Origin of the sequence: Rhizobium sp. P44RR-XXIV (assembly GCF_001999485.2) — a bacterium.
In the GTDB taxonomy this organism is placed as follows: domain Bacteria; phylum Pseudomonadota; class Alphaproteobacteria; order Rhizobiales; family Rhizobiaceae; genus Rhizobium.
Genome location: NZ_MPVZ02000019.1, coordinates 1 through 44,909, shown reverse-complemented (window position 1 = coordinate 44,909; position 44,909 = coordinate 1). Strand labels below are relative to the sequence as shown.

At 57.1% G+C, this 44,909-nt stretch carries 38 protein-coding genes and 1 pseudogene; 24 read left to right on the top strand and 15 right to left on the bottom strand.

The genetic code is table 11. From position 1 onward, the window contains the following. Positions 1–202: 202 nt before the first annotated feature. Together cueR and BSK43_RS00570 are read right to left on the bottom strand one after the other, a co-directional pair. Positions 203–607: a Cu(I)-responsive transcriptional regulator gene (cueR, locus tag BSK43_RS00575; protein WP_077472824.1), complete on the bottom strand. Its 405-nt coding sequence runs from the start codon at positions 605–607 to the stop codon at positions 203–205. 17 nt (positions 608–624) lie between these two features. Then, complete coding sequence (locus BSK43_RS00570) at positions 625–3,123, bottom strand: heavy metal translocating P-type ATPase (RefSeq protein WP_077472823.1); 2,499 nt, start codon at positions 3,121–3,123, stop codon at positions 625–627. A gap of 205 nt (positions 3,124–3,328) precedes the next feature. On the opposite strand from BSK43_RS00570, the gene BSK43_RS00565 reads away from it, so the two are divergent. The 3 genes from BSK43_RS00565 to BSK43_RS00555 all read left to right on the top strand — a co-directional run bounded on the left by BSK43_RS00565 (position 3,329) and on the right by BSK43_RS00555 (position 5,712). Next, on the top strand, positions 3,329–3,739 hold the full coding sequence (locus tag BSK43_RS00565; protein ID WP_077472822.1) for a DUF305 domain-containing protein: 411 nt from the start codon (positions 3,329–3,331) through the stop codon (positions 3,737–3,739). A 79-nt stretch (positions 3,740–3,818) separates the two neighbouring features. Next, a complete protein-coding gene (locus BSK43_RS00560; protein ID WP_077472821.1) occupies positions 3,819–5,102 on the top strand; it encodes a hypothetical protein in 1,284 nt (427 codons plus the stop codon). 115 nt (positions 5,103–5,217) lie between these two features. Further along, positions 5,218–5,712, top strand: coding sequence for a DUF305 domain-containing protein (locus BSK43_RS00555; protein ID WP_077472820.1), 495 nt, complete (start codon positions 5,218–5,220; stop codon positions 5,710–5,712). A 117-nt stretch (positions 5,713–5,829) separates the two neighbouring features. Here BSK43_RS00555 and BSK43_RS00550 read toward each other — a convergent pair whose 3' ends face one another. Together BSK43_RS00550 and traA are read right to left on the bottom strand one after the other, a co-directional pair. After that, entirely contained in the window at positions 5,830–6,582 is a 753-nt protein-coding gene (locus tag BSK43_RS00550) for a DUF6118 family protein (RefSeq protein ID WP_077472819.1), read from the bottom strand. Between the two features lie 8 nt (positions 6,583–6,590). Beyond that, positions 6,591–10,358, bottom strand: coding sequence for a Ti-type conjugative transfer relaxase TraA (gene traA, locus BSK43_RS00545; RefSeq protein ID WP_077472818.1), 3,768 nt, complete (start codon positions 10,356–10,358; stop codon positions 6,591–6,593). Positions 10,359–10,616: 258 nt separating this feature from the next. Between traA and BSK43_RS00540 the strand changes: the two genes are divergently transcribed. From BSK43_RS00540 to BSK43_RS00525, 4 genes are read left to right on the top strand one after another with little or no spacing between them, the layout of a single operon-like run. After that, positions 10,617–11,402, top strand: coding sequence for an NYN domain-containing protein (locus tag BSK43_RS00540; RefSeq protein ID WP_246662460.1), 786 nt, complete (start codon positions 10,617–10,619; stop codon positions 11,400–11,402). Between the two features lie 13 nt (positions 11,403–11,415). Continuing rightward, positions 11,416–11,721, top strand: a complete 306-nt coding sequence (locus BSK43_RS00535) for a mobilization protein (protein ID WP_077472816.1) — start codon at positions 11,416–11,418, stop codon at positions 11,719–11,721. Further along, positions 11,718–13,391: a type IV secretory system conjugative DNA transfer family protein gene (locus BSK43_RS00530; protein WP_077472814.1), complete on the top strand. Its 1,674-nt coding sequence runs from the start codon at positions 11,718–11,720 to the stop codon at positions 13,389–13,391. The genes BSK43_RS00535 and BSK43_RS00530 overlap by 4 nt, the downstream gene beginning before the upstream one ends. Next, entirely contained in the window at positions 13,388–13,747 is a 360-nt protein-coding gene (locus BSK43_RS00525) for a hypothetical protein (RefSeq protein WP_246662459.1), read from the top strand. Before BSK43_RS00530 ends, BSK43_RS00525 begins: the two co-directional genes overlap by 4 nt. A 135-nt stretch (positions 13,748–13,882) precedes the next feature. On the opposite strand, the gene BSK43_RS00520 is transcribed toward BSK43_RS00525, so the two are convergent. After that, a complete protein-coding gene (locus BSK43_RS00520) occupies positions 13,883–14,122 on the bottom strand; it encodes a helix-turn-helix transcriptional regulator (protein WP_077472812.1) in 240 nt (79 codons plus the stop codon). A gap of 150 nt (positions 14,123–14,272) precedes the next feature. Here BSK43_RS00520 and BSK43_RS00515 point away from each other — a divergent pair, with 150 nt between their 5' ends. The 4 genes from BSK43_RS00515 to BSK43_RS00500 all read left to right on the top strand — a co-directional run bounded on the left by BSK43_RS00515 (position 14,273) and on the right by BSK43_RS00500 (position 16,850). Then, entirely contained in the window at positions 14,273–14,950 is a 678-nt protein-coding gene (locus BSK43_RS00515) for a hypothetical protein (protein ID WP_077472811.1), read from the top strand. Then, entirely contained in the window at positions 14,943–15,593 is a 651-nt protein-coding gene (locus BSK43_RS00510; RefSeq protein ID WP_136686624.1) for a hypothetical protein, read from the top strand. Before BSK43_RS00515 ends, BSK43_RS00510 begins: the two co-directional genes overlap by 8 nt. 265 nt (positions 15,594–15,858) lie before the next feature. After that, positions 15,859–16,542, top strand: a complete 684-nt coding sequence (locus tag BSK43_RS00505; protein ID WP_077472809.1) for a ParA family protein — start codon at positions 15,859–15,861, stop codon at positions 16,540–16,542. Further along, positions 16,542–16,850, top strand: a complete 309-nt coding sequence (locus BSK43_RS00500; protein ID WP_077472808.1) for a hypothetical protein — start codon at positions 16,542–16,544, stop codon at positions 16,848–16,850. Before BSK43_RS00505 ends, BSK43_RS00500 begins: the two co-directional genes overlap by 1 nt. On the opposite strand, the gene BSK43_RS00495 is transcribed toward BSK43_RS00500, so the two are convergent. The 7 genes from BSK43_RS00495 to BSK43_RS00465 form a co-directional block, all read right to left on the bottom strand. Beyond that, positions 16,847–17,128 carry a type II toxin-antitoxin system RelE/ParE family toxin gene (locus BSK43_RS00495; protein WP_077472807.1) on the bottom strand — a complete coding sequence of 94 codons (282 nt, stop codon included), beginning with the start codon at positions 17,126–17,128 and terminating at the stop codon, positions 16,847–16,849. The genes BSK43_RS00500 and BSK43_RS00495 overlap by 4 nt on opposite strands. Positions 17,129–17,132: 4 nt before the next feature. Continuing rightward, positions 17,133–17,600, bottom strand: coding sequence for a hypothetical protein (locus tag BSK43_RS00490; protein ID WP_077472806.1), 468 nt, complete (start codon positions 17,598–17,600; stop codon positions 17,133–17,135). Positions 17,601–17,822: 222 nt separating this feature from the next. Then, positions 17,823–18,533, bottom strand: a complete 711-nt coding sequence (locus tag BSK43_RS00485) for a replication protein A (protein ID WP_077472805.1) — start codon at positions 18,531–18,533, stop codon at positions 17,823–17,825. Positions 18,534–18,727: 194 nt separating this feature from the next. Continuing rightward, positions 18,728–18,937 (bottom strand): ribbon-helix-helix protein, CopG family, encoded by a 210-nt coding sequence (locus BSK43_RS00480; RefSeq protein ID WP_136686622.1) that lies wholly within the window; start codon positions 18,935–18,937, stop codon positions 18,728–18,730. A 498-nt stretch (positions 18,938–19,435) separates the two neighbouring features. Then, positions 19,436–21,430, bottom strand: a complete 1,995-nt coding sequence (locus tag BSK43_RS00475; RefSeq protein WP_077472804.1) for a ParB/RepB/Spo0J family partition protein — start codon at positions 21,428–21,430, stop codon at positions 19,436–19,438. 56 nt (positions 21,431–21,486) lie between these two features. Beyond that, the gene (locus tag BSK43_RS00470) at positions 21,487–22,065 is read right to left on the bottom strand and encodes a hypothetical protein (RefSeq protein ID WP_077472803.1); all 579 of its coding nucleotides are present in this window, start codon (positions 22,063–22,065) and stop codon (positions 21,487–21,489) included. Then, on the bottom strand, positions 22,062–22,259 hold the full coding sequence (locus BSK43_RS00465) for a hypothetical protein (protein ID WP_077472802.1): 198 nt from the start codon (positions 22,257–22,259) through the stop codon (positions 22,062–22,064). The genes BSK43_RS00470 and BSK43_RS00465 overlap by 4 nt, the downstream gene beginning before the upstream one ends. A gap of 524 nt (positions 22,260–22,783) precedes the next feature. Here BSK43_RS00465 and BSK43_RS00460 point away from each other — a divergent pair. From BSK43_RS00460 to BSK43_RS00425, 8 genes are all read left to right on the top strand, one after another. Continuing rightward, positions 22,784–23,005 (top strand): hypothetical protein, encoded by a 222-nt coding sequence (locus tag BSK43_RS00460; RefSeq protein ID WP_136686620.1) that lies wholly within the window; start codon positions 22,784–22,786, stop codon positions 23,003–23,005. A 191-nt stretch (positions 23,006–23,196) separates the two neighbouring features. Further along, positions 23,197–25,557: an AAA family ATPase gene (locus BSK43_RS00455; RefSeq protein ID WP_246662458.1), complete on the top strand. Its 2,361-nt coding sequence runs from the start codon at positions 23,197–23,199 to the stop codon at positions 25,555–25,557. Continuing rightward, positions 25,554–26,867, top strand: a complete 1,314-nt coding sequence (locus BSK43_RS00450; RefSeq protein ID WP_077472801.1) for a calmodulin-binding protein — start codon at positions 25,554–25,556, stop codon at positions 26,865–26,867. The genes BSK43_RS00455 and BSK43_RS00450 overlap by 4 nt, the downstream gene beginning before the upstream one ends. A gap of 376 nt (positions 26,868–27,243) precedes the next feature. Further along, positions 27,244–28,110, top strand: coding sequence for a WYL domain-containing protein (locus tag BSK43_RS00445; protein WP_077472800.1), 867 nt, complete (start codon positions 27,244–27,246; stop codon positions 28,108–28,110). Between the two features lie 24 nt (positions 28,111–28,134). Then, the gene (locus BSK43_RS00440; RefSeq protein WP_077472799.1) at positions 28,135–31,659 is read left to right on the top strand and encodes a DUF3883 domain-containing protein; all 3,525 of its coding nucleotides are present in this window, start codon (positions 28,135–28,137) and stop codon (positions 31,657–31,659) included. After that, positions 31,656–32,102, top strand: coding sequence for a hypothetical protein (locus BSK43_RS00435; RefSeq protein ID WP_077472798.1), 447 nt, complete (start codon positions 31,656–31,658; stop codon positions 32,100–32,102). The genes BSK43_RS00440 and BSK43_RS00435 overlap by 4 nt, the downstream gene beginning before the upstream one ends. After that, positions 32,102–34,888: a DUF1156 domain-containing protein gene (locus BSK43_RS00430; protein WP_077472797.1), complete on the top strand. Its 2,787-nt coding sequence runs from the start codon at positions 32,102–32,104 to the stop codon at positions 34,886–34,888. The genes BSK43_RS00435 and BSK43_RS00430 overlap by 1 nt, the downstream gene beginning before the upstream one ends. 13 nt (positions 34,889–34,901) lie before the next feature. Beyond that, complete coding sequence (locus BSK43_RS00425; protein ID WP_077472796.1) at positions 34,902–38,189, top strand: DUF499 domain-containing protein; 3,288 nt, start codon at positions 34,902–34,904, stop codon at positions 38,187–38,189. A 116-nt stretch (positions 38,190–38,305) separates the two neighbouring features. On the opposite strand, the pseudogene BSK43_RS00420 reads toward BSK43_RS00425, so the two are convergent. Further along, positions 38,306–38,522, bottom strand: a pseudogene (locus tag BSK43_RS00420) (Tn3 family transposase); the annotation flags it as partial. Positions 38,523–38,790: 268 nt separating this feature from the next. On the opposite strand from BSK43_RS00420, the gene BSK43_RS00415 reads away from it, so the two are divergent. The 5 genes from BSK43_RS00415 to BSK43_RS00395 all read left to right on the top strand — a co-directional run bounded on the left by BSK43_RS00415 (position 38,791) and on the right by BSK43_RS00395 (position 42,920). Beyond that, positions 38,791–39,375: a recombinase family protein gene (locus BSK43_RS00415; protein ID WP_077472825.1), complete on the top strand. Its 585-nt coding sequence runs from the start codon at positions 38,791–38,793 to the stop codon at positions 39,373–39,375. 48 nt (positions 39,376–39,423) lie between these two features. After that, positions 39,424–39,729, top strand: coding sequence for a hypothetical protein (locus BSK43_RS00410; protein WP_077472795.1), 306 nt, complete (start codon positions 39,424–39,426; stop codon positions 39,727–39,729). A 19-nt stretch (positions 39,730–39,748) separates the two neighbouring features. Then, positions 39,749–41,227, top strand: coding sequence for a Fic family protein (locus BSK43_RS00405; RefSeq protein ID WP_077472794.1), 1,479 nt, complete (start codon positions 39,749–39,751; stop codon positions 41,225–41,227). A gap of 205 nt (positions 41,228–41,432) precedes the next feature. Beyond that, on the top strand, positions 41,433–42,485 hold the full coding sequence (locus BSK43_RS00400; protein ID WP_077472793.1) for a PAS domain-containing sensor histidine kinase: 1,053 nt from the start codon (positions 41,433–41,435) through the stop codon (positions 42,483–42,485). A gap of 69 nt (positions 42,486–42,554) precedes the next feature. Next, complete coding sequence (locus BSK43_RS00395; RefSeq protein ID WP_077472792.1) at positions 42,555–42,920, top strand: response regulator; 366 nt, start codon at positions 42,555–42,557, stop codon at positions 42,918–42,920. A gap of 254 nt (positions 42,921–43,174) precedes the next feature. On the opposite strand, the gene chrA is transcribed toward BSK43_RS00395, so the two are convergent. Then, the gene (gene chrA, locus BSK43_RS00390) at positions 43,175–44,401 is read right to left on the bottom strand and encodes a chromate efflux transporter (RefSeq protein ID WP_077472791.1); all 1,227 of its coding nucleotides are present in this window, start codon (positions 44,399–44,401) and stop codon (positions 43,175–43,177) included. Between the two features lie 27 nt (positions 44,402–44,428). Then, a complete protein-coding gene (locus BSK43_RS00385) occupies positions 44,429–44,734 on the bottom strand; it encodes a PadR family transcriptional regulator (RefSeq protein ID WP_077472790.1) in 306 nt (101 codons plus the stop codon). Positions 44,735–44,909 lie beyond the last annotated feature (175 nt).

The following is a 44,909-nucleotide window of genomic DNA, read 5'->3' as shown; positions in this document are numbered from 1 at the left end:
CCTCCGCTTGGAAGGGAATCATGAAATTCACCAAAATCAAACACCCAACGATTCACGTTTTGTGAACGATGCTCTAGAATGGTGCATGCGCTTAGCGTAGGATTTCGCCCCCTCCCGCAAACCCGCATAGACGTGATACAAGCATCTCACAGACGAGAGCCGGCGGTACCGATTGTTCATGCCGGGAGCCGAGGATGCCGTTTCAGCTCGATTGATAGCTTGGATTTCCTGCAAGTTTATCGATGATCGGGCAATCCGGCCGCTCGTCGCCATGGCAGTTCGCGACAAGGTGTTGCAAGGCGCCGCGCAGTCCAACCAGCTCGGCAATCTTCCTGTCGATCTCCACCAATTTGGCCTGTGCAATCGCCTTGACTTCCGCACTTTCACGGGACTTGTCATTGTAGAGTGACAACAGTTGGCGGCACTCGTCTACCGAAAACCCAAGACTGCGGCCACGCTGCAAAAATCGCAGCCCGTGGAGGTCCTTGACGGAGTAGTCACGGTAGCCGTTTTCCGCCCGTCCTGGCTTCAACAATCCGATATCCTCGTAGTAGCGAATGGTCTTGGCCGGCAGGCCGGACCGTAACGACGCATCACCAATATTCATTGAAAACCTCCTTGAGCTTACAGTTTCAGACTGCGCAGCCGGAGCGCATTTCCTATGACGGACACCGAGGAAAGGCTCATGGCGGCAGCCGCGATCATGGGCGACAGCAGTGTTCCGAAAATCGGGTAAAGGACCCCGGCAGCAATCGGCACGCCCAGCACGTTGTAGATGAACGCAAAGAACAGGTTCTGCTTGATGTTGCGAATGGTCGCCTGGGCGAGGGTCCTTGCCCTGACGATGCCATTCAGATCGCCTTTCACCAGCGTGATACCGGCACTTTCCACCGCGACGTCTGCCCCTGTGCCCATGGCGATACCGACCTCGGCCGCCGCAAGTGCAGGGGCGTCGTTCACACCGTCGCCCGCCATGGCGACCTTGGCGCCGCCTGCGTGCAACTGGTCGATGAGGGCTTTCTTGTCTTCCGGCAGAACGCCAGCGCGGACTTCATTGATGCCGAGCCTGGAGGCAACCGCCTTTGCGGTCAGTTCGTTGTCGCCGGTCGCCATGATGATCCGCAAGCCGCTTTCGCGCAGCGCGAGAATAGCCTCCTTGGTGGTGGCTTTGATCGGATCGGCCACAGCGACGATCCCACCGAGCTTGCCGTCGATTGCGACGTACATGGCGGTCTTGCCTTCGTTACGCAGAGCGTCCGCCTGCTTGGCAAGTATTCCCACGTCGACCTCCAGGTCGACCATCATTGCCTGATTACCCAGCGCGATGCGCCTGCCATCGACCAATCCGCTCACGCCCTTTCCGGTGATTGCCTGAAAGTCAGTGGTCGCAAGAAGGGTTGCGCCGCGCTCCTTTGCTCCTTCAACGATGGCTTCGGCGAGCGGATGCTCAGATCCCTGTTCCAAACTCGCGGCAAGCACGAGCAGGTCTGCCTCGGTTGTGCCTTCAGCGGTCAGGATATCAGTGAGCTTGGGCCGCCCTTCCGTAAGGGTCCCGGTCTTGTCGACGATGAGGGTATCGACTTTGGCGAAACGCTCCAGCGCCTGGGCATCTTTGATCAACACGCCGGCCTGGGCGCCACGCCCGGTCGCCGTCATGATCGACATGGGTGTGGCAAGCCCAAGGGCACAGGGACAAGCGATGATCAGCACAGAGACCGCCGAAACGATTGCATAGATCATGCTGGGTTCAGGGCCTACGATCGCCCACGTGGCAAACGCTGCACCTGCGACCAGGACCACGGCTGGCACAAAATAGAATGACACTCGATCGGCAAGGCCTTGGATCGGCGCACGAGAGCGTTGGGCCTTGGCGACCATCTCGACGATCTTCGAGAGCATGGTGTCGGCGCCAATCCGCTCGGCACGCATGATGAAGGTTCCATTCCTATTGATGGTTCCGCCAGTGACCTGGGCACTCTCAGTGACCTCAACCGGCAGGGGTTCGCCGGTGATCATGGATTCGTCGACGGAGGAGCGGCCCTCGGTGACGATCCCATCGACCGGGATGCTGTTGCCCGGGCGGACCCTCAGCAGGTCTCCGGCCAGCACCTGGTCGAGAGTGATGTCTTGCTCGGACCCGTCCTTTCCGATGCGCCTCGCTGTTTTGGGAGCAAGGTCGAGTAAGGCGCGTATTGCCGACCCGGTGCGCTCGCGTGCCCGAAGCTCAAGCACCTGTCCAAGGAAAATCAAGGCAACGATGACGGCAGCAGCCTCGAAATACACCGGGACACTGCCGCCGTGGTCACGGAACGTATGGGGAAAAATACTAGGGAATAGGGTCGCGACGAGGCTGTAACCATAGGCGGCGCCGACGCCGAGCGAGACCAGCGTCCACATGTTCGGCGAGCGGTTGATGACCGACTCGTAGCCGCGATGGAAGAACGGCGTTGCGGCCCAAAGCACCACTGGGGTGGCCAGAGCCAGTTCGAGCCAGGTGGCCAGCGGCTCGCCAATCCATTCCCGGAAAGGCAGCCCAATCATCGGCCCCATGGTGATAAAGAGCAAGGGTACGGACAGTATGGCGCTGATCCACAACCGCCGCGTAAAATCCACCAACTCGGGGCTTGGGCCCTCATCTCCGGTCGGCACACCCATGGGCTCAAGGGCCATGCCACAGATCGGGCATGAACCCGGCTTGTCGCGAATGATCTGCGGGTGCATCGGGCAGGTAAACTGGGTTCCCGGTTTCATCGGCTCGGCAACGGACTTATCGCCGAGATACTTGGCCGGTTCTGCCGCGAATTTGGCCTTGCAGCCATCTGAACAGAAGTAAAAGCCCTTGCTCTCGTGACGAGTGAAGTGGGTGGAGGTAGCGCGGTCAACGCTCATTCCACAGACGGGATCGATCGCTGTCAGGTAGTCCTGCGGTGCCTTGACAAACTTGTCATGGCAGGATGCGCTGCAAAAATGATACGTTTGGCCACCGTGCTCGACAACTGGCCCGGCTGCTTTGGGATCCACGGTCATGCCGCATACGGGGTCGCGAACCACCGCGCCTGCGGCTTGAGGATTGGCAGCACAACAGGAGCCGGCTGTGCCGTGTTTGTGATCGTGGGTCGCCATTGGCAATACCTTTCATGTCAATCCAAAAGAGTACCGGTTCCCGTGACTGGAAGGTCAAGCGATTTCTTCAAAATAGACATGCTGTGGCGATGGACGAAAATCGTAGCAATGAGTACCGATTTTCCTTGACCTTCCCCTCGCTGGAAGGAGCACGCTGTCGTAACCCCTCCTTGAAGAGGTTTGTTCCAGCTTGAAAGGTAAACCCATGAAACAGTCCCTCCTGCTCGCAAGCGCCATCCTGCTATTTGCCGCCCCGATCGCTAACGCCGAGGAAGGCAGTTTTCCGGAGGTTTGCAAAAGCGACATGGCGATGGATATGAGCGACGAACATTCCAAGATGATGACCGGTATGATGACCGAGGAGCATCAGAAGGCTGGAATGATGGGCATGATGCAGATGGATAAGGACATGATGCAGGGGATGATGCACAAGGATCCCGATGTGGCCTTCGTCTGCGGAATGATCGCTCACCACATGGGCGCCATCGACATGAGTAAAGTAGAGCTAAAATACGGTAAGAATGCCTGGGCCAAGGAAATGGCGCAGAAGGTTATCGACGCGCAGACCAGGGAAATCGCGGATATGACCGAATGGCTTAAAACCAACGCTAAGTGAAACGGTTCACATCAACCGTCTTATCGCCGATAGCCGGGTCTGTTGGCCCGGGCCTCTCGCCCCAAGCGAAAGACTTAACATGCCCAGAGTTCCCACTGCGTCGGAAGCCAATTCGTCGCTTGCGGCACGACTGAACCGCAAATGCTTCTGCGTTACCCTCGACCGGACATCACTTTCGGGAGCGCTGTCCCTGGAGGCCGGCGCGCCTGGGTTCTCCGAGACTTTCATGGCGTCTCGGCCGCATCTGTTTTCGAATGTTCCGGTCTTCCTCGCTGCATCGGCGCTTGACGAGATGCAGGCTATTGTCATGGCCGTCGAGGCGACAGCCAAGCTGCCGGGTTACCGCGAAACCGTTCTCTGCTGGGCTCCCGAAATCGCTCGGCGGGATTTTGGTCCCATTGGCGCGATGATGGGCTATGATTTTCATCTGGACGATCACGGTCCGAAGCTCATCGAGGTCAACACCAACGCCGGTGGTGCCTTTCTCAATGCCGTTCTCGCCAAGGCCCAGAAAGCGTGCTGCACCGAAGTCGATCGAACGGCAGTCGGTGCCAGATTCGATGATTTCGAAACCAGCGTCGTTGCGATGTTGGAAAATGAATGGCGCCTCCAGCGGGAAGCCGGTTCGCCACGACGGATCGCAATCATCGATGATAGGCCGGAGGAGCAGTATCTCTATCCCGAATTTGTTCTTGCTCGGAATGTTTTGCTAAAACATGGGTTTGAAGCGATTGTCGGGGATGCCAGCGCGCTGGCATATAAGGACGGCAGGCTTCGGCTCGACGGACAGGAGATTGACCTCGTCTACAACCGACTAGTCGATTTCGCACTCGAACGCCCGGAACATGCTGCGTTGAGGGCGGCCTATCAGGATGGCGCCGTGGTGGTCACGCCCAATCCGCACAATCACGCTCTTCTATCCAACAAGCGCAATATGACGCTGCTGTCCGATCCGGTGAGGCTAGAATCATTTGGCCTTTCTCCGGAGATGCGCTCGCGGCTGGCCAGCGTGCCGCTGACCACGCTGGTTACGCGCGATAATTCGGAAGCCCTTTGGCAGTCCCGAAAAGACAGGTTCTTCAAGCCGCTCTCAGGCCACGGCAGCAAAGCAGTTTATCGTGGGGACAAAGTGACAAAGGGAGTGTGGGCCGAGATCGCCCGTGGCGGCTATGTCGCCCAGGCCTTTGCCTCACCTGGACAGCGCATGATCGAGATCGACGGTACACCCACGCCGCGCAAGATGGACGTGCGGCTTTATACCTACGACGGCCAAGTGTTGCTCGCGGCCGCCCGTCTTTATCAAGGCCAGACTACAAATTTCCGGACACCCGGCGGCGGTTTTTCCCCGATACTGGCCGTCTAGAAACGTGGTTCGGTACTGCGTCGTGGCAGCCTGGATCGATCAAGCGTGAGAATGGCCAGGAACTTTATGAACCTGACATCACTTTCGCACCATAGGTCTAAATTAGGAGGTCCCCATGAGCTACCTGCGCTTCACTGCGATGGTGATTGTCTCAACCGTCATCATGTTTGGGCTGATGTACCTGAACACATTCGCGTCGGATCATGTCTTCTTTAGCCAGACTCGCGCCTGGATGGCATTGCTCATGGGCGCAGTCATGGCGGCGATCATGCTTATGTTTATGTGGAACATGTACGCGAACAGGAACATCAATTTTGCCATCCTGGCCATGAGTGCCGGGGTTTTTGCGATTTCACTCTGGCTGGTTCGCAGCCAGGCAACGGTAGACGACCTCTCGTATATGAAAGCTATGATCCCCCACCATTCGATTGCGATTATGACCAGTGATCGAGCCCACATCCGCGATCCACGTGTCCGTAAACTTGCGGACGGCATCATCGCGGCCCAGGTCAAGGAAATCGGCGAAATGGAAGCACTAATCAAGGATCTGGAAGAACATCCCGTATCTTCGAATGTGCCGGAAATGGCTCCTACGGTCTCTCCCGAGTGATTCTCTGCAACCTGCCTGCAGGGCAGCTCACAATGGCCTCAGTGACGAAATGAGAGGCGAAAAGCTGGAAGATTCATTCGTGGACACCTTCTGCCGGATTCTCCGACATTTGATTTCCTATTTTTCAGGAACTCCCACGGTGATCGTGCATCTCTGATCCTTACCAACCTTGGCTGCGGCCTCCCTGCATGCCGCCACCTCGGCCTTGTTCGCTTCGACGAGCTGATCGGCCGACAATACCCGGTACCAGCTCTCCGGACTGTCGAACGCCATCAGGTCCATGCCAGCGCGCCAGGGCGACTTCGCCATGACAAAGCTGGCAACGCGCGGCGCGGTGGAGAACGGCAACAGGCTCGGCAGAAAGAGGGTCGCGAGTATGCCGACAACGCCACCGGTCAACCCGAAAACCCAAAGCCACTGGTTTTGCCTTCGCCGCCCGCGGGCGCTTGCCATCTGCCCTGCCAGCTCGCGCACTACCCGCTGCAAATCCCGGCTCTCGTTCTGAAACTGCTGCGCGGCCGTCCTCACCAGGCTCTCACCGCTGCGCTCGATCGCGCGGGCATGATGCTCCGGACTGTTTTTCAGGAGAGGGGATTTTTCGACAGCGTGTAAACGCTCCGCGACTTGGGCAAGACTTTGGACGAGCTGTGCGAGATCGGCACTGTAGTCGATCGGCTGCTGAAGTTTCTCCTGGCCGTCCAGCGCCGCTTCGACACCCTTACGGATCGTCGTCATTTCGCGAACGAGATCGCCGGCAAGATCATCGACCGTCTGGCGCAGCGCCTCGAACGCCTGCGCCGGATCGTTACCCTCGTCATCCTGGTTGTCGATAATACCCCGCTCGAATAGCTCTCTATCATCATCCGTCATGCCTGCTCCTATCGTTCAAGCCCTTGGCTGCGCCCGCGGGAAAGCTGCTGTTCCATTGCGCGAGCGACGTTCTGCTCCTGTCTGACATGGCTGATGCCGATTTCCTTGGACCGGCTGCGGACGATGGATTCCACCTGTGGATCCCGCTCGATCACATCGGCGATCTTGCGCATTTGTCCCTCGACCTTGCCGCGCGCTTCGTCATGTTGCCAGCCGTGAAGGTTCTGGCGCTCGGCCTGCAGCTTCTGCCATGTGTTGATGAGCCGATCGGCCCTGACGTTCGGATCAGCCTGCAAAGCCCGCTCCCGATCCATGCCTGCCACAAGCTGGCCGACGCGCTCCCGGCCGGAAAGCTGGTGCATGGCCTGTTCGGTCTGTGGGTCGTTCCGCATGGCAGACACCATCAGATTAGGCGATCCTGGCCGCTGCTGATCGAGCTGTTGACCGGCCTTCTGCAATTCCGATTTCTGACCCTCCAGCACCGGCAAGCCTTCGCGGTCCATTTTTGCAGCCGCACTCCATGCACGAGCGAAACGATCAACCAACTGCTCGAATCCGGACATTGGCCGCAAGCGGTCCGATTGGCGCTCCTGATCCTGTTTTTCTGGTGCGGGCGATATCCGCAGGCTTCCGCCCTTCGACCGCTGTTGCGAAGGCGACAGAGAACTGCGCTCTCCCATGCCGAACTTCAGTCCGTCGAACATGCCGGGCCGCCGCGTCTCGGATTTCTGCTGTGGTTTTTGGCTTTTCTCGACCCGGCCCTGCGTTTCGGATTTTTCACCATTCGCGCTGCGCCCGAGTTTCAGGCCATTGAAGGCGCTACGGCGCTGTCGCTGCGGCCTGTCGTCACCACGATCGGAGCCATTATCCTCGCGTCCGCGAACAGGCCCGGCCTGCAATCGAAGTCGCTCATCATGAACGCCTGTCTCGACAGCATCCCGGTCCTGTTGCTCCCGTGCGGGATGGGCCGCAGGGAAGCGTTGATCCTGCCGCTGCATTGCAGCACGATCAACCTCGATCTCGCTGCGGATGCCGATTTTCTCTGCGATGCCCCGCCGCCCGGCGAAGTCCCTGGTGTAGTCGAGTGTGGTTTCCTTGACGCCGGAACGGCTAAGCCTGTCTTCCAGCGCCTTGAAGGCCAGTTCGTCGGCGCCATGCACTTTCCAGGAATTGCGCTCGGCCGTTTTACCGTCCGGAAGCTGCACGGTCTCCGATCCGGCATGCTCAAGCCCAATCGTTGCGCCTATTTTGGGTGCTGCGTCCTTCATCGCCCGTTCGAGATCTACGCCCCAGGTTGTGTGCTTCTGGCCATTGTCGTTTTCCAGCGTCACAAAATAGCTGTCACGGTTTTTCGGATCGTTCTCATAGGGCGCCTTGCCGTGCTCGACCAAGCGGCCTGCCTTGCGATCGGTAAACTCCTCCTGGCTCGCATAGAGCTGCACGCCGTCGCGGTGACGCGTCATGGCGACATAGGTCAGATGCCGGTCCATGGTCTGCGACACCATCACGTAAGCACGATCGACGGTGGCCCCTTGGGTCTTGTGAATGGTCGTCGCATAGCCATGGTCAAAGGACTGGTAACTTTTGGTGGGTATGGTGACGATGCGGTCATTGTTCTGACCGCGACCAGCACCACCGTCGAGCTGAACTTGTATTGCGCCCAGTTCGACGGTCTGCACTGTTCCCAGCATGCCGTTCTTGACGCCAAGATCCCGGTCGTTTTCCAGAAACACCAGGCGGTCGCCGGGCGCAAAGTCGCGACTGCCATCATTGGTCTGGAACGTCAGCTCGCGTCCAAGGGAAGACTGTTCACGATCGGACACGTTGTCCTCGCCGGGTCCGTGACCCCGTGCCAACTGACCGCTGTCCTGCAGGGCCGATCGGATATCGGCATTGATGGCGCGAACGTCAGCGCGGCGATGCGCCATGGCGACACGGGTGCCGTCCGGACGCTGCTCGCGATCGGCAAGATAATCCCGAACTATCTCGCCGCGCGACGCCTCGCCGGTCTCGCTGAACCGAATATCGCCATTCTGTCGATAAGCGGCCAAGCCCTCGGCGGTTTTATGGGTAGCAAACGACACCGACGCCTCGCGCTGCCAGTCCACCCGCTGGCGGCGGATTTCGGAAAGCTCGGCATGGCCGATCTGCTCGGCGATGGCGCGAAACGGTGCCCCTGCCCCGATCGCCTGCAACTGCTCGTGATCGCCAACGAGAACAATTTTCGCGCCGGACTTTTCGGCTTCCCCGACGAACCGGGCAAGCTGACGGCTTCCGACCATGCCCGCCTCGTCGATGACGAAGACATCACCGCGGCCGAGCGCACCACGATCATTCTGCCAACCCATTTCCCACGACGCCAATGTGCGAGACGCGATACCGGAAGACTCCTCCAAACCTTCTGCTGCTTTCCCTGATAAAGCGGCCCCATGAACGCGATAACCCTGCGCCTCCCAAGCCTCGCGCGCCGCAGCCAGCATTGTGGATTTACCGGCGCCGGCATAACCCACGACAGCGGCAATCCGCTCCGGCCCGGTGATATGTTCGATCGCCGCCCGCTGCTCATCGGACAGACGCGCCGCGTTAATGCGCCGATCGCGCTCACCGCCATCCAGCTCGCCCCGCTCCACCTTGCTCGCCGTGTCGCTGGAAACGCCCGAACGTATCGCAGCATCCTGACGCCCGATCGCTCGTTCGACATGCCGGCGATCGACACCATGACTTTGCGCCTGATGCAGCCGCTCGGCGGAATTTGCCATGCCGGATTCGAGATCGACCATCTCGCGCGTCGAATAGCGCGCAAGCTCGATCTCGCCTGTCGTCGCATCCGAGCGTTCTGCCTGAAGCTCGACCATCGCCGGCGAAGACATGACGGTGGCGAACGCATTCTGGAATGCCTGCGCATCGTCGTTGATGTAGCGATGCAAGGTGCGCGCAACATCGTGCCGATCGAACACGCTCTTTTCGCCGGTGATGATTGTCAAAACCTGTTCCGGCTTTTCCCGGATCAGATCGGCGTTTCGTTTGGCCGCATCCTCATCCAGCCGTGCCCGCGAGACGTCGAGCCCTCGCCGCTCCATCTGTGTCGCGTGAACGCCGGCATGTTCCGTCGGCTCAATCTCAAGTCCGCGCTCGGCGTGGCTGCGATGATCGACGCGAATATCCAGACCTGCACGGGCCAGATGCGCATTGGTCATCTGCTCGAACGATTGACGGATATCGCGAAGCTGCATTTGTGATGTCGGAAGATCGTTCGACAAAAGCCATTTGTTCTCGCGCTCGATGTAGGTCTTGTCGGCAAGCCCCTCACCCGTCACCTGCCGCGTCGTCATCATGATATGCGCATGGTGATTGCGAACGTCGCTGGCCGAATGCGGCTGATGCACCGCGAAATCCACTGCGGCCCCGTGCCGGTTTGCCAGTTCCTGGGCGAACTCTCGTGTTAGCGAAATTCTCTGATCGGCTGTCAGCTCATGGGGAAGCGCCACCTCGAATTCGCGGGCGACGCGAGCGTCCTTGCGGTTCTCGGCTTTCTCCGCCGCATTCCACAATGCCGATCGATCCCGCGCCCATTCGGCATCCACGCCCATGGTGCCGGCACCCGGCTCGGGAAGCACGATCTCCGCATGCTCCACGCCCTGCTTGGCGCGAAAATCGTGCGTCAGGCCATCGCGCTCATTGGTCAGCTTTTCCGCAGCACGATAGGCAGCGGAAGCAACCGCGCTGCGGCCGCCGCTCCTTGCAATCGGCTTCATGCTGCAATGGTAAATCGCCAAATGCGGTTTGCCTTCCCCGATATGCAGATCGGCGACTTGAGTTGCGCAGCAACTCGTAAGTGCGCCCTTGTAACCTCAATCGCTCCGCTCCTTCGGCCACGGTATGGCGCTCGCGGCCAGCCAAAACGAAGCAATCTCCTCTGTGGATTTTGCCAATGTGAAGCGGATATTTCAAGTCAAGATAACTCTCGATTGCACATTTTCTCTTGAGGCACTCGCGCAATCGGATATTCTAGAGGGCAAATCGGGGGATGATCGATGCGGAAAATGGTTCATGACGAGGCTGGAGATCGGGCCGGAACGCTGGCGCTGATCATCGACGGCGACAACGCAACGCCGAAGATCGTCACGGGATTGCTTGCCGAAATCGCCAACTACGGCACGGCCAGTGTGAAGCGTGTCTATGGAGACTGGACCAAGCCGAACCTCAACGGCTGGAAGGAATGCCTGCTCGAACATTCCATCCAGCCGGTGCAACAGTTCGCCTACACGACGGGCAAGAATGCCACCGATGGCGCGATGATCATCGACGCCATGGACCTGCTTTACACCGGCCGCTTCGACGGCTTCTGCATCGTCTCCAGCGACAGTGATTTCGCGCGCCTCGCTGCCCGCATCCGCGAACAGGGAGTAACGGTCTACGGGTTCGGGGAGCGCAAGACCCCTCGCCCATTCATCACGGCCTGCGACAAGTTCGTCTATTTCGACGTCCTGAATGCACCGGGTGAGGAAGCGGCGGCAACGCCGGCAGCACAGGAAGCGGCAAAAGCCACCGCGAAGAAAAACGCCACCGACAAGGTGCTGCTAGCGCTTCTACGCACGGCGGTCGCCGCCGTCTCCGATGAAACCGGCTGGGCCAATCTCGGTGCGGTCGGCAGTCACGTTGCAAAGCAATCGCCCGAATTCGATTCCAGAAATTACGGCTTTGCACGTCTCAGCGAACTCGTCGAGGCGACGGGGAAATTTGAAATCGATCGCTCGGGCAAGGCGCAGAAAGGCGTCCTCATTCATATGAAATCGGTCCCCGCCGCGATCAAAAAATGAAAGGGAATGCAGGATGGCACGAAAGAGCATCGAGGAACGGTTGGCGCAGATCGAAGCGCAGCGGAAAACCCTGAAAGCCCGATTGGGAAAACAGGAGCGTTCGGAAGACACCAGGCGCAAGGTTCTGCTCGGGGCACTCGTCCTGCGTCGTCTTGAGACCAGTGGCGATGGCGAGTTTTCCAAACGTCTCGGTGAATGGCTGAAGCGTGAACTGCCGGGCTTCCTGACGCGGGATGCCGACAAGGAATTGTTTGCCGATATCCTGAAACCCGAACCCGTGAGCACGAATGGAGGAAGCACCGGGGAGTCTACCTCATGAACCGGGCGACACTGGCATGGGCGGCGTTCAAGAACATGATGCGGGCAGCTGCCCGCGATCCATTCTGGGCGCTCGTAGCATTGATCTCCGCCCCGTTCCGTTTCGCAAAAGCCTTCGCGATGGCGGCCGTCTTCTTCATGGTCGTCCTGCTGATCGTGGTCGTCGCACGGGAATATCTTCTCAGCCTTGTTGGCAGCGTCAAAGGCGATGCGCTCTGGTATCTTACAGACGCCATCGTCACACTCTTCATTTTATATTTTGTCTTCCGCGCCATCACCGAACCGCTGATCGTCCATTTTGGTGACATGAGCGACGATACACATGGCTCGGCTCGCTTCGCAACGAACAAGGAAGTGGCTCCCCTCATCAAGGCGCAATCCGGACTGCTGATCGGTCGCGATGGGAAGACCGGAAAGCTACTGCGGTATGACGGTCCCGCCCATCTGCTTACCATGGCGCCGACCAGAACCGGCAAGGGTGTCGGCACCATCATCCCCAATCTGCTGACCGCAGATCGCTCGGTGATCTGCATCGATCCCAAGGGCGAGAATGCGACGATCGCCGGCCGCGCCCGCGAACGCTTCGGCCGGGTCCATGTCCTCGATCCCTTCGGCGTCACCGGCAAGCCCTCGGCCGCATTCAATCCGCTCGACCAGATCGACCCCGAAGGCATCGATGTCGCGGAAGACGCAAGCACGCTTGCGGATGCGCTCGTGTTCGATGAACCCGGCATGGCGGGTGAGGCCCACTGGAACGAGGAAGCCAAGGCGCTGATATCCGGGATCATCCTTCATATCGTCATCAGCGAGACCAGGGACCGCAGAAACCTTGCCACGCTGCGCGACAATCTCACCTTGGCTCCCGATGCCTTTGCAGCTCTCCTGAAGGATATGCAGGCATCAGCCGGGACAGCCGGCGCCGGTGGACTGGTGGCCCGCGCCGCAAACCGCCATCTCGGTAAATCCGACCGGGAAGCTGCCGGCGTTCTGTCCGCTGCACAGCGCCACACCCACTTCCTCGACAGCCCGCGTATGACCGCGGTTCTTGCACGATCGGATTTGCGGTTTGCCGATCTCAAGCATCGCAACGAAACTGTGTTCCTCGTTCTGCCGCCGGATCGGCTGTCGGCCTATTCGCGATGGCTGCGCCTGCTCGTCGCCCAAAGCCTCACCGACATGGCCCGCGACCCCAGGAAGCCAGCCGTACCGATCCTCTATCTGCTCGATGAGTTTGCAAGCCTCGGCCACCTCGCCCCTGTCGAACGCGCCATGGGCCTGATGGCCGGCTATGGCGTCCAGCTCTGGCCGATCCTGCAGGATATCCACCAGCTGCGCGCCACATACGAGAAACGGGCCGGAACCTTCCTCTCCAATGCCGGCGTCCTCCAGGTCTTCGGCGTCAACGATCATGAAAGCGCCCGCCTGATCTCCGATCTTCTGGGCCAAGAAACCGTCGTCTTCCAGACGATGGGACGCAATCTCGATTCCGAGGATCTGGGGATTTCGCTCAGCCAGCAGCATACGGCGCGCGCCCTCATGACGCCGGACGAGGTGCGCAATCTGCCGAAGGAGGTGGAATTGTTGTTCTTGGCCGGGCAACGGCCGATCGTCGCCGCCAAGCTCGCATATTATGCGGACCCCGAGTTCAAGGGAGCGTTCGATCCTGCATGAGTAAAGATGATTTGAAAGAAGCCGAGGCCTTGGGAAGAGATTTAATGTGGATCCTTGGCCTGATCATGCATAGCGGGCCGGAAGATCGCCAGCGGATTGCTCTTGCCTACAACCAAGCCCAGGAACTGGTCGCAAGCATCCCAAAGGACAATGGCGATGCCCGGCCTCGCATTGTCGCCTGCTTCGAACGTTCCGATACCTATAAAGCTGAAGACGACGTCGCCTGTGCCGGCTGGCTGCTGACGGGTATGCAGGAGCGGGTCAACGAACGTGACCTTCCCGATTGGCGAAAACTGCGCAAGATCATAAACAATACCGTGAAAATGCTGACCCCGCCAAAGCCCACAGTTCACTGAGACAAAGTAAAAAGCGGTCCCGGCGCATATCGCCGGGGCAATATCACTGGCGGCCCTCCGGCTCTCTACAGCGCGACGTGGGAGCGCGTTCGCCTCCGGGCCGGAGCGACTGCGTCGCCTAACGCCCGCCAGTCGTCATTCATTTCGCAATGCAGGTTTTTTCAAGCGGATACCAGGACCATCGCCATTTTCGGGAATGAATATTATTCCGGCATCCTCCAATACGACGCGGAGTTCATCGATTGTTGACTGCTTGAGGTCTTTGCCCGTTTCAAAACGGACAATCGTGTTGGTAGACATTTTTGCCAGTTCAGCGAGTTCGGCGATCTTTAAGCCAAGAGCGGCACGCGCCATTCGACATTGAACTGGTAACATTTAAAATCGCCTACCGTAGGCGAATTTTATTGATCCGCCGTGTTTTCCTATTAGAATATACACGTCTTGCATCATTGCAGACGGCCGAGCAAGGCGTTGCAACCGCCCTGCTCGGCCTAACCACAACCCTAGCTATCAGGAGCTTGGATCATGGCTGATTCTGAGAATAGCAGAACTTTGCCCTCAATTACGCGTCGCGGTTTCCTGTCAGGTGCGGTGACAGCCCTGCCAGCCATAGCTGCGTTTCCTGCTCTCGGCGCGCCTTTCAGCGATATGGCTGGCGATCGTACCAACGACCCGACGTTGTTACTCTGGCGCAAATGGGTGACGGCCCATGAAAGCTATGTGAAGACCCACCACCTGCAGTGGGACCTTGGAACAAAAATATGCGGCATGACCCAAGAAATAGAAATCCATCTTCCGTCTCAAGACGCGCCGCTCTATGCCTCTACTGCCGAGGAAATTGACGACTATCTCGGAAGGCCGGAGATGGGAGAAGCCTGCGCGGCGGCCCAGGCCCGGTTGGCAGCCCTGCATACCGAATGGTACAGAGCAGCCGAACGCATAGGCTATACCTCCGCCGTTGAAGCGGAAAAGCAGTCGTGCGCTCTCCGCACGAAACTGTCCGAAGCGCTCTGGAACACGCCCGCGCAGTCGGTCACCGGTGCTGCCGCAAAACTGCATTCCTTCATCGAAATGAAAACTCCTGTGGCCGCCTGGCGAAAGGGCCTGCATCCAGCGCTGCGCCGCTTTGAAGAACCCTCCTGGCCAGAACTCCGTTCGATCCTTTCCGATCTCACGCAAATTGCGGGGCAGGATCATGGTTGAGTCCAGGAGTATTGGAATTTCTTCATCAATCACACGCCGAAACCTGTTGTCAGTCGCTGTAACGTCTCTGACGGTACCGCCCCCCCACTCCTCTGACATAGCTGTCTCTGGCTTCGATGGAGCCAATGATGACCCGGCAGTATTGCTTTGGCGAGAATGGGATGCAGCCCACAAACGCCGGTATGAACTTTGCGTTCGCCAGCAGAAGCTCGAAACCAAGCTGCTGGCAATGGTTGGCAGCTTCCCGCAGGTGGAAATTCGAATTCCCGGAAAAGATGAAACTATCTCCGTGACTACAGTTGCGGAGATAAATCACATGATGTCTGGATCCGAAATGAGCGGGTCCAGGAAGCAGGCCAAAGCCAATTTGTTGGCCCGACGTAGAGCATGGAAGACTGCCGATGCGCAGATTGGATATACGCTTGCCTACAAGGCCGAAACGGAAATGGTGAACACGGAATCGAAATTGGCGAAGGCTTTATGGTGCACACCCGCTCAATCGATTGCCGGCGTCATCGCCAAATTGCACTCCGTTATCGAGATGCAGGATCCAGGCGGTAGTCTGAAGGAGCCACCATGGCCGGAACTACGCTCGGTTCTGGCCGATCTTCTCACGATGAAAGCCAACGCTTCTTCGATTTGAACCGGCCCCGGCGCTAAAGCGTCGGGGCTTTTCACTAGCGACTCTCTATCAACTTGGCAGCGCGTTCCCTCCGGACCATGACGCGACCGGGTCGCTCCTATCATTAAAATTGATCGCCATTAGGATTCCGAGCTTCGATAGCTAAAATGATATCATTATTGATAGCTAGCAGATAGCAATCATGAATGATATCAATCACGATTGCATTCAGAAAGCGTTCATGATTGCATGCTAGCATTCTCCGACGTTACCGAGGAGTATTTCGATGCCCGTGATATGCGCAGCCAACCCAAAAGGCGGAGCTGGAAAATCGACAACCATTCTTTCGATTGCCTCCACCCTTGCCCAGCAAGGGGGCTCTGTGGTGATCATCGACGCAGACCCAAATAAGCCGATCACGGACTGGCGATCCGGAGAAAGCAAGCTTCCGATCAAGGTTGTCAGTGATGCTACGGAAGCGAACATTCGAGACTTGATCAACACTGCGGCTGCCGAAGCACAGTTTGTATTTGTTGATCTTGAGGGGACTGCTAGCCGCCTTGCATCACGGGCAATCATTCGGGCAGACCTTACGCTTATCCCACTCGGAGGAAGCGCACTGGATGCGAAGCAAGCTGCCCGAGCCGTCGGACTAGTTCGGGAGAGTGAGGAGGACATCGGGCGCCGGTTGAATTTCACGCTGGCGTTCAACAGAACCAGCCCTCCGCCGTTTACCCGGCGTATTGAGCGAGAAATATCGGATCAGATGCGATCGAATGATCTTCCCGTGCTGAATACTCATCTCTACAGGCGCGAGGCCTACAACGCGATGTTTATGGAGCGCTTGAGTCTATTCGAATTGGACCCGCAGAAGGTGAATGGCCTTGATGCAGCCGTTGAGAATGCGATCCAGCTCACGGCAGAAATCCTAGAACTGTTGCGATCGAGTTCGACGGAGAGGGCGGCCTGATGACAAACGATCTCGGATTCGGGAAAACCAACAAGTTGGATTTATCGGGCTTTTCCCCTCGGCAGGAGGAGAAGTCTAATACAATGAAAGAACAGGAAGCAGCCGATCGTGCAGCTGACCGGGCGGGCTTCCAAAGCAGAGAACCGGTCCAACGCATAAAGCGCGTGCGGAAAGCGAGCGAGCCACTGGATCAAGCCTTTGTTCGTGCGCCGATCGACGTCATCAACCGTTTTAAGCAGTATTGCAATGAAACGGGCTTCTCCTACGGCGAGGCACTAGACGAGCTGATGCGGAAATCCGGAGTTTAATTCTCGGGCGGCCATTTCTGGGCGCCATGCAGGACGCGGATCAGCTCGACATCGTCGGAAACCAGATAGACGACAATATAAGGCGTTCCCGACACGACCAGTTCCCTCGTTTCCGGCATTCGACCGATGCGGCCGGAGCGCGGGAAATCACGCAACCGCTCGATCTGCCTCTCGATGTCATCCCATATATCGAGGGCTGCCGATGGGTTTTCCAGAGCTATATGGTCAACAATCCTGTCGAGATCGGCAGCATAGGAATCACGTCTAACGATCCGCATATACTCAGTGACCTTGCGCGCCGATACGACGCTGTAAGTCAGCCCGCTTCAATTTCGCCTTTTCCGCCCACTCATCCTCGGAAATTGCACGATTCGAGCCATCCTCAATCCCTTCCATAGCCTTTTGCACCTGCCCCCGGAACCAGGCATCATGTTCGCCGGCCTCATGCAGTTGGCGCTGACGGTCCGCAGTATCAGGTCGTTTTCGCTCGATTGCTGCCGGGTCATGTTCGGTCATGTCAATTTCGAACCTTGCAAGTCCAAGCTCGTCGCGAACATAGGCAGCGGCCGTGTTCAGATTCCGCCAGATGCGCATCCTGCGGGACCTTTGAGCGGCCACGGCTCTCTCATTCATCCCATACTTTACAAGGACAGCGAAACCGCCGGGCTGCCCCAGAACGACGGCCCCATTCAGGGCGTGCGCTATCGCGAGGTTTTTGACGGCTTTGCCGTCAAGAGTTTCCAGCTGCATCGCAAATCCTTCAGATAATCCTACTGCATTTATCAGATATTTGCACAGTGCCACTGTTCTGGCAACGCCGTTGCCGCCCCTCTTTATTCAAAAGCCATACAACACTAACCGCAAAAGTAGTTTTTTGCGGATTTTGGTTCTGTTGGTGCCGCACCGGCCCGCAATTTTCGCGGGCCGGAACCGTCGCAGGGCTGCGTGAGCAGCCCGGATAGCGACGTCCGCTTATCTTTCCCTATCTTTAATAGAACTAGATGGGGATTCAGTCTGTCTGGCGGACTCACGTAAACTGATTGATCGACCAAGTCGTGCGAGCGCCTGTCCCAAAGGATTATCGCCAACGTCGAACAACGCCAATTCGTTCATGGGAAGGGTCTTGCGGTGTGCGTCGATTTCGGCAGCCCGCAATTCAATGGCGTGGGTATGATCATCTGGTGGGGGAGGGGCCATGCCCATTCGGCCGAGAAGTCGCAAGGCTCGCGCTGGCAGTGACAGGCGATAGGCATTGCTGGTCTGCTGGACCTGCGGACCACGTCCCTGGTTGCCGGTCGGGATATAACGGCGGAGCCAGTCGAGGAACCCGTGCTGGCGCAATGCCTTCAGCGCCCGCACGATCGCATCCCGCGATCGTCTGAGATAGCGCATCAGGGTCTCGATCGACGGATCGAGCCGTCCCGTGCGAAAGTTCACGAGATTGGCAAACAGTTCCAGCAATTCGATCGCCACGCTGCCCAGGGGACCGTTGCGAGATCCCGGCTGTCGCCCGGCCAGTTCATACCGCCGTGCCGCCAGCACGATCTTGCGAACGTCCTGGCTATTGGTGCGCCGCCAGAATACCGCTTCGCATTTTCCGGCCGCACGGGATTGTTTGCGAACGGGCGTACGTTCGCGCTCGACCGGTGCTCCTACGAGCACGGTCCCAAATTGTTCAAACATAAGTCTTCAGCCTCCGTTTCACGGGAGGGCATGCCCTGTGGACAGCAGACAAAGATTCATCGTTCCGACAAGACCTAGGTCTTGCAGGTTCTCACGCTCTCGACTATGTTGGGATTTGAAAATATGTGGCCCAACAAGCCGACGTCTTAACTGACCAAAACCCCTAGCCGTTACCAGCGGCGAGGGGTTTTTCGTTATGCCCTCATTTCTTTTTCAACAAACAACCTCAAAACTTCTTCGAACAGCTGCGCACGGGATGCCATCCCGCGCTCTGTCTTGATTTTATCAAGACAGTCCACCAGATCGACGGGCAGATCGGTGCTCACATAAATACGCCCAGCGGCCTTCAACCGTTCTCGGTGTGCGGCGACCTTTTCTCTGACTGGCGTAATCGTGCGACTCATGTGTTACATGAAACCTGAAAGCGACCGATTCTGCAACCTGACAAATTTCATCAGTTTTTAACGGAAAATTAACCAAATCTTCCCCGGTCACCGACCGTGGGGTGGATGGGGAGCCCGAGGGGCGGGGCCAGGGCGCCCCTCGTCTGGTTTCGGGCGGGTCGATCCCGGCCGGAAGCAGCCCGCGGCCATAACGGTGTTCCGTGGACATTTCTGCAATAATACCCGCTAGGCCCAATCGGCCCGAAGCTGCGACTTCGGCCAATGCGATACGGGAACAGGAACTGCTCCAAATCGTACGCTTAGCCCCATGAACATTAATGGGGCACGGATATACGGTAGCCCTGCGGAAAAGGGCGAAATGACACGCTAACGCCGTCACGACAAACCCGGCACCTTTCCGCGCCGGGTGCAGAACCTCCAAACAGAAACCGGGCCTCACGGCCCGACCTCAAATCCTGCCGACGGAACAAGACCTGTTCCCGATGACACGTTAAGCCCTCATTCGGCGGCAATCGCCATCGGTGCGGTGTCGTTCTCGCCATCCTCAACGGATGCGCGCAGCGGAATGGGAAGCCATGTCTTCCCCTGCAATGCCGTCTCGGCCAATGCCACGGCCTCGGCCTTTCGCGCCTTGCCAATAGACTTGATCGCATCAGCGGAGCAACCGGCCTCCGTCATCACCTCGGTAAGCTGCGCCTTCGATAGCCGAGACAGGAACGCCGCTTCCGGCGTCCAGTGCTGGGCCATGTCGAGCTTGAGGGCTGCTGCTACATCATCGGCGTGGTTCAGCCGGTCGCGGCTGTGATCGTGCTTGGCGTTGACAGCATTGAGGTTCGCCGCCGTGACCACGGCCAACAGATCGGTGAGCCGGTCCATCGGCTGTTCCAAAAGCCATTCCCAGAGATCGCCCGGATTGCCGGGGATATGATCGGCCCATCGCTCCTTGATGTCAGTCCATTCGACAAGGGTGCGGCATGCTTCCGGCTCCTTGATCGACGGGGCGAGGTCTCTGGCTTGCCCGCTGATCTCGACAGCCGACTGAACGCGCCAGAAGCTCGGCCCATCGTAAAACACCTTGGCGACCAACGGGTGAAGGATAGCGGCAAGGGCGATCTCCGGGCGGTTGACCAGTTCGATGCGCAGCGCGGCGGTGCGGATCGCCGTCAGTTCCTCGATCAGGACTGCGGAATATCCGGTTTCCGGTTCCACCTGCGCCGCTGCGGGCAGGGCGGTGGTGTCGCCGGTTCCTTGCCCGCACTCGCCATCCTGCTGGCTGGCGAGTGCGGCCCGGTCCTCGGCCTTCACAAAACCCTCGGCGATCTGCAGGGTGCCATTATGCGCTACGGTGACGATGCACCCGGCCCGCGCCAGTTCTGCGGGATCGTAGGATTTGGCGGCGTCCCTGATGGCGTCAATCTTCTGCTCGATCTCGTAAAGCCGTGCCTCGTCGGCGTCGATTTGCGGATCACCCTCGGCATAGGCTTCTATCTTGGCGGAAAGCTCATCGAAGGTTTCACCGAGGCTGGCAAGCTCGGCCTGTTCATCCGGGGTCAGTTCCCGTGCTTGCGGATAGATGCGACCATAGCCGCCATTGTAAACGCTTGACGGATCAAGGCTGATCTCGATCCACTTCCACCCCTGAATGTTGAGGGGTTCCGCCGCCTGTTCCAGCTTCTCCGTTGCCAGCTTTACCAGCAACGCCCGGTCGGTCAGGAACGTTGTGCCGTCCTCGTCAAACAGATCACGGACGATCCCGCCGCCTGCGGCCTCGTAAGCCTCGATGCCGACAAAGCGGGCTAGCCGGTCACGGCTTGGCACATGCTCGCGGGTGAGGATCGATCGCAGGTTCTGCGGCTGACGGCTCCAGTGGTCGCGCTCGAACCAGACACTTTCCTGCTCGGCGTGATCGTCGCTGAGCGCCAAGGCCTTCGCCTGCTCGATGGTCAGTTCGTCCTCGCGCATGGCGTCCAAAATCCTCGGGGAGAGATTGGCGAGTTTCAGGCGATGGCGCACGGTGGCAACGGATTGCCCAAAACGGGCGGCGATGGTTTCCGGTGTCATGCCGTCCCCGGCAAGCTGACGATAGCCCAAAATCTCATCGACGACGTGCATGGATTCACGCTGGGTGTTTTCGGCCAGCGAGATTTCCGCATCGCTTTCGGCATCAAGAACCTTGCAGGGGATTTCCACCAGCTCGTTGTAAATGCCCTCCTTGACCAGCAGGCGTAGCGCCGCAAGACGGCGGGCTCCGGCGACGACCTCGAACCTGTCGCCCTTCTTCGACTTCCTGACGGTGAGGTTCTGGATGAGGCCATGCGCCTCGATGCTGTCGGCCAGTTCCGACACGCCAGCGGTAGAATTGACGCGCCGGACATTGGCAGCACTCGGCACGAGCTTGGACAACGGGATATGGCGGATGTTGGTGGAGACGGCGGGAACGATCTGTTCAACAACGGATTTTGCGGCGTCTGTGGACATAGCGATAGCGTTCATGGGTCTGTTCCTCATGATGGGTGTTGGTGTTGTGATCATGTCTGCGGCGGCGGGGATCAGGCGTAGCCCGTCCAGTTGAGCGGTCGTCCGTCCCAGAGAAAGGCGGTGCGCACATTGTCGATGCGAACGGATTTCGAGCGACCGTTGACACGGCGGCGCAATGCCTCGCCGGTGAAGCCGTCGAGCTTTGGAACCACCTTGCCGGTCATCCACGGCTCGTTGCCCGTGTCGGCCGATATCTGGCTGACTTTGCGGACCTCGACCATCTGCGCGCCGATGATCTTGGTCACCTGATAGAAATCGATATTGGTCTGGTCGTAGCCCCACGAGGCATAGAGTACGTGACCGACCTCGAAACCATGCGGCTTCTTGCGCTCGGCCCGACGTTCGCCCTGCCACTCAGCCCAGCGCCGCCGCCCCTCGAAATGCTCCCGGATTTTGCGTTCTCGGGCGGCATCGTTGGAGAAGCTGTGATGCCAGTCGGGTTTTGTGGCCTTGCCGTGGAAGGCCATGGCGGCGGGCCGGTCCTTGGTGCTGCGAAAGATATAGACAACGCCGTCGCTGGCCTTGTCGGCGACTTTGAGGGACCCCTTGGGGATGTAGAAATCACGGGTGAAGGGAGCAAAGCGCATCATGCGAATTCCTCCAGTTCGTATTTGTCCACACTGGCGCTGACGGACAGACGGGCGCATGTGCCGCCGCAAATGCCGTCCTCGAACGCTGGAAAATAGCGATCATAGGCCTTGTCGAAATCGACCGGCATACCAGTCAGCCGCTCTCGCTCGGCTGCAAAACTCAAAAACCATTCCTCGAAAGTCGGTTCACACATTCCCTTGTCCTTCCTTTTCCCTTTGGACTGCGAAGCAGGACCTCGTCCTGCTTCCCGGGGCCGCGCGAGCGGTGGGATGGAGGGGGAAAATAGTCTTCGCGGGGAACCGGCTGCACGGAACGCAGTGGAGGAAGCTGGGCGGAAGGCTATTTTGGGGGCGAGAAGGTCAACGCCCTCGGTTCCCCCATCAGACAAAGCAATGTTGCGCCAGCGGCGCGTCTATCCCGGCGACATGGCGCCGATCGCGCGAAGGATCGTCACGCGGATGCGCGGAAACCCGGTAGGGGTTCCGTGGAGCCGGCATGCCGGCGGAATAGAGCCTGGTCACGAAGGGGACGCGCCCTAACCAGGACAATTTCCGTCAAAGGCCCGGAATTGGAGGCGTCGGTTCAGGCTCGGGCGAAATGATACTTGATGTGCAATCGAGGTGCAGATCTGCACATTGCTCTTACCAAATAAATCGTGCCAAGCTCTTACCAAATAAATCGTGCCAAATTTTTCTATTCAGCAGAAAAGGGCCAACTTTGGCAGAAGCAGATTTTGATGATGTACGAGATAACGACCCCGACCTTCTCGAAAACACGGCCTTGCCAAAACCATTTATTTCACGCCTACGAAACGCATTCTATACCCGTCTTTCGGACTTCGACGAAATGACTGACATTCAGATGCTGCGTGAGCCGGGTATTAACTGGCGTCTTATCAAAGCCGTAAGGGCTGAGCGGGCTGGCGTCGATCCAAATTAACGGCACATTTCAGAGACTCGCAGCAAAAGGCGCCGGCATTACGGGGTCCAGATCTAGGTTGGCTAGGGAAGCTGGCAAGCCTTGGCAGCGCGTGCTGTGGATTGACGCTGCTGTAGCCCCTCTATTCCGGTCTCCACTGTATCATTCAATTGGTGCCGCTAGTATCTTCGCCAGGTTTTGGAGGTAGTGCGATGTCGGACAATATAATCAAGCAGATCCCCGACACTACCGCTGAAGTTGGCAACGATCCTCCAGACAATAGGAATATTGAAATTACCGATGACCGCCTCCTTGCTCGGTTTGATGGCGACACTCGCTTTCAAATTGCGCGTAAGGGTTGGTCAACCGAACAGAGCGCAGCGTTCTGTAGGATGGCACGTCTAGTTCACGCTACAGGGCTCGATTGGTACCATACCAGCATCCCGCAGATACGTTTTGGTCGACGATCACCTCAGAATATGCGGGCAGAAGGCACCCTCGGCACTGTTCAGTTGAGAAAAGGCTCCGGGTTTCTCGAGTTCAGCCATCAGCACGATAGGCTGGATTTGGCAGGCACTTACGAGTTTGACGGGGAATCTGTGGAGCGGTTCGCGCTATCCATCAAGAGCGCCGAAGATGGAATCCGAAATTGGCTCCCACCTGTACCGCCGCGCCAAGGCTTTTGGCCCGACGAAACGACAATTGATGACACGGAATCACAGGCCGACCGAATCAGACAATATGTGCTGGACCGTTATATTGAGCCTGGCCGCAAGCGGAAGGAGGTCAGCGTAACTGTCGTTGTTGGTCAGCTCAATAATGAAATGGCTCTCAATATGGCTTGGCCAAACATCTGCCAGGCATTGGAGGGGCGCAAGTTTTTGGAAATGGCGCGCGTTCCGTCACCAATTGCTGAAGGGCCCAAGCAGAGCACAACCAGAAAGCTTACATTTGCTCTATCAGAAGGAGCCAAACGTTTGGTCCAATTGAAACCGGAACCCACAAACCTCATTCTCTATGGTCCACCAGGAACAGGAAAGACCTATCGAACCGCACTCGAAGCGGTCAGGCTCTGCGACCCGCAGGCAGATTATCCTGGCACCACCGAGGGTCGGGCAGCGCTGATGGAGCAATATCGCAAACTCGAAGCGGAAAAACGGATAGCGTTCGTTACCTTCCACCAGAACTATGATTACGAAAACTTTGTTGAGGGCTTGAGACCCGAAACTGGCGAAGCCAGCGAGAACGACGGCGCTACAGCAGGCTTCCGACTTGTGCCCCGCCCCGGAATTTTCCGCGAAATATGCGCGCTGGCAGATCAGGCGAGAACGCGGACGGTCCCTCCGGCTGGCGCTGCCGGCTACGATTTTTCAGGACGTCGCTTCTGGAAAATGGGCCAGGGCACAATCGGAAGTGAGGATGATGTCTACGATTCCGCGATTGCCAATAACTACATCGCGCTTGGCTGGGGTGGGTCTATCGATTGGGGTCCTGAGCAATTTTCGTCTTTTGAGGCGATTAAGGCAGAATGGCTCGCGCAAAATCCCGAGGAGCAAACCCCTAGCAATTGGACACAGACCTGGCCGTTCCGCTCCGAAATGAAGGTAGGCGACATTGTCATCGTGCCCTACGGTAACACTGCGTTTCGCGCCATTGCCGAGGTGACAGGTGATTATCAGTTCGAGTCTTCGGCGGAGGGTTATTACGCACACCGCCGTCAGGTGCGCTGGCTGCTAACGCTTGATGACCCCCTGCCTCTAGACACGATTGTAGACGGCAATTTCACAATGCGGACCCTCTATTCATTGCCCGGAAAACGAGTCAACTTCCCCGCCTTGGGGCGGTTGATTGCCACTAATGACGACAACGATCCGCCGCTTGCCGAGCAGGGCTCTCCTGACCAGTTCGTACTTATCATTGACGAAATAAACCGCGCTAACATCTCCAAGGTATTTGGCGAACTCATCACATTAATCGAGCCTGATAAACGGCTGGGAATGCCGAACCAGATAACTCTCACGCTACCGTATTCGAAGAAAAAGGATTTTGGTGTCCCGGCTAACCTCCACATAATTGGCACGATGAACACAGCAGACCGTTCGATTGCCCTGCTCGACACAGCACTTAGGCGGCGGTTTACGTTCCGGGAGATGGCGCCGGACCCGCAGTCTTTAACGGAGGCGGGCACACGTACTGGGATCGATTTGATCGGCATCCTCACCGCCATTAATGAGCGGATCGAGTATCTGATTGATCGAGAACACCGCATCGGTCACGCCTTTTTCATCGGCTGCAGCACATCAGATGAGGTCCATGCCGCGATGCGCGATAAGGTGATCCCGCTATTGCAGGAATATTTTTTTGAAGATTGGAGTAGAATTGCTGCTGTTCTTGGCCGGGGGTTTATCGGTTATCGAACCTTAAAATGCCCATTGGGCGAAGGTGATGACCGCAAGAGCTGGTTCGTCCGCTGGGCGAAGCAGGCGAACGGGAACAACGGTTTTCCTGCCGATGCATTCACTTTACTCCTCAAAACGCGCTCTACGGATCTGGAAGCAGAAAGCAGTGCATGACCTCTCTAACTGTCCATGAATGGGGTCGCGTCCCCGTCTACAATGATGGCGGGGCCACGCCCGAGGGGCGGTTTTCGCGCCGACAAGCAAATGCCCTGCTGGCAGCGGCTAAGATGCACCCTTTGAGTGGCAATGAGGGTACGGCAATACTTGTCGATCATCATCGGCATTTGACGGCACGGCAAATGGTGGGCGTCATCGCGGCCTCAGGATGTAGCCTAGAAATCCTGCCAAAGATTGACCCTGAAGACGTCCAGACAGACGGCGCGATCCGAAATCGGTTGGTACGGATGCTCGATGTTGCGCTCGGCCTTAACCTCGGCGATGGGCAGACGGCGGCTATGGCCAGGCAAAATGAGACGTTGCTCGACATCCTGATCCGCTTGTTTGCTGACCGGCTTCTCGCCGAGGCCCGGCGCGGGCTGCCGCGAGCTTATCTGGCAGAACAGGAGGATCTTGCCGCGCTGCGGGGGCGGCTCAATGTGGTTCGCCAGTTTACTCACAACGCAGTACGGCCGGACCGGCTCGCGTGCCGATTTGATACTCTGCTCGCCGATACGCCGCTGCTGCGCATCATGAAGGCCTGTGTACTATTCCTGCGCCGACATGCACGCGCCGCCGAGACAATCAGACGCCTTGATGAACTGCGCTTCCTGCTGGCTGACGTTGGCGATAACAGCCCCAGTTCACTGCCGTGGAAGCAGGTCCGGATTGATCGAACCAATCGCCGCTGGGAAACGCTGTATGGCCTTGCCCGTCTGTTTTTGAAGCGCGACTGGCAGGCGACCCACCATGACGCAAGCGCTGGGTATGGAATCACCCTCTTATTTCCAATGAACAAGCTATTTGAGGCATATATCGCGGCGCTGGCGAAACGTGCGCTGCGGGGCAGCGATTCAGTGGTCATCGCGCAAGGTGGGCTTCTCAATTGCCTGATCGAAGAGGGCGAGGGCGGCAAAGAGAGGTTCCAGACCAAGCCTGACATTCTGATCAAACATGGGTCTAATATCCGGATGGTCATCGACACCAAGTGGAAACGCATTGGGAGCGATCCTGGGGATTCGAAGCGCGGTGTTAGTCAGGCTGATATATACCAGATGATGGCTTATGCCCGGTTGTACCGCACCACTGAAGTGCTGCTGCTCTATCCGCACTATGATGCCCTCGGTGCGACAGATTTAAACGCGGCTTATAGCATGCTAGGAGGAAATGAGAGGTTGCGGGTTGTGAGCGTCGATCTTGTTTCTGGCGAGGCTGCGATTGTACAGCGACTCGTGGAGCTTGCGTGCAATCCGCGCGTGCCGGCCTAGCCGTTTGCGTTTCCTGCTCCAAAAGGCACACCTTGAGCGCTTGTCCGTAAAACGACGGTTTGGCGGACGTCGAGATTGTTGTCCGCGTTTCAGGTTCACGATGGGGAATGGAAGAAGTCCACCATCTGCAGCAATACGGACAAACCGGTAGCCGGAATACTCGACCACGGACAGGAACTTCCATTAAGTTGATGAAATCCGACGCATTCGCCTATCGTGTCGTTTCGCCTTCTACCGGACCCGACCCCTAGCAGGCGGTGTCTGCATCGACTTGACTCTCCCTCGCAGAACAGCATAGAAAGTATTTGCGTCGCGAATGTGTTCCCATCTACTTTCTAGTGGGAGCGGGCAGGAGGCTATGATTGAGGGAGAGACAATGCTGAAATGGGGCGTCGAACGTCGCCTTGAGTTCATCGAGTTTCGCCTTTTTTGGGAGGGGGGCGTCAACCGATCGGACATCATCAACATGTTTGACGTGTCCGTGCCGCAAGCCTCGAAAGACCTAACGCTCTATCAAGAACATGCGCCGCAAAACGCGGTCTACGACAAGAGCGCCAAGCGCTACGTCGCAAGCGAAACGTTCGCACCGCGTTTTCTCACACCCGATCCGAGCAGCTATCTATCTCGGCTTCGATCAGTGGCCGAAGGCTTGGTCGATCTTTCGGACTCCTGGATCACGCAGGTTCCGGACACTGATACTGCCCTCACGCCGCGCAGAGACATCGACCCAGATGTTCTTCGGGCGGTGTTGAGTGCTGTTCGTGATCGCAAGTCCGTCGATGTCCTCTATCAGTCGATGAGCAAGGAAAGGCCCGATCCGGCTTGGCGACGGATCACCCCCCATGCCTTTGGCTATGACGGTTTGCGTTGGCATGCGCGTGCGTATTGTCACGTGACCGACAGGTTCAAGGACTTCCTGTTGCCGCGGATTTTGGGCATCGGTGAGATGGGCGAGGGCGGCCCCGATCCGTTCGACGACGTTCTGTGGCAGGAGCGTTTCGGCGTGGAAATTGGGCCTCATCCCGATCTGACTACGAGCCAGAAGGCGGTAGTCGCCAAGGATTTCAGCATGGAGCGTGGCTCGGCCGTCCTGACGGTGCGGTATGCCATGCTATTCTATGTCCTGAAGCGGCTGGTGTTGCTTGACGACGCCTCGAAGCGCCCGGCGCGCAGTCAACACATCGTCGTGATCAACTGGAACGAGACCGAAGCTGCGCTGCGAAAAGCCGAGTACGCGGCATGAAAAAGGTCATAGAGCCGGCGAGGGATTGGCGTGGCTAAGCTTGAAGAGATCAGGAACGGCGCGTCCGTGCGCGGTATCGCGTCATTGCAAGTGGCGCAGGTTTTGTCAGTCAACTGGATCGGCGATCAGGCGATCAACGTCGTCTACCGGGCTCTGGACGGTGCCGTCGCCGAAACCGTACTTTATCGAGACGACGAACATCGCCTCCATGTCGAGGTGAACGGCCAACCCTGGTCATTCGACGGCGACGGCGCTCTGCTTCGCCTTGTTACCGAGGCGAACCGGATCAAGCTCGCTTACTATTTCGACCCTTATCTGGCGATCCACACCAGCTTGGTCGATCCGTTACCTCACCAGATTTCGGCCGTTTACGGCGAGATGCTGCCACGTCAGCCGCTACGCTTCTTGCTCGCTGACGATCCTGGCGCCGGCAAGACGATCATGGCTGGCCTCTTGATCAAGGAGTTGATCGCCCGAAGCGACTTAGAACGCTGCCTCGTCGTGGCTCCGGGCAGCTTGGTCGAGCAATGGCAGGATGAACTTGGCCAGAAGTTCAATCTTGAGTTCGACATACTGACCCGCGACATGATCGAGACGTCTCGATCGGGAAATCCCTTCGAGGATCGCCATCGGCTCATTGTGCGCCTCGATGTCCTAGCTCGCAACGAAGAGCTGCAGAACAAGCTGGCGAGCGCACGGGAATGGGATCTGATCATCTGCGATGAAGCGCATCGCATGTCTGCGACTTACTTCGGCGGGGACGTCAAATATACGAAGCGCTATCAGGTGGGGCAGAAGCTTGGTGAAGCCTGCCGTCACTTGCTGCTGATGTCGGCCACGCCGCACAACGGCAAGGAGGAGGACTTCCAGCTTTTCATGGCGCTCCTCGATGGCGATCGCTTCGAGGGTCGTTTCCGCGACGGCGTGCATTACGCCGATACCGCCGACATGATGCGTCGCCTTACCAAGGAGGAGTTGCTTCGCTTCGATGGGCGGCCGTTGTTCCCCGAACGCCGCGCCTACACCGTCAAGTATCAGCTCTCCGAGCTTGAAGCGGCGCTCTACACGGCAGTTACCGACTATGTTCGCACAGAGATGAACCGTGTGCAGCGATTCGCGGAAGGAGATGGCAAAAAGCGTAACAATGTCGGATTCGCGCTGCAGATCCTGCAGCGTCGTCTCGCCTCCTCGCCGGCAGCGATCTACCAGTCTTTGAAGCGGCGCCGCGAGCGGTTGGAGAACGAGTTGGGCGAAACCCGTTTAGCGAGCGCAGGCCACAGGGTTGGCTTTGCCGCGCCGGACGTCAACGCAGACGCCCTCCGAAACATCGACGAGTACGGCCAAGAGGAAATCGATGACCTTGAGGAGTTGATCGCTACCGGCGCCACGACCGCCGAAACGGTCGAGCAGCTCGCCTTGGAAGTGGACACACTCAAGGGCCTTGAGGCAATGGCGCTAGGCGTCCTGCGCTCCGGCCTCGACGCCAAGTGGTCACAGCTCAACAGCATTTTGGACGATGATCTGATGGTCGATGCCGACGGCAATCGGCGTAAATTGATCATTTTCACAGAGCCGAAGGATACGCTGCACTATCTCCTCGACAAGGTTCGAGCTCGGATCGGCAACACCGAAGCAGTGGACGTGATTCATGGCGGCGTGTCGCGGGAAGAACGGCGCAATGTCATCGAACGGTTCATGCAGGATCGCGATATGCTGGTGCTGATCGCCAATGACGCAGCCGGCGAAGGTGTGAACCTTCAGCGAGGCCATCTAATGGTCAACTACGACCTGCCGTGGAACCCGAACAAGATCGAACAACGGTTTGGGCGAATCCATCGAATCGGTCAGACCGAGGTGTGCCATCTGTGGAATATCGTTGCAGCGGACACGCGGGAAGGTGAGGTCTACGCGCGATTACTCGAGAAGCTTGAGGCCGCGCGCGAGGCGTTGGGGGGCCGCGTCTACGACGTTCTCGGAGAGCTTTTCGAAGGCACCGCGCTGAGGGATCTTCTGTTTCAGGCGATTCAGTATGGCGAGCAGGAGGATGTGAAAGCGCGCCTCTTCCGCCAAGTCGATGGTGCCGTCGATCAAGATCATTTGCTGGAGCTGCTGCAACGGCGCGCGCTCACCAACGACACGATGCCCGAGGCGAAAGTGCAGGAGCTACGCTTGGAGATGGAGCGCGCCGAGGCGCAGCGCCTTCAGCCGCACCATGTCCAAAGCTTCTTCGTAGAGGCTTTTCAGCATCTTGGTGGCCGCATGAAACGGCGTGAGGAAGGGCGTTGGGAAATCACCCATGTGCCCGTTCGCATCCGAGAGCGTGATCGTCAGATTGGCACGGGCACTCCGATCCAAAAAAAGTATGAGCGGATTTGCTTTGAAAAAAGCCAGATCAACCAGCAGCCCGTCGCGACCTTCGTTTGTCCAGGACATCCGTTGCTAGAGGCCGTGATCAGCATCGTCCGCGAGCAATACGAGCAGATTATGCGCCAAGGGGCGATTTTGGTCGACGATTTGGATACCGGCACGGCGCTGTCGGCCGTGTTCCTGCTCGAACACAGCATCCAAGATGGCAGGACAAACAGTGCCGGCAAGCCGCATGTCATATCCGAAAGGCTTCAGTTCGCATCGATCGACAAGGCGGGGCGCGCCGTAAACGCGGGTATCGCGCCACATCTCAACCTGCGGCCCGCAATGCCTGCCGAAATCGCAAGCGTTCGCCCATTCTTGGACGAGGATTGGCTGACGACGGAGCTTGAAAAGACGGCCGTCCAATTCGCGACCGTGGAGCTGGCGCAGGCGCACATCGCGGAGGTCCGCGCCCGACGTCTTCCCGAGATCGAAAAGGTCGAGAATGAAGTCCGAGCGCGCCTAAAGAAGGAGATCAACTACTGGGATTCGCGTGCCTTCGAGCTTAAGGAGGAGGAGAAGGCCGGCAAAAAAACGCGCCTCAGCTGGCAGAATGCCCAGCGCCGTGCCGAGGATCTGGCCGAGCGCCAAAAACGTCGCATGGGGCAGTTGGAGCAGGAACGTTTCATCTCATCTCAACCGCCTCGAGTACGTGGCGGGATGGTCGTGATCCCACGCGGTCTGTTGGACGCTCAAGCTTCGTTTGGTCCTGGCTCGCTCGAAGGGACACCTCAGGGTTTCGCAATCGATCCGATTGCCCGGCGCGCGATCGAATTGGCTGCTATGGAGGCAGTGATGGCGACAGAGCAGACCCTTGGGAACGTCCCGACCGACGTATCGGCGCAGAAGGTAGGCTATGACATCGCGTCCTACGATCCCGCGACGAAACATCTGCGCTTCATTGAGGTCAAGGGCCGTGTTCACGGAGCTGATAGCGTGATGATCACCCGACAAGAGGTCATCACCTCGTTGCATGAACCAGACAAATATATTCTCGCTATCGTGCAGGTCGAGAACGGAAGTGCGCAGGCACCGCGCTATCTACATGGACCTTTATCAGACCATGAGCCTTCGTTTGAAACGACGGCGATACAGTTTAACCTAGCAAAGCTGCTCGCCCGATCAGGAATGCCCGCATGAGTGAAAATAATTTGACCCAGGAGCGGCGCGCCCATTCCGTCGTGTATTCCTTTTTCAGTCGGTGGGAGGAACCGCTTCGATCGGAAAATGTCCGCGTCTTCTTTAGGAAGCGGTTTCCGTCAAAGCTGCCTAACCGGGTTTATTTCTATATCGGCGCTCCAGTCAAATCGATAATTGGAAGCGCCAGCGTAAGCGATATAAAGCGCCTACACGTCCAGGAAGCTCTCGATTTATCGAGCCTTGGCTGCATAACAAAAGCCGAGCTGGCTAATTATTTGGGAGAAAGGGAGTCAGTTGGAGCGATTTACTTAGACGATTTTGAATTCTTTCCCCGTCCAGTCGGATTACTCCAAATTGAAAACGTAATATCCTTCTCACCGCCGCAGAACTTTCAGAATCTGGACGCCGAAGAAGAACAAATGCTTAAGGAGTTGGCACGTTGATGAAGAAGAAGCTTATCGAGGTTGCCGTTCCGCTCGAAGCCATAAATTTGGCTTCCGCACGCGAGAAGTCGATCCGGCATGGCCATCCTTCATCACTTCATCTTTGGTGGGCAAGGCGTCCGCTGGCAACGTGCCGTGCCATTTTGTTCGCACAGTTGGTAGACGATCCATCAAGCAGGCCCGATGAGTTCCCGATGCCCGAGGAACAGGACGCTGAGCGGCGCCGGCTCTTCTCGATCATCGAGGATCTCGTCAAATGGGAAAACTCTACCAATTCTGAGGTGCTGAGCCGAGCAAGAAACGAGATACTTCGGTCGTGCGACGGCGTTTTGCCCTCTGTCTATGATCCATTTTCGGGCGGAGGCTCTATTCCGCTAGAGGCTCAGCGGCTTGGCTTGCCGACCTTCGGTTCAGATTTGAATCCCGTCGCCGTTACTATCGGCAAGGCGATGATAGAAATCCCGCAAAAATTTAGGGATTGTGAGCCCGTCCATCCCGGGATTCAGAACCTTAATCACTACCGCGACGCTAGTGGGATCGCCGAGGATGTTAGGTTCTACGGTGACTTGATGATCGCCGAGGCGGTAAAGCGTGTCGGCCATTTTTACCCGTCCATTGGACTCCCGAAAAGCTATGGCGGGGGCAAGGGAACAGTGATTGCATGGATCTGGGCTCGCACGGTGCCGAGCCCAGATCCAGCGTTCGGCAACTCACCAGTGCCAATCGCATCGAGCTTTCAGCTCAGCGCAAACGCCGGAAAGGAAGCCTGGATCGAGTGCATCGCGGACCGTTCGAGTAAGGCTGTGAGCTTCCAGGTTCACATGGGCGGAACCTCGGCTGAACTTGAAAAGGCCAAAACCGGCACAAAAGTTGGGCGCGCGAATTTCCGGTGTGTTCTCTCCGATGCGGCGATCGACACAGCCTATATCCGAAAGGCCGCGCTCCGTGGCGATCTGGGCGCGCAACTGATGGCCGTTGTCGTCGAAGGTCCAAGGGGAAGGGTGTATCTAGCACCGACGCCAGAGCACGAGAAGATAGCGTCTGAGGCAAACCCATCTTGGAAACCAAATGGACGCGTCCCCGCCCCGTCGCATGATGTCGATCGGCTGCCAATGTACGGGATGCCGACTTGGGGCGATGCGTTTTCGGACCGTCAGTTGCTGATTCTGACCACACTAAGCGAACTAGTTCACGAGGTCCGCCTTGTCGTGAGAAAGGACGCAGCGACTGCTGGGCTCTCGACCAATAGCGAGGGGCTGGCATCCGGTGGCGTTGGTGCCGATGCATATGCTGATGCGATAAGCGTCTATCTCGCATTTCTCGTTGGGCAGCTCGCCAATCACAGCTCGACTGTCTGTGGTTGGAATAGCCCCAATGAACAGATGCGCTCGACTTTTGCACGACAGGCTATCCCGATGACGTGGGATTACGCAGAGGTAAATCCATTTAGCTCGTCTAGTGGAAGCCTTAAAAGCTTATTTGATAGGATGGTGAAGGGTTTCGAGACTCTCGGAAGCGTTTCTGGTCAAAGTAGTATCACCAACAGTGACGCTCAGACCGTCCTATACCCAGACAACGTAGTCATATCTACAGACCCTCCATACTACGATAATATCTCATACTCGGATGTATCTGATTTCTTTTTCGCTTGGATGAAGCCTGCGTTGAAGGAGGTGTTTCCGGACTTATTTGGGATGCTCGCCACTCCCAAAGCGGAGGAGCTTGTCGCATCCACGGACCGACATGGCGGTAAAGACGCAGCCGAGCAGTTTTTCTTGAATGGCATGTCTGCCGCTATTCAAAACATGGCTGACAATTGTAATCCGGATTTCCCAACGACAATTTACTATGCCTTCAAGCAAAGCGAAATTGCGAACGAGGGTGTTAGTTCTTCCGGATGGGCAACCTTTATCCAAGCGATTATTGGTGCTGGATTCTCCGTTGTGGGCACGTGGCCGGTCCGAACGGAAAAACCGGGACGAATGGTCGCGGTCGGCACCAACGCGCTCGCAAATTCGGTTGTACTCGTCTGTAGAAAGAGGACGGACGATGCCGAAGTCGTTACGCGGGCCGAGTTTCTGCGTGCCTTGAAACGTGAGCTACCGCCTGCTATCCGCGACCTCCAAGCCGCGAACATCGCTCCTGCAGACATGCCTCAATCGGCGATTGGTCCTGGGATGGGTGTGTTTTCTCGCTTCAGCGCCGTGTTAGAATCGGACGATAGTCCCATGTCGGTGAAAGCGGCGTTGCAGCTAATCAACAAGGAACTCGACGAATACCTTGGCGGAATACAGGGAGAGTTCGATCCTGACACTCGCTTCGCAATAACATGGTTTGAACAGAATGGTGTCAAAGCCGGTGATTATGGGACGGCTAATAGTATTGCCCAAGCTCGTGGCATTTCTGTCGATAGCGTCAAACATGCCGGTATCGTTGAAAGCTCTGCGGGGAAGGTGAGAATAATCGGCCGTGACGAGCTGGATCTATCTTGGGATTCGGATATTGACAGTCATCTTACGGTCTGGGAATGCTGCCAACATCTAATCCGCGCGCTTGAGACGGACGGTGAGCAGGCTGCAGCATTGCTCATGAAAAAGCTTGGCTCCGAAATGGCGGATACAGTCAAGGATTTGGCATATTGTCTGTACGGCATCTGCGAAAAGCGGTCAGATTCTAAGGAAGCCACTTCTTACAATGGGCTGATCGCTGTCTGGACGGAGCTGACTCGGCAGGCGGCAGCGATACACGACGTGGGTGGGGATCGTCAGACCCGGTTGGCACTCTGAAGGGACGACGGAAATGGCCAAAAGTACGCGCCAATATGTGTTTGAAGGCATGGAGTTGCTGCCGGACGCGTTGGTCCCATTTGTAGAGAAGAGGCTCGAAAACTCGGTTCGGGGGCACTGGCAGATCGAGGTCATCCAACGCGTCCAGGGCTTGAAGCCCAATTCCGCAGGTGAGGTGGCATGGGACCAACAAGGTCTTTTGAAAACGATGATGGCCTTCTGGAAGGAGGCTTTCGGAACAATGTTGGGCCACCCTGAGCGATCCTATGTTTCCGAACTGTTGGATGTACGAAACAAGCTCTCACACAACGAGCCATTCACGTACGACGACGCCGAGCGCGCTCTGGATTCAATGCGTAGGTTGATGGAATCTATCAGCGCGGGCGAGGTTGCCGATCAGCTTGGCAAAATGCGCGACACGATTCTGCGAACTAAGTTCTCCGAGCTTCAGCGGAACGAGGAGCGGCGGAAGACGCAGCGACTTGAGATTTCCGTCGAGACGGTCGCCGGACTTCTACCGTGGCGCGAGGTCGTCGAGCCACATCAGGACGTCGCTACCGGCGAGTTTCAGCAGGCTGAATTTGCGGCAGATCTAGGCAAGGTCCACGCCGGCAGTGCGCCTGCCGAGTACCGAGATCCACAACAGTTTTTCAGCCGCACATACCTAACCGAAGGTCTCAGCACCCTCTTGGTCGGCGCGGCAAAGCGGCTTTCGGGAGGAGGCGGCGATCCTGTCGTTGAACTGCAAACGAACTTCGGCGGTGGCAAAACCCACTCGATGCTGGCGTTGTACCACATGGCCGGCGGAACACCTGCACAAGATCTGTCGGGCCTCGATCAGCTCCTAGAGAAGAACGGTCTGACCGTTCCCTCTCATATCAATCGGGCGGTTCTCGTTGGAACGTCGCGCGGCCCTCAGGATGTGCTAAACGCCACAGGGGATCGGAAAATCCGAACGACCTGGGGCGAATTGGCGTGGCAGCTCGGCGGCGAAGAAGGCTTCGACATGATCGCGGAGAACGATGCAAAAGGCATTGCGCCGGGATCTAACGTCCTCGAAACCATCTTTAGAAAATACGCTCCCTGCCTGATCCTAATCGATGAGTGGGTCGCATACTTGCGACAAATCTACCGCGTGGAAGGGCTTCACTCCGGTTCCTTTGACGCAAACCTTTCGTTCGTCCAGTCGTTGACCGAGGCGGTGAAGGCGAGCCCTGGGACTCTGCTGGTAGCATCGCTGCCCGCATCGCAGATCGAAGTCGGGGGCGAAGGTGGGCAAGAGGCGCTTGCTCGCCTGAAACAGACGTTCAGCCGCGTTGAATCCTCTTGGAGGCCCGCCTCGCAGGAGGAAAGCTACGAGATTGTTCGTCGCCGTCTCTTCAAGGAAATCCCGGGCGACAGATTCCATCACCGGGACAACACGCTGAAGCAATTTGCTAAGTTATACCGGGAGAACTCGAACGACTTCCCACAGGGCTGTGCCGACGAGAATTATCGTCGCAAGCTTGAAAAGGCTTACCCGATTCATCCTGAACTCTTCGACCAGCTCTATACAAGCTGGGGATCGCTGGAGAAGTTTCAGCGAACGCGTGGTGTGCTTCGTCTCATGGCGCAGGTCATCCACGAGCTTTGGATGAATGCCGATCCATCAGTGATGATCATGCCGGGAAGTGTATCGGTCAGTTCGCCTCGTGTGGAGCCTGAGCTTCTACACTATCTCGACGTCAGTTGGCAGTCGATCATCGCAGCCGATGTCGATGGCACCGCCGCCACTCCCTACAAGGTCGATCAGGGGGCACCCAATCTCAATCGGTACTCCGCCACTCGGCGAATTGCCCGAGCCATATTCATGGGCACCGCTCCAACCCATGCGCAACAGAATACCGGCATGGACGACAAGCAGATTAATCTCGGCGTCGTACAGCCCGGAGAAAAGCCAGCAATCTTCGGCGATGCCCTCAGGCGCCTGACGAACCAGGCTAAGTTCATGCACTCCGATCTGGGCCGATATTGGTACTCGATGTCGGCGAGCCTCAATCGAATCGCGGCCGACAAGGCAGGTCAGTTCGACGAGAGGTTGGTCTTGATGGAGATTGATCGCGAGCTGGCAAAATATATCAACGCGATCGCCGACCGTGGTCATTTCGAGGCGGTGCAGGTGGCACCGACCTCCTCTGCCGAGGTGCCTGACGAAGCGGGCGGGGTGCGTGCCGTCGTACTTGGCATAGCCCATCCTCATAACGGACGAGATGGTTCTGAAGCCCTAATCGAAGCAAAGGAGATGTTTCTTCAGCGTGGCAGCACGCCGCGCGTGTATCGCAACATGCTGATCTTCATCGCTGCGGAAGCCCGTCAGCTTGACAACCTTAAAGACGCTGTTCGGTCGGCTCTAGCATGGGGCGAGATCGTTAAGGAAAAGGACCGGCTCAATCTCACTCAGAGTGATGACGCATTAGCTCGCGCCAAGCTTGTAGAAGCCCATGAGACGATGAAAACGCGCCTACGAGAGGCATGGTGCTACCTCCATTACCCTGTTCAAGAAAGCGCACAGGCTGAGGTTGAATGGATCTCGGGCAAGGTGCCAGCGCAGGACGGCCTTCTGGCGCGCGCCAGTAAGAAGTTGGTGGGCGAGGAGGGCCTTCTTGCTGAACTCGGCCCGACGCGTCTTGATCGCGATCTCCAGAAGTATATCTGGAACGGCAAGTCGCACCTCTCTCTCAAGGACCTTTGGGAGTATCTGAACCGCTACACCTACCTGCCACGCGTTAAAAACCAGACCGTTCTGGTCAAGGCGATACAGGCTGCCGTCGGCGGTATGCTGCCAGGCCCCTTCGCTTATGCCGAGCGGTGGGAAGAAAAGTCCGACACCTACCTAGGCCTCGCGATTGAGCGGGCGGTTAACGCCGCAGTGGTCATCGATGGCGAAAGCGTCATCATCAAGCCAGAAGTCGCCGAGGCGCATCGGTCGAAACAGAAACAGGTCGAGACGCCTCCTGATGGTGGTCCTGGTGATGAGCCTTCGCCTACGCCGCAGCCGGAAGGTACTTCTGACGGACCTTTGGCTGAGAAGAAGCCCACGCGCTTCCTCGGTACAGTGATGATCTCGTCAGAGCGCCCAGCCCGAGAGATTCACCAGATTGTCGAAGCGATCGTTGAACAGCTTACGACCATCGCCGGCAGCGAGGTCACGCTCAAACTCGAGATCGATGCCGAAGTGCCTTCCGGTATGGATAAAGGGAAGGTCCGCACCCTCATCGAGAATGCCAATACATTGGGATTCATCGAGAAAGATATTCGGTAGGCAAATCCTCCCACGCGTTGGGGGAGGAGTGAAATTTAGGCAACATGGAAGCCGGCTGCATGCCAGCATTCATGTTGCCTCTTGGGATCGTATGCGGGAGGGGGCGAAATCCTACGCTAACGCTCTGGCCATCGATATTCGCCGGTGAGATTGATGTGCTCCCATCCCAGCGGCGAAACATGGCCCAAAAGATCGGACGATAACAGCTTTCCACCGCTTTTCTGGTGCGACAACTTCGACCAATTTCATAATGTTCCAGAAGACGGTAATCGCGGCGAGCAATTTGGCAATCCGGTAATGCTGGTCTTCGGCGGAACGGTCGCGAATTTTGCCACCGGCATCTTAAATTCTGGGCACTGACCTCGTCCTGACGGAGATGGTTGCCGGTTGTGCCGACGCTGTGACCGTCAAGGCCCTTAGGTAGGCTAATCCCGAACGGGCAGGATAAAATCTGCCACCTTCCACCATGTCTGCAAAACGACCGATTGTGGGACATCGCCGCTTTAAGGGCAAAAGTGCTTCAAGGATCGGCGCATCCACGTCCAAAAAATATGTCCAGCATTCTATTGACCAATAATCGGTAATGTATCAGAATCTGGACATGCTCATCGGTTACGCACGCGTCTCAACCACAGATCAGAACCTGGACCTCCAGCGCGATGCGCTTCAACGCGCCGGCTGCCAGAAGATTTTCGAGGAAAAGAAATCCGGCAGAGCCGGCACCAAGCGGCAGGAGTTCGATGCCGCTCTTGCCTACCTGCGCGCTGAAGACGTCCTGGTCGTGTGGAAACTCGACCGGCTAGGCCGCTCACTGGTCGAGATGATGCGCACTATTGACGGCCTGCAAAAGGGCGGCATCAAGTTTCAAAGCCTGACCGAGCACTTCGATAGCGAGACTGCCCATGGCCGTTTCGCTCTCCAGATGCACGGCGCCATGGCGGAATACTTCCTCGATCTCAATCGCGAACGCACCATGGAAGGCCTGAAAGCTGCCTTGGCGCGCGGGAAGAAAGGTGGGCGGCCGCGCAAGCTGTCTGAAACCGACCTTGAAGTTGGAAAAGCCATGCTGGCAGCCGGCACTATACCCGTTGCGCAGATCGCCAAACGGCTGGGCCTCAGCCGGGCCGGATTCTACAACTACTTTCCGCAAGCCCGTGCAACAGCCTTAGTCAAGGAGGAACGCTGATGCCGATCCGTAAAACTCTCCCATATCTCGATAAAGCCGGATGCAACGATGCTGAAAACTGACACCCGCCAAGCGAATTGGCGTCGTGCCAATCCAGGCAAATATGATGCACACCTTGCCGTGCAGAGAGCGGTGAAGGCTGGAGCGTTGGAAAAGCAAACGTGTGAGGTCTGCGGGGTCGAAACAGTCGATGCCCATCATGATCAATACGACGAACCTCTACGGGTCAGGTGGTTATGCCGACGACATCACACGAGGCTCCACCACTATGGAGAAGACATGTTTCCAATCACGAATTATCCTGCACCGCTTGAAGATTACAACGAGACCAAGCTCGCTCCAAAGAATAACTGACAACTGCGCGAGGTAGAAAATGACGACAGAAGCGATGCAACCGATCTGGAATCCTGCGACCGGTATCACCGATCTGGAATCTGGTCCTCGCGACCTAAGTGCTTCGGAGATTCCGGGGATTAAAGCGGTCTGGACTGAACAGCGAATGCGCTTGAAAGGCACCTCTCAACTATCTGATTTTACTGAGAAACTCAGTCGAGAGTGGGCTATCGAGACCGGCGTCATAGAAAACTTATATGAAATTGAGCGCGGCGTCACCCAAACCCTCATTGAGCGGGGGTTTCAGGCCGAACTTTTAAGCCATGGTTCTACCAACAAGCCGCGAGAATACGTTATTCAGTTATTGCGCGATCAGAAAGAGGCTCTGGACGGCGTCTTCGACTTTGTAAAAAGCGATCGGAGCCTGTCCACGTCATATATAAAAGAACTTCATGCAGCACTGCTTCGCAGTCAGGACACCACCGAAGGGATTGATGCCCAAGGACATCACGTCGAGATAGATTTGATTAAGGGCACGTGGAAAACCAAGGCCAATTACCCGGTACGAGACGGGGTGACTTACATGTATTGTCCGCCTGAGCACGTTCAATCTGAGATGGATAGGTTGATATCTCTCCATGCACAACACGTATCAGCGGGCGTGCCTACTGAAGTGCAGGCTTCATGGCTTCATCACAGATTCACTCAGATTCACCCCTTCCAGGATGGCAATGGGCGTGTAGCACGCGCAATAGCTTCGCTTGTGCTCGTGAAGGATGGTCTCTTTCCGCTGGTTGTGACCAGAGACGACAAGCCAAATTACTTGGATACACTCGAAGCGGCCGACAATGGTAATTTGAAGCCCCTCATCAGTCTAACCGCAAAGCTGCAGATTACTCAATTCCGGAAAGCAACGGCTATTTCTGAAGCGATTCTGGCTGAGGACGACGTTCAGGCGGCCCTTGGAGGTCTGATAAAAGCCGCAGGTAAAATTGCTGCGGACAAGATCAGTGCATTCAAAGGGGTCTTTGAACTTGCTCATCGGCTCGAGGACGATCTGGAACAACGCCTGAAGGCTCTTGCACCCACAATCCTTACCGCCCTTCAAAAGGTTGCGAACAATTCCAGCGCGTTCGTAACTCGCTCCAACGAAGAGACAAGTCACTACTTTCGATCGCAAGTGATCGAAAATGCCAAAAATCACCTCGATTACTATGCTGATACCGCCGATTTCAGATCTTGGGTTGCTCTGAACCTTCGTTGGTCGCGCCGGGGACAACTGGTTTTTGCAATTCATGGCATCGGCAGACCATTCAACGGGTCCTTAATCTGCGCACCTTTTTTTGAATTCAAGGATACTGATGAGGACGGCCAAATCAGGACCGCTCTTGTGCCTGTAGCGGAAGAAGGTTTTGTATTTTTCTACAATGAAGACCCGGAACGCCTGGCTTCCCGTTTTGCACCTTGGCGCGAGGGCGTCTTGAAAATCGTCTTGAAAGAGCTATCCCAAAATCTGTAGATCAGGTGATAAAGGACATTATCACATATAGGATGGCCTGCAATCCAGCTCAGACTTCAGAAAGTGACCATGCCAATAAAGTGTGCTGCGATCCAGACCGCGCATGATAGTATGAGTTAGAGCGTTGGCCTTCTGGCCGCAATAGACGGCGTTCCCGCCGAGTAATGGTTCGCGCCGCGAGCTTTCGGCCCATGAGGGCCATATCATGACAAATATTCCGATTGCGCATTTTGAGGCGGCGAGTACGCTTGCCGTGGTGGTATCGTCTAACGAACCACTGCTTTTCCTGTCCGAAGACCAGAAAGTCATCGCGGCGAGCGCATCGTTTTGCCAGGCCTTCGAGATCGACCCGGCAACCATTTCCGGAAAGCTTCTTCGCGAACTTGGCAATGGTGAATGGGCGATGCCCAAGCTTGCGTCACTGCTGAAGGCGACCGCTTCAGGAACTGTGCAGATCGACGCTTACGAGATCGACCTCAAGCGGCCGGACCACAAGACACACAATTTGGTCCTCAACGCTCGCACGCTCAACGATGGCGACAAGGATCGCATTCGTCTGCTGTTGGCGGTGACCGATGTAACCCATGTGCGCGCCGAGGCTCGACTCAAGGATGATCTTGTTCGTGATAAAGAGATACTTCTGCAGGAGGTCCAGCATCGGGTGGCAAACAGCCTCCAGATCATTGCGAGCGTTCTGATGCAGAGCGCACGTCGCGTTCAATCCGAGGAAGCACGCGGGCATCTCCACAACGCTCACCACAGGGTGATGTCGATTGCAGCCTTGCAGCGCCAACTCTCGACATCCAAAGGCGGAAGCGTCGAACTGCGTGCCTATTTCACGCAACTTTGCCAGAGCCTTGGCGCGTCGATGATCGAGGACTCGAACCGTCTCTCGATTTCGGTGACGGTCGATGACAGCGCTGTCGAGGCAGACATTTCTGTCAGTCTGGGGCTTATCGTGACCGAGCTTGTGATCAACGCGCTCAAGCACGCCTTCCCCGATGAACGAACAGGCAAGATCGTGATCGACTACAGCTCGAAGGGCAAGGACTGGACGCTTTCGGTCACTGACGACGGCATTGGCATGCCTTCGGGGAGCGATGCGCCCAAGGCGGGCCTTGGAACCGGCATCGTGGAAGCGCTGACCAAGAATCTGCAAGGGCAAATCCAGTTGAGCGATGCGGACCCGGGAACCGCCGTGACAATAAGCCATCGGGAAAGCGCCCGTCTCCAAGCTGACCTTACAGAGGCTGCGTAGGAACCTAATTCCATCCGAAGCACTATATGCCGAAATTGGCTTCCCAGCCCTACACAACCCGAGTCGTCAATGAATAACGGTAAAAAAGTAGTCCTCGTCGTCGAAGACAACACAATGATACGGATGGGTGCCGTCGATTTGGTGCTTTCTGCGGGTTACGACGCGTTAGAAGCCCGCGACGCTGATGAGGCAATACGCATTCTTGAGGCGCGAGATGACATCGATCTGGTGTTCACCGATGTTCAGATGCCCGGCACGATGGACGGCATTAAGCTATCCCATTACATCCGCGAACGATGGCCACCCGTGAAGCTGCTTGTTGCTTCCGGCAATGCAATTCTCGAAGAAAGCAGTCTGCCAACCGGGAGCAGATTCTTCCCAAAACCCTACGATGACCACGCCATCGTAGACGCCATGACCAGCCTACTTGCGTAATCATCGGGACTGATCAACAGGCCAAATCGCCCCGTCGATGGCCAAGCGGTACTCGGTGAAACACATGCGGCCGGATGCGGTCGTGGTGTCGATCTGCGCGCCCTTTCCGGTGATCAAGCTACTTTCCCCTGATTTTCTGGCCCATGTCTTTCCACTTGGGTGGGAGCACATCAACCTCACAGGGGAATATGGTTGGCCGAAGCCATAGCGCAGCTATGCTGCAGCTTCTCGTAACCGCTCCGTTTACGCCATTCCTAAATCACATGAAGTAACGTCCCACCTGCGGCCAAGAGCAAGACGACGATCCACGGCTGAGTCTTCCAGATGGTGAGCAGAAGAAACCCCGATAACGCCAATGCAAAATCCCGTGGTGACAGAACCGCGCTCGTCCAAACCGGATCGTAGAGGGCTGCAGCAAGAATGCCGACAACGGCTGCGTTCGCGCCGCGCATGGCGGCCTGAGCGGTCGGTCGCAATCGCAACGCATCCCAATAAGGAAGCATTCCGTATACCAGTAGGACACCCGGCAAGAAGATCGCAATGAGTGCGATAAATGCGCCCGCAACGCCGTTGGGTGCAGACTCCATGACCGTGCCGAGATAAGCAGAAAAGGTGAATAGCGGCCCAGGTACTGCTTGCGCCAGACCGTAGCCGGTCAGGAAGGACTCGTTCGTGACCCAACCTGGCTCTACCACCTGTGATTGCAACAATGGGAGCACGACATGTCCGCCGCCAAACACTAAAGCGCCAGAGCGGTAGAAAGCGTCAAACACCGCCACCGCCTGATGGCCGGTTGTCATGACCAGCAGCGGTGGGATCAGGAAAAGCGCCACAAAAAGAATGAGGGCGATCGCCCCGCCGCGACGCGACACCGGAAAGCGGAGATGGCCCGTTGGCTTGGATAGTTCACCACGGCAGAACCAGAGTCCGGCCACGGCTCCTAGCGCGATCGCACCGATCTGGCCGAACGCACCGCCGATGAAAATCACAATGGCAATCCCCGCCAAGGCAATCCCGGCGCGTTCCCGATCTGGTGTGAGGTTCTTCGCCATGCCCCAGACCGCTTGCGCAACCACGGCGACGGCGACCAGCTTCAAGCCATGCAAAACACCTTCCGCAGCGCGTCCCGTAAAAGCCGTTGCGGCGAGCGAAAAGGCAACCAGGATTGCGGCCGACGGCATCGTAAAGGCGAGCCAGGCAGCGAATCCGCCGAGCAACCCATTACCACGCAGGACGCCTAGCGAGAATCCGACTTGGCTCGAAGCTGGTCCGGGCAGGAACTGGCAGAGGGCGACAAGATCAGCATACCCCTCCTCGTCGATCCACTTGCGGCGCACCACCAACTCATGGCGGAAGTATCCGAGATGTGCGATTGGCCCACCAAAGGACGTCAGACCGAGTTTGAGGAATACGCGAAAGACTTCAAGAGCCGATCCGGCAGTCGGTTGCGCGATACGCGCCGAATTATCGTGCTCGGTCATCACGACCTCCCGACGATGCCAAGGTTATCAGCGATGCTCTATCATCTCGCCGATTAGTTCGCGGACCTTTCCGCGTGCCATCTCCAGTGCCACCCGTCCAAACGGTGTCGCTCGATAGATGTGCCGGACGGAGCGGCCCGCACGTTGCTTCTCGGAAACGAGATAGCCCTTCTTCTCCATCGAACGCAGCATCGGATAGAGCGTTCCAGCACTGAGCTTGTAGCCATGATGGGCCAGTTCTTCGATCATCCACTGACCGTAGACCTCTCCCTCGGCCGCATGATGCAAAACGTGAAGGCGAATGAGCCCGTTCAGCAAGTCTTGATGTTCCATACGCCCACATAATCCCAAGATATCCATCTTATCGAGAATCGTTATCGATATTCGATAATATGAATTGCCCGTGTTGGGTCAATGACCGGGTTCAGCTTTCTAGAGCGTCGTACGATTAACATGGCGCATATCCTGCTGCGTTGAAGAAGTTCCAGCATTCGGTTCGATTGAAGAG

Excerpts from the sequence above, each read along its gene's own strand:
- cueR (WP_077472824.1), bottom strand. The coding sequence starts at position 607 with ATGAATATTGGTGATGCGTCGTTACGGTCCGGCCTGCCGGCCAAGACC.
- BSK43_RS00570 (WP_077472823.1), bottom strand. The coding sequence starts at position 3,123 with ATGGCGACCCACGATCACAAACACGGCACAGCCGGCTCCTGTTGTGCT.
- BSK43_RS00565 (WP_077472822.1), top strand. The coding sequence starts at position 3,329 with ATGAAACAGTCCCTCCTGCTCGCAAGCGCCATCCTGCTATTTGCCGCC.
- BSK43_RS00560 (WP_077472821.1), top strand. The coding sequence starts at position 3,819 with ATGCCCAGAGTTCCCACTGCGTCGGAAGCCAATTCGTCGCTTGCGGCA.
- BSK43_RS00555 (WP_077472820.1), top strand. The coding sequence starts at position 5,218 with ATGAGCTACCTGCGCTTCACTGCGATGGTGATTGTCTCAACCGTCATC.
- BSK43_RS00550 (WP_077472819.1), bottom strand. The coding sequence starts at position 6,582 with ATGACGGATGATGATAGAGAGCTATTCGAGCGGGGTATTATCGACAAC.
- BSK43_RS00540 (WP_246662460.1), top strand. The coding sequence starts at position 10,617 with ATGCGGAAAATGGTTCATGACGAGGCTGGAGATCGGGCCGGAACGCTG.
- BSK43_RS00535 (WP_077472816.1), top strand. The coding sequence starts at position 11,416 with ATGGCACGAAAGAGCATCGAGGAACGGTTGGCGCAGATCGAAGCGCAG.
- BSK43_RS00530 (WP_077472814.1), top strand. The coding sequence starts at position 11,718 with ATGAACCGGGCGACACTGGCATGGGCGGCGTTCAAGAACATGATGCGG.
- BSK43_RS00525 (WP_246662459.1), top strand. The coding sequence starts at position 13,388 with ATGAGTAAAGATGATTTGAAAGAAGCCGAGGCCTTGGGAAGAGATTTA.
- BSK43_RS00520 (WP_077472812.1), bottom strand. The coding sequence starts at position 14,122 with ATGTTACCAGTTCAATGTCGAATGGCGCGTGCCGCTCTTGGCTTAAAG.
- BSK43_RS00515 (WP_077472811.1), top strand. The coding sequence starts at position 14,273 with ATGGCTGATTCTGAGAATAGCAGAACTTTGCCCTCAATTACGCGTCGC.
- BSK43_RS00510 (WP_136686624.1), top strand. The coding sequence starts at position 14,943 with ATGGTTGAGTCCAGGAGTATTGGAATTTCTTCATCAATCACACGCCGA.
- BSK43_RS00505 (WP_077472809.1), top strand. The coding sequence starts at position 15,859 with ATGCCCGTGATATGCGCAGCCAACCCAAAAGGCGGAGCTGGAAAATCG.
- BSK43_RS00500 (WP_077472808.1), top strand. The coding sequence starts at position 16,542 with ATGACAAACGATCTCGGATTCGGGAAAACCAACAAGTTGGATTTATCG.
- BSK43_RS00495 (WP_077472807.1), bottom strand. The coding sequence starts at position 17,128 with ATGCGGATCGTTAGACGTGATTCCTATGCTGCCGATCTCGACAGGATT.
- BSK43_RS00490 (WP_077472806.1), bottom strand. The coding sequence starts at position 17,600 with ATGCAGCTGGAAACTCTTGACGGCAAAGCCGTCAAAAACCTCGCGATA.
- BSK43_RS00485 (WP_077472805.1), bottom strand. The coding sequence starts at position 18,533 with ATGTTTGAACAATTTGGGACCGTGCTCGTAGGAGCACCGGTCGAGCGC.
- BSK43_RS00480 (WP_136686622.1), bottom strand. The coding sequence starts at position 18,937 with ATGAGTCGCACGATTACGCCAGTCAGAGAAAAGGTCGCCGCACACCGA.
- BSK43_RS00475 (WP_077472804.1), bottom strand. The coding sequence starts at position 21,430 with ATGAACGCTATCGCTATGTCCACAGACGCCGCAAAATCCGTTGTTGAA.
- BSK43_RS00470 (WP_077472803.1), bottom strand. The coding sequence starts at position 22,065 with ATGATGCGCTTTGCTCCCTTCACCCGTGATTTCTACATCCCCAAGGGG.
- BSK43_RS00465 (WP_077472802.1), bottom strand. The coding sequence starts at position 22,259 with ATGTGTGAACCGACTTTCGAGGAATGGTTTTTGAGTTTTGCAGCCGAG.
- BSK43_RS00455 (WP_246662458.1), top strand. The coding sequence starts at position 23,197 with ATGTCGGACAATATAATCAAGCAGATCCCCGACACTACCGCTGAAGTT.
- BSK43_RS00450 (WP_077472801.1), top strand. The coding sequence starts at position 25,554 with ATGACCTCTCTAACTGTCCATGAATGGGGTCGCGTCCCCGTCTACAAT.
- BSK43_RS00445 (WP_077472800.1), top strand. The coding sequence starts at position 27,244 with ATGCTGAAATGGGGCGTCGAACGTCGCCTTGAGTTCATCGAGTTTCGC.
- BSK43_RS00435 (WP_077472798.1), top strand. The coding sequence starts at position 31,656 with ATGAGTGAAAATAATTTGACCCAGGAGCGGCGCGCCCATTCCGTCGTG.
- BSK43_RS00430 (WP_077472797.1), top strand. The coding sequence starts at position 32,102 with ATGAAGAAGAAGCTTATCGAGGTTGCCGTTCCGCTCGAAGCCATAAAT.
- BSK43_RS00425 (WP_077472796.1), top strand. The coding sequence starts at position 34,902 with ATGGCCAAAAGTACGCGCCAATATGTGTTTGAAGGCATGGAGTTGCTG.
- BSK43_RS00415 (WP_077472825.1), top strand. The coding sequence starts at position 38,791 with ATGCTCATCGGTTACGCACGCGTCTCAACCACAGATCAGAACCTGGAC.
- BSK43_RS00410 (WP_077472795.1), top strand. The coding sequence starts at position 39,424 with ATGCTGAAAACTGACACCCGCCAAGCGAATTGGCGTCGTGCCAATCCA.
- BSK43_RS00405 (WP_077472794.1), top strand. The coding sequence starts at position 39,749 with ATGACGACAGAAGCGATGCAACCGATCTGGAATCCTGCGACCGGTATC.
- BSK43_RS00400 (WP_077472793.1), top strand. The coding sequence starts at position 41,433 with ATGACAAATATTCCGATTGCGCATTTTGAGGCGGCGAGTACGCTTGCC.
- BSK43_RS00395 (WP_077472792.1), top strand. The coding sequence starts at position 42,555 with ATGAATAACGGTAAAAAAGTAGTCCTCGTCGTCGAAGACAACACAATG.
- chrA (WP_077472791.1), bottom strand. The coding sequence starts at position 44,401 with ATGACCGAGCACGATAATTCGGCGCGTATCGCGCAACCGACTGCCGGA.
- BSK43_RS00385 (WP_077472790.1), bottom strand. The coding sequence starts at position 44,734 with ATGGAACATCAAGACTTGCTGAACGGGCTCATTCGCCTTCACGTTTTG.